Origin of the sequence: Sphingomicrobium astaxanthinifaciens, assembly GCF_022865105.1 — a bacterium.
GTDB lineage: Bacteria > Pseudomonadota > Alphaproteobacteria > Sphingomonadales > Sphingomonadaceae > Sphingomicrobium > Sphingomicrobium astaxanthinifaciens.
The window spans coordinates 1-57,545 of the sequence record NZ_JAKNYM010000002.1; the positions used below are offsets into that span (position 1 = coordinate 1).

A 57,545-nucleotide genomic window follows, 5' to 3' on the forward strand; every position below is an offset into this window, starting at 1 on the left:
CCGCCGCGCCAAGCGTGGCATCGCTGGTCTGCAGCCCGTCGAGCGCAGGCGCCTCGGGGTTGGCCTCGACCACCGGCGTATCGTCGTCGACGGTGATCTCGAACGCCCCGTCTGCGGCGACGACGCTGTCGCCGTCGGCGTCGGAGGCCACGATCGCGCTCGACAGGTCGAGGACGAGGTCGTTCTCGGTGTCGTCGCCCGCCTCGCCGTCGAGCGAGGGATGGTCGATCGGCCCGAGCAGCGTGAAGGTGTAGTCGCCGTCGCTGTCGACCTGCAGCGTGAAGATGCGCGCCGACAGGTCGTCGGGGTTGCCGCCGGTATAGGCCACCAGCGTGTCGCCCTGGACCGCATAGTTGACCGTCGCCCCGCCCGAGGTGAGCGCGGGCAGCCCCGAGGTCACCGCGTTGATGCCGTAGCTCGCCGGGGTATCGGTGCCGGTGTCGAACAGCGAGGCGACGCTGCCGACCACCTGCGTGATCTCGCCCGCGACGTCGTCGGGTCCGCCCGCGATCCCGTCGTCGAGCCCGTCCTCATCGACCGTGCGGCTGATCGTCGCATCGCTGACCGAGGGACCATCGTCCTCGATCACGAACACGCCGCCCGACAGGTCGAGCACGGCGGGAACGTCGTTGGTGTCGTCGTCGCCATCGGTGATGGTCGCCTCGACCCCGAGCGTGCCCGGCGCCAGCTCGAGCGCCACCGCGTCGTCATTGTCGCCGCTGTTGTCGTGCCAGACATTCTGGCTCTGGCTGAAGGTCACCACGCCGGTCTCGTCGTCCACCGCGATGGTGAAATAGCTGTTGTCGTCGGTGACCAGGTCGATGCTCGCCGCGGTCGAACCGACCACGACCCCGTCGACGAGATAGAGCTGGATCGCCTCGCCCTTGCCGCCCCCGGCGGCCAGCGCGAAGAGCCCCGAATCCACCCCGACATCGCCGCCCACCAGCACCATCTTGTAGCTGACGGTGTTGGGCAGGTCGTTCGACAGGTCGGCCGCGCCGACCGTGAAGAAGCCCGACACGTCGACCGTCTCGCTGGCATCGCCCGGGCCCGCATTGGGACCGTCGAGGTCGTCGCCCTCGGGGCGCGTCTCGTCGAGCGCGACGGTGAAGTCGTCGCCCACCTGCTCGACCGAGATCGAAGGCTCGTCATCGGCGAAGCTGATGTCGCCGGTGATGTCGATGGTGTGGCTGTCGCTGTCGTCGTCCTCGTCGGTCGCGGTCGCGGTCAGCGTGATGACGTTGCTGCCGAGGATCCCCTCGGGCACGTCGCTCTCGTTGGCCGGGATCGCCTCGCCGTCATAATGCTCGACCGCGCGGTTCTGCGTGAGCGTCACCACCCCGCTGCCGTCGACCGACAGCGTGAAGGCGACATATTCGGTGCCGTCGAACTCGAAATAGCCTTCGACCAGCCCGGTCACCGCGTCATAACGCAGGTCGATCGCGACCCCGAATTCGGTGTCGACCAGCCCGGTGCTGTCGGTATCGGGGTTGTAGTTCACCCCGAGCGTGTAGACGAGCGCGCTCGCGGCATTGCCGTCCTGCGGCCCGTCGGCGCCGAAGCCGACCGAGAACTGGCCCGAATAGTCCTGGCTGTCCTCGCCCGCCGCGCCAAGCGTGGCATCGCTGGTCTGCAGCCCGTCGAGCGCAGGCGCCTCGGGGTTGGCCTCGACCACCGGCTTGTCGTCCTCGATGAAGACGGTGAAGCTGGTGTCGAGATCGTTCGACGGCGTGCCGTCGGTGACCTTCAGCGGCACCGTGAACGAGACCTCGCTCTCGATATTGCCGTCGCCGTCGAAGGCGGCGTCGCCGCCATTGTGATAGACCGGCTTGTGCAGCGTGACCGTGTAGCTGTCGTCGGCGCTGGTGGTGTCGTCATTATAGTTGATCGCCACCGTGATCGCCGGGTCGGTCGGATCGCCGGTATGACCGATCAGCAATTCGGGATCGCTGGTATCCCAGATGATCGCGGTGCCATCAGCGGTGTAGAGCGTCTCCGTCGGCGCGCCGAGCACATAGTCGAGCGTGGCATCGTCGGGATCGGAGAAGTCGAGATCCCCGGTGAAGCTCGGCAGGTCGGTGTCGTCGCCCGCCGGGTCGTCGTCGGCGATGCCGTCCTCGAGCCCTTCCTCGGAGACGACCGCGTTGCCGACCTCGCCGACCGGCCCGTCGTCGACCCCGTTGATGGTGATCGTCAGCGTCGCGACGTCGGTGTCGTCGTCGGCGTCGGAGAGCGTGTAGGTGAAGACCTCTGACAGGGTCTCGCCGTCGTTGAGCGCGATGACATCCCCATAATCGGGATCGGTCGGATCGAGCGTGTAGGTATAGGTCCCGTCGGCGTTGATCGTCAGGGTGCCATATTTGCCCTGCACCTCGAGCGACCCGTCGGCCGACCCGAAGTCGCGGCTGTCGGTGTCGCCCTCGAAGCCGACGATCTGGATGATCTCGTTGGGCACGTCCTCGCTGACATCGTCGGCCCCACCGTCGCCATTGGCCTCGGCATCGGTGATGACGTTGCCGGTCGCCGACAGCTGTCCCTCGGTGTCGGTCACCTCGTCGGTGTCGGCCACCGCCTCGACGCCGTCGTCGCCGAAGACGATCCGGCTGCCCAGGTCGAGGTCGGCGGTATCGGTGTCACGATCCTCGTCGGACACGGTCGCGCGCAGCGTCAGCGCGCCTTCGGCGATCGCCTCGGGCGCATCGCTCTCGTTGCCGAACTCGTCGAAGTGCAGGACCGCGCGCAGCTGGGTCACGGTGACGGTGCCGTCGTCGCTCGCCGAGACGGTGAAGACGTCGACCTCGTCGCTGCCGACCATGACATAGCCGTGGACCACGCCCAGCTCGTCGACGCGCAGCTGCACCTCCTGGCCGGTGGCGGTGTCGAAGATGCCGGTCGCGATGCCGGTATCGACGATGAGCTCGTAGCTCGTCGCGGCTTCCTCGCTGCCGCCGAAGAAGCCGTCGCCGCCCGCGAAGAATTCGAACGCCCCGGCATAGTTCTGACTGTCGGTGCCGGTCGGCACGTCGGCATCGCTGGTCGACAGTTCGATGGCCAGCTCGGCGTCGAAGTCCTCGTTCGCGCTCGCCGCCGGGCTGTCGTCCTCGACCTCGACCGCGAAGCTGGTTTCGAGCGTGCCGCCGTTGCCGTCGTCGACGGTGAGCGGCACGGTGATGTCGAATTCGCTCTCGATATCGCCGTCGCCCGCGCCCAGCGTGCCGTGGAACAGCGGCTGGAGCAGGACGACGTCATAGCCGTCGTCGCTCGGGTCGCTGGCATCGGCGCCATAGTCGATGGTGATGGTGATCACGGCGGGACCGCCCTCGCCGGCGCGCCCGACGAGCTGCTCGGGATCGCTCGTATCCCAGACGATCTCGGTGCCGTCGGCGGTGTAGAGCGGCTGGTAGCCCTCGACCGCCGAGGGATCGCCCAGCGCATAGCTGAGGACATCGCCGGTATCGCCGTCGGCAAAGCCGAAGCTGCCGCTGGCGGTCGCGCTGTTGCTGTCGTCGCCCGCGGGGTCGCTGTCGGGCAGCGCGTTCTCGAGCCCCTCCTCGGACACCACCGCGCCGCCCGCCTGCCCGGTCGGCGGCTGGTTCGACCCGTTGATCGTCACGGTCAGCGTGGCGGTCGCCACGTCGCCGTCGGCATCGCGCAGGTAATAGGTGAAGGTCTCCTCGAGGGTGGCCCCGACCCCGAGCGCGAGGACCGCGTCATAATTGGCGCCCTCGGTGTCGATCACATAGGTGTAGCTGCCGTCGGCGTTGATGGTCAGCGTGCCATATTGGCCCTCGACCTCCATCGCGGCGCCGGCGTCGCTGTCGCCGCCGAAACCGTCGACCTGCGCGACCACCGCGCCGTCGGCCCCGACCTGGTCGGCGCCCGGCGCGTCGCTGATGACATTGCCCGTGGCGCTGCGGCCGCCGTCGCTGTCGCTCACCTCGGTCGCATCGTCGTTGGCGGTCGGCACGTCGTCGCGCAGCGAGACGACGAAGCTGCCCGTCGCGCTGTCGCCATCGTCGGCATCGGTCACGACGAAGCCGATCGCGGGCAGGCTGAAGACGTCCTCGATGTCGGGGTCGCCCTCGGCGTCGCTCTGGTCGGGATGGTCGAGCGGCCCGGCCAGCTCGACGCTGTAATTGTAGGTGACCTCGTTGGTCGCCGCGTTCACGTCGGCGCTGTCGAGGCTGATGGTGAGGAGCGGTTCGCTCGCGCCCGCCACGGTGCCGGTGATGCTGTGGCCGTCCGCGCTCAGCGCGAACACCACCGCGAGCCCGCCCGAGGTCAGCCCGGCGGCGTTGAGCGCCTCGACCGTCGCCGCGGTGAAGGCGAAGCTCGCCATCGCGTCGGCCTCGCTCGGCGTATCCTGGTCGTCGCCGAAATCGACGGTGACGCTGCCGCTGAGGCTGGCCGCGCCGTCGGTCTCGATCGGCTGCGGTGCCACCTGCCCGTCATCGGCATTGGCGCCCGCCAGCGCGTCCTCGTCGGCCGACAGGTCGGCGGTCGGCCCGACCTGCGGGGTGCTGTCGGGCTCGAGCGCGATGGTCACCGTCGCGACCGCGGCATCGCCGTCGCCATCGACGATCCGATAGTCGAAGCTGATCTCGCCCTGTTCGCCCGGCGCGGGGGTGTATCGGAACTGCCCGCCGCCGAGATATTCGAGCGTGCCCTCGCCGGTCAGCGTGCCTTCGACCAGCTCGATCCCGCTCGCGACTTCGCCCTCGCCCTCGGCGACCGGGTCGCTGTTCGACAGGTCGACCCCGTCGGCGCCCGCGGTGTCGTTGGCGAAGACGTCGATCAGGACGGGCTCGCCCTCGTCGAGCTGGTTGACGGGATCATCAACCGCGCTCGGCACGTCGTCGACGATCTGGATGACCAGCGTGCCCTCGACGACGTCATCGTCGTTGGGGTCGTTGGGATCGTCGGGATCGGTGACGGTGATCGTGAAGACGTCGGTGGTGTCGTCGCCGTCGGTGTTGGTCAGCAGTTCGTAGGTATAGCTGAGCTGCCCCGCGACCGTATGGTCCACGGTGAGCACGCCGAGCTCGGTCTCGACCACGGTGATCTCGCCGACCGGGATCGGCACGCCGTTGATCTCGATCCCGCCGCTGATCGCGATCAGCGAGGGCGAATCGCCGTCGAGATAGACGATCACGCCGCTGGTCTTCTCGCCGTCGCCCGCGGCCGCCGAGCCGGGGCTGCCCCCCGCGCCGTCTTCGATGCCCGACTCGAACACGCGCGTGCCCTCGTCGCCGAGCCCCGGACCGTCACCGTCGGGGTCGGGCTGCGGCACGTCGACGTCGGGTTCCTCGTCGGGGATGACGATCGAGAGCGTGGCGGTCGATTCGCTGCCGTCGTCGTCGATGATGACGTAGGTGAAGGTGTCGGTCTTGCCGCCGGGGCCGCCCTCGAAGCGTTCGTAGCTCCAGGCGCCATTGGCCTCGACCGTCAGCGTGCCCCACTCGCCCTCGACGACATAGTCGGTGCCGCTGTGGAAGACGAGCGAACCGTCGTCGATCACGCCCCACGTCTCGATGCCGTCGGCCCCGGGGATGTCGGCGCTCGCCGATCCCCCGTCCGACCCCTCGCCCGTGAACACGTCGCCCGAGGCGCTGTCCTGGCCGAGGCCGAGCGTGACGACATCGTCGACCGCGGTCGGCGAATCGTCGAGGATGTTGACGGTCAACGTCGCGGTGTCGCTGTCCCCATCGGGGTCGGTGACCACCACGGTGAAGACGTCGCTGACGCCGTTGTCCGTATTGTCCGACAGCGTGTAGCTGAAGCTGACGGTGCCATCGCCGATCGCGGTGATGGTGAGGATCCCATATTGCCCCGCGATCTGCTGGCCAACCCCGGTCACCACCGTGCCGTTGATCGTCAGCCCGCCATCCTCGATCAGCGTGCCCCGACTGTCGGGCGAGGAGAAGATGATGGTCCCGGTCGTGGTCTCGCTGTCGGTCGCCGCGGCCGAACCCTCGGGTTCGCCCGCGTCGCGCAGCGTGCCGTCGCCCGCGGGCAGCCCGTCCTCGGCCACCTGCGTGACCGCGTCGGGCACCGCGAAGGGCTCCTCGGGGGTGTCGATGTTCACCTCGGGGAGATTGTCCTCGATCACCCCGACCTCGCGGAATTCGGGCGGGGTGTAGAAGAGCGCGGTCGGCGGCAGCAGGTCGCCCAGGCCGATCCCCGGCCCGAGGTCGGGCACCGGGATGCCGAAGTTGCCCCCGCTCGAGGGGGTGTCGCCCGCGGCGGGCTGGGGCTCTTCACCGATCAGCAGCGCGGCGAGGGTGGTGGGGGGAACCTCGATACCGCCGATGATGAGCTTGGGCACGAACACCGCGCCGCCGGCAATGATCATGACGCTGCCGTCGGGCAGCTCGACCACGAGGTCGCGCCCGACGACGGTGACGTCATCGAGCTCGACGCCCGCAGGCAGGATGACCGAGCCGCCGGGCCCGGGAGCCACGCGCACCGCGTTCTCGGGCAGCTGCGGCTGCTGTTCGCTGTCGGCGCCCAGCGCCGCCTGGGTCATCGAAAGATCATCCTGTCGCATTTCGTCCCACCTTCATGCCGTTGCGAGCGGTTGGTCGGACCGCCCCCTGTTGATCGGTGGATGCTGGCGTCGCCGTTGAACGGAATTGGTTAACGCACCGACAGCCCACCGCTTCAGATGCCGAAGGAAATCATCATTCGCGAAGCAAAAGCAAGTCTAGCCCATGCATCGGTGATTCGACTTGGGTCGAACGATGCGAGTAATCGTGAACTCCTACTGTTAACCTTCTACGGTTAACTCGCGACGGAATTTGCATCCTACTACCTGCCGGCTCGACGGGTCTTCGCCAAATTCAAGTCGACCATATATTTTAGGTCGACCGTTTCTAATGAAATCATGACCACGACTTGTAAAATTGATGCAGGTCAAGCTTTTTAAGTGATGGTAAATCGCTCATTATCCATTTTCATATAATCCGCGGTTAAATTTGGACTTGGAACCACAACCGCGCATCGACCGCGATTTTCTTCGCCAGCCGCGTCCCGAAACGACACAAGGGGGTCGCGCGGCGGGTCGGCTGGCCGACACCGGCGCGACTCGTCACGCCGCCGCAACCACCGAGTCGCGGCGCCTCAGCGCGCGAGCGCGTGGTCGAGCGCGGCGTGCCAGCGGTCGAGTCGCGCGGCGCGCGCGTCGGGCGCCATCGCCGGGGTGAAGCGGTCGCGCCGCGGCTGCATCGCGCAGGCCTCCTCGAGCGAGGCGAAGCGCCCCGCCCCCACCGCCGCGAGCATGGCCGCGCCGCGCGCGGTGCTCTCGATGTTCGCGGGGCGCTCGACCCCGATCGCGAGGATGTCGGCGAGGTCCTGCGCGAACCAGTCGTTGCGCGCCATCCCGCCGTCGATCCGCAGGCTGGTCCACGCCGCCCCGTCGGCGGCAAAGGCGCGCCCCAGGTCGTGCGCGCTCATCGTCACCGCCTCGAGCGCGGCGCGCACCAGGTGCGCGCGCCCGACCCCGAAGGTCAGGCCGTGGATTGAGCCCGTCAGGTCGGCCCGCCAGTGCGGGGCGCCGAGCCCGGTGAAAGCGGGGATGATCGTCACCCCGCCGCTGTCCTCGACGCTGCGCGCGAGCGCTTCGGTCTCCTCGGCATGCTCGACCAGCCCGGCCATGTCGCGCAGCCACTTGACGAGGCTGCCGGCGACGAACACCGCGCCCTCGAGCGCATAGGCGGCGCTGGTCCCGTCGTGGCTCAGCAGGGTCGAGAGCAGCCGGTGCCGCGAGCGCGCGGGGGTCGCCCCGGTCGGCGCCAGCGCGAACAGCCCGGTGCCGAAGGTCGCCTTGGCGCGCCCCGGCGCGAGGCAGGCCTGCCCGATCGTCGCCGCCTGCTGGTCGCCCGCCGACCCGGTCACCGCGATCGCCCCGCCGAACAGGTCGGTCGTGCCGAGCTCGCCGGCGGTCGGCACGATCTCGGGGAGGGCTTCGCGCGGCACCCCGAAGAGGTCGCACAGCCCGGCATCCCAGGCCACCTTCTCGAGATCCATCAGCAGCGTCCGGCTGGCGTTGCTGGCATCGCTGGCGTGGCGCCCGGTGAGCTTGAACAGGAGCCAGGCGTCGACCGTCCCGAGCGCGAGCCGCCCGGCCGCGGCGGCCTCGCGCACCGCCGCGTGGTGGTCGAGCAGCCAGCGCATCTTGGTGGCGCTGAAATAGGGATCGAGGAGCAGCCCGGTCTGCGCCTGGAGTGCTGGCTCGTGCCCCGCTTCGCGCAGCGCGTCACAGGCCGCGGCGGTGCGCCGGTCCTGCCAGACGATCGCGGGCGCGAGCGGCGCGCCGCTGGTGCGGTCCCACGCCACGACGGTCTCGCGCTGGTTGGCGATCCCGATGGCGCCGACCTTCCCGGGCCCGCCCGCGGCCGCGACCGCGGCGGCCATGACCTGCCGGCTGCGGTCCCAGATCAGCTTGGGGTCCTGCTCGACCCAGCCCGGCTGCGGGTAGGTTGCGGGCAGGTCGGCCTGCGCGACATGCGCGATTGCGCCGTCGTCGGCGAACAGCAATGCACGGGTCGAGCTCGTGCCTTCGTCGAGAACGAGGATCATCGCGCCAGCCTAGCCGAAATCGGGCCGATCGGAACCCTCGCCCGCCGGCGCGTGGGGCGGCGCCCTTGCCCGCCCCCCGTGCCGGCGCCTATCCTGCGCCCAGACGACCGGCGGGAAGAAGGCGCCCACCACGATGATCTGGATCGCGATCCGCATGCTCACGGGCGACCGCCAGAAATTCTTCGGGCTGGTCTTCGGCATCGCCTTCTCCACGCTGCTGATCACCCAGCAGCTGAACCATCTTCGTCAACCTCCTCGAGCGCGGCGCGAGCGCGGTCTACGATATCCGGACCAACGACCTGTGGGTAATGGACCCGGTCAGCCGCACCCCCGATGTCGCCTTCCCGATGCCCGCCACCGCGCTCGACGCGGTGCGCGGCGTCGCGGGGGTGGAGTGGGCGGTGCCGCACCTGCGCTCGGGCGCGACCATCCGCACCCCCGAGGGCGATCTCGAGGGGGTCACCGTGATCGGGGTCGACGACAGCACGCTGATCGGGCAGCCCGCGCGCATGGTCGCCGGCGAGCGCGAGCGGCTCGCCGCCCCCGACGCGGTCTTCATCGACGACGTCGGGGCGACCCGGCTCTCCCCCCCCGGCGCGCCCTTCCTCGGCACGCGGCTCGAGCTCAACGATCGCCGCGCCGTCATTCGCGGGGTCACCGACAACATCCCCACCTTCACCAGCCAGGTTACCCTCACCACCCGCTATTCGAACGCGCTCGGCTACGTCCCGGGGCAGCGCAACCGGATGAGCTTCATCCTCGTCAAGGCCGCCGACGGGGTCGAGCGGCTAGCGCTGGCGCGCGCGATCGAGGCGCAGACCGGGCTGCGCGCGCGTACCCGCGAGCAATTCGCGCGCGACGGCATCGACTTCATCATCGAGAATACCGGCATCCCGCTCAATTTCGGGATCACGGTGGGGCTCGGCTTCATCGTCGGGGTGGCGATCGTCGGGCTCACCTTCAGCCTGTTCATCCGCGACAATGTCCGGCAGTTCGGCGCGCTCAAGGCGATCGGGGTCCACAACGGCAAGATCCGCGCGATGGTCGCCGCGCAGGCGGCGCTGGTCGGGCTGGTCGGCTACGGGCTCGGGCTGCTCGGCGCGGCGCTATTCCTCGAGGCCTTCGCGGGCGAGCCGACCTTCAAGGGCTTCTACACCCCGTGGCAGGTGCCGGTGATCAGCCTCGTCTCGGTGATGCTGATCCTCGCGCTGACCGGCTGAGTGGCGTTGCGCGGGGTGCTCCGGACCGAGCCCGCGGCGGTGTTGCGATGAGCGCGCGCCCCGCGAGCGGCGCCGCGATCGCGGCGCGCGGTATCGTCCGCGATTTCGCCGCGGGCAGCCAGTCGATCCGCGTGCTTCACTGCATCGACCTCGATATCCGTCGCGGCGAGCTGACCTACCTAGTCGGCGAATCGGGATCGGGAAAGACCACGCTGATCTCGATCCTGTGCGGCATCCTGTGGCCAACCGAGGGCAGCGTGCGTGTGTTCGACACCGACCTCTATGCGCTGCCCGACCGCGCCCTCGTCGACTTCCGGCTGCACCACATCGGCTTCATCTTCCAGCAGTACAACCTCATCCCCGCGATCGACGCGGCGAGCAACGCCGCGGTGCCGCTGATCGCGCAGGGGCTGGCGCGCGGCGAGGCCCGCGCGCGCGCCATCGCGATGCTCGAGGACCTCAACATCGCCGACCAGGCCGACAAGCTGCCGCACCAGCTGTCGGGCGGGCAGCAGCAGCGGGTCGCGATCGCCCGCGCGCTCGTCCACCGCCCGCGCCTCGTGGTCTGCGACGAGCCCACCGCCGCGCTCGACGCGCGGTCGGGACGCCGGGTGATGGACCTGTTGCGCGCGGTCGCGGTCGCGCCCGATCGCGCCTGCATCATCGTCACCCACGACAATCGCGTCTTCGACCTTGCCGACCGCATCCTCGTCCTCGAAGACGGGTGCATCACCCATGACGGCACCGCGCTGCCGGAGGAGCATTGACGCGCATGGCCAGGCTGTCCCTTACCCGCCACCTCCTGCCGGGCATCGCGCTGCTCGGCATCGCCGTCGCGATCTATCTGATCGTCGCCCAGGCGCCCGACCGCTCGATGGACAAGAGCGACGAGACGCCCGCGCGCGCGACCGGCGCGCTCGCCGACGCGCCGCGGGTCGCTGACGCGGGCTGCGGACCCGGGTTGCTCGGGGGGAGGCGGGGCTAGGCGCCCTCGATCGCGATGCGCAACTCGCTCTCGAGCAGCGCGGGGGTGCAGGGCTTGCTGCAAAAGCGCGCCTCGGGGAAGCGTTCCTGCAGCTGCGCCGGTTCGGCATGGCCCGAGTGGAAGACGATCGGCACCCCCTCGGCCTTGAGCTGCTCGGCCACCGGGAAGACGTCCTCGCCGTCGAGCTGGACATCGAGGATCGCCGCGTCGGGGTGCGCGGTGGCGATGGTCGCGAGGCTGTCGGCGACATTCTCGTGCGGGCCGATCACCTCGTAGCCGGCATCCTCGAGGGTATGCTGGAGATCGAGCGCGATCAGGATCTCATCCTCTACGACGAGGACCCGGTAGGGGGTTCGGCTCGACAATTGGCTGGAAGGTTCAACGTTAATGTGAACGCCCTCTCGCTACTGGCTTGTTCGACGCTGGCCTCGAGTTGTCGGGCCGAGACCTCGACCAATGTGGTTCCAAACCCGCTATGCTCCTCGACGTTCCGTGGCGCGCTCAGCTTTTCCTCCCACGACAGCGCGACCGCGCCGTCGGCGGCGTCCTGCCAGCGGATCTCCAGCTGCGCCTCGGGGTCGCCGAGCGCGCCATATTTGACCGAGTTGGTGGCCCATTCGTGGAGCAGGAGCGCCAGCCCCGAGACCGCATTCTGGCGGATCGCCACCGGCGCGCCCGCGATCTCGAGCCCGTCGTGATCGGCAAAGGGGGCGAGCGCGGCGCGGACGAGCTCGCCAAGCTCGCTGCCCTCGATCCCGCTGGCGTTGGTCAGCGAATGCGCGCGGCCCAGCGCGGCGATCCGCTCGCGCAGCGTGCGCGCCATGTCGGTAACGCTGTCGTTGGAGCGCGCGGCGAGGCTGATCATCCCGCCGATCACCGCGAACAGGTTCTTCACCCGGTGGTTCATCTCGCGCAGCAGGAGCTCGCGCATGGCGATCCCCTCGGCTTCGCTGGTGACGTCGAAATAGACCCCCACGAGGCGTTGCGGGGCGCTGCCCTCGACGAGCCGCCCGAGCCCGCGCAGCGTGCGCTCGGTCCCGTCCGCCTCGCGCACGCGGAAGGTGGCCTGGTAATCGGCCTGCCCGCTCATCGCGCGGCGCAGCGCCGCCTCGACCCGGTCGCGGTCGTCGGGATGGATCGCGGCGATCAGCTCGTCGATCGGGTGCTGGTCCGCGGGGTCGAGCCCGAACATCCCCTCGACCGCCTCGTCAAGCACGGTCGCCCCTTCCTCGACCAGATATTCCCACACCCCGATCCCCGACACCTCGAGCGCGAGCTTGAGGCGTTCGCGTTCCTGCGCCAGCTCGGTCTCGAGCGCCTTGGCCTCGGTGATGTCGGTGAAGACGAGCGTGGCCCCCGACACGCTGCCGTCGAGCACGCGGTAGGGCATCACGCGCAACAGGAAGCAGCGTCCGTCGCGGGTCGCGATCTGGCGTTCGATGGGGCCATGGCCGTGCACGACCGAACGGGCATCGTCGAGATAGCGGTCGTCCTCCAGCTCGGAGGTCATGTCCTCGAGCCGCCGCCCGCGGTCGGCGGGCTTGAGGGGGAACAGCTGTTGGGCGGCCTCGGTATAGCTGCGGATGTTGAGGTTGCCGTCGAGGACGACCACCGCGAGCTGGGTCGATTCGAAGAAGTTGCGCAGGTCGGCGTTGGCCACCGTGAGCTGGTCGACCTTCGACTTCAGCTCGTCGTTGACGGTGGTGAGCTCCTCGTTGGTCGACTGGAGCTCCTCGTTCATGCTCATCATCTCCTCGTTCGAGGACTTGAGCTCTTCGTTGACCGTCTCGAGTTCCTCGACGGTGCAGCGCAGGCGGTGACGCGCCAGCCGCAGCTCGTCCTCGAGGATCTGAACCTGCCCGTCGTTGGGGCCCAGTTCGACGAGGTCCTCGTCGAGTTCGGCGCGAAATTCGGCGGTCTCGCGGAACACCACGAGCAGGTTGCCGTCGGGCAGCGGGTCGGCGATCACGTTGATGCGCTGCGACCCGAACTCGCTGCGCACCTCGACCTCGCGCGCCACGATCCGGCTGCGCTCCTCGCGCACCTCGCACAGCAGCGGCACGAGGGTCTCGCGCAGGCCCGGGCGGGCGAGCGAGGTCGCGCTCACATCCCCCGTCGGGCTGTTGGGAAATTCGAAATAGCGCGACAGCCGGCCATAGCTGCTCTGGATCCGCCCGTCCTCGTGGAGCACCATCGCGGCGGGCGCGTAGCGATCGACCAGCCGCTTGAGCGCGGCATCGTCTTCCCAGCCGCGGTCGGGGCGCAGGCGGCGCGCGCGGCGGGCCTGCCGGGTCGCGCGCGTCTCGCTGCCGACCGTGAGGTGGGTGGGGTAGACGCCGCGCCCGCCCTTGCGCCGGAACAGCCGCGCCTTCTGGTCGACCGGCTGGAAAAGGTCGTCGAACCGCCCGATCGTCTCCGAGGGACCGAGCATGAGATAGCCACCGGGCACGATCGCGTAGTGGAGCAGCGGGATGACCGCCTGCTGGAGACGGTCGCCGAAATAGATCAGCAGGTTGCGACAGCTGACGAGGTCGAGCTTGGAGAAGGGCGCGTCCTTGATGATGCTGTGGTTGGAAAAGCGCACCATGTCGCGGATCCGCGGGCTGACCGTGACATGGTCGCCGTGGCTGATCGTGTAGCGTTCGCGCAACGGCTCGGGCAGGTCGACCAGCGCGGCGGGGGCATAGCGCGCCTGGCGCCCGATCTCGAGCATCGCCTCGTCGATGTCGGTGGCGAAGATCTGGACGCTGGCGCCGACCTGCTGCGCCTCGAGCTCGGCGGCGATGAGCATCGCGATGGTATAGGCTTCCTCGCCCGACGAGCAGCCGGGCACCCAGACCCTGATCTCCTGCTCGCGCCCGCGCCCCTTGACCAGCGGGCCGATGACCCGCTCGCGCAGCGCGTCGAAATGCTCGCTGTCGCGATAGAATTTGGTGACGTTGATGAGCAGGTCGCGAAACAGCGTCTCGCACTCGTCGCGGTCCTGCGACAGGAGGTCGACATAGTCGCGCGCGCGCTCGATCCCCAGGACCTGCAGCCGGCGCGCGATGCGGCGCTCGAGCGTCGAGCGCTTGTAGCCCGCGAAATCGTGGCCGACGGCCTGCTGCAGCGTGTCGCACAGATTGTCGATCTCGGCGACGATCTCGCTCGCGCCCTCGTCATAGACGCTCGACCCGCGCAGCCGCTGGAAATAGGCGACGACCTCCTCGACGATGTCGCTCGGTTCGTGGACGAAATCGACCATCCCGGTGCCGACCGCCGAGAGCGGCATGCCGTCGTAGCGCGCGCTGGTCGGTTCCTGCGCGATCGCGAGCCCGCCATGTTCCTTGATCGCGCGCAGCCCGATCGCGCCGTCGCCCCCGGTGCCCGAGAGGATCACCCCGGCGGCGAACTGCTCGCACTCCTCGGCGAGCGAGATGAGGAAATCGTCGATCGGGCGCCGCTGGCCGCGGGGCAGGTCGAACGGCTCGAGCTGCAACCGCCCGTCGCGCAGCGCCAGCCCCTTGCCGGGCGGGATGATGTAGATATGGTCGGGCTGCGGCTCCTCGCCGCCGGCGACTTGCGCCACCGTCAGCGCGGTCTCGCGCGCGAGCAGCTGCGCCATCAGGCTCTCGTGATCGGGGTCGAGATGCTGGACGATGACGAAGGCCATCCCGGTGCGCTGCTTGATCGGGCTGAACATCTCGCGCAGCGCCTCGAGCCCGCCCGCCGACGCGCCGACCCCGACGACGGGGATGGGGCGCTCGCTCGTGTCGGCCTCGGTCGGATCGGCGGCTGGAGATCGGTCTGCCATGCAAAACGGATAAGGTGCCCTATCGTAGCTGCCAAGTCTTCACGCGCCAGAGCGGACCAAAGACCGTGTCGCGGCCCGCGACGGCGGTGGTGGCCGGGGCGTCAGTAGAGCGTCGAGCCGTGGTCGAGCTGGGCGACGAGCATCTTGGCCTCGGCGATCGCGCTCGCCGTGTCGGCGAGCGCCGCCACGCTGCCGACCAGCTGCAGGCGATGCGGGTCGAGCGTCCCGCGGATCCGGTCGGCCGCAGTCCGATAGCGTCCGTCGTACCCGTCGGCCTCCTCGAGGCTCGCGGTGCCGATGTCGAACTGGCTGGCGAACAGGAAACGCGGCGTCCCTCGGGCATCGCAGATGCGCGACAGCGTCAGCATGTTGACGAAGGGGGTGCCGTCGGCGCGGAAGTTGACGAGGTTGACCCGGCAGCTGCCGCGACCGGTGCCGGCGATGAACGCGCGCACCCTGCCGAGCCCCGGCTGGTCGCGCCGGTCGCGCTGGAGAAAGCGGCAGTTGCGCCCGATCACTTCCGCGCGCGGATAGCCGATCAGCCGGCAGAAGCGGTCGTTGGCGGCGACCAGCGGCTGGTCGTCGTTCGTGGTCGGGGCGAGGGTCAGCGCCAGCGTCGACTGTGCGATGAAGTCGGCGAGGCTGTTAGGCACGATGCTGGGGGTCGGTGCGCTCATCACCGAGCCAACCGCCGGCCCCCCATGCCAGTTGCACGCCCCCCGCCGGCGAACGGCGAATCGCGGTCGGGACGGCGCAGCATCGGGGGGAAGGAAATGGCGGAGACGGAGTCCGCACAACTATTGTTCGCTAGGGTGCGTGGGCGCACGAAAAATCCACGTAAAACTGGCATAACTTAGATTTCATGTCCGCTGACGTCCATTGACAGCCCTGCGAACTCAAGACAACTTGTGGGAACCATCGTGGGAACCACGGAAAGGGAAAGCATGGCAGGCGGTTTGACAGCATTGAAGGCGAAGAGCCTCAAAAAGGCTGGACGATATACCGATGGCCGGGGGCTTATGCTCTACGTGAAGGCTAGTGGGTCCAAGAGTTGGGTGTTGCGCCTCACCATTGACGGAAAGAGGCGGGACATTGGTTTAGGTAGCTTCGATGATGTCTCTCTGGCGGATGCGCGCGCCAAGGCCGACGAGCTGAGATTGCTAGTAAAGTCTGGCGTTGATCCCACCCGCCTCGACGATCCTGGCAAGGCCGGGGCAGCAATGACCTTCCGTGAAGCGGCCAAAGCCGTCCACGAGGAACGAAAGGACGGCTGGAAGAATCCAAAGCATGCTGCCCAGTGGCTCTCCTCACTCGAGGAATACGCAAACCCATACATCGGCGAAAAATTGGTAGCCGATATCGACGGCCCCTCAATTCGTGATTTGCTGGCCGAAATTTGGCTATCAAAGCCTGAGACCGCAAGGCGCGTTCGCCAGCGGATAGGCACGGTGCTCGATTGGGCATACGCTCGAGGCCTCAGGAACAGTGAGGCTCCTTTACGATCGATCAGTCGGGGACTGCCACGCCAGCCAAAAAAGGACAGCCATTTCGCTGCTCTGCCTTACGTCGAGCTTCCCACCCTGATCTGCCAACTTTCTGAGCGGAGCACCGTGGGTAGGCGCGCGCTGCAATTTTTGATTCTTACTGCTGCCCGCTCGGGTGAGGTTCGTGGGGCGACCTGGCGTGAAATCGACCTTGAGCGAGGCCAATGGAACATACCGGGTGACAGGATGAAAATGGGCAAGGACCACAAGGTCCCGCTTACCCCTGCTTCTACGAAAATCCTCATCGAGATGGCTGAAGCGGGCACGCCAGCCGAAGGGATCATTTTCCCTGGCCAAAGAGGTCGCCCCATGTCCGACATGACCTTGATGAAAGTTCTCAGGACCGCCCTACCCGGATCGCATACCGTCCACGGATTGCGCTCCTCGTTTCGGGACTGGGCCGCAGAGCAAACAGATTACCCGGGCGAAGTAGTGGAGGCGGCCCTGGCTCATGCTGTCCAAAACCGAGTAGAAGCCGCCTATCGCCGGACAGATTTTTTCGACAAGCGAAAGAGGCTGATGGAGGAATGGGCGTCCTTCTTGTATCGTAGCGACTACAAGGCTGGCCCCTGACAAAAGTGCCAAAAGGCCGAACCGGCGAAGCTTTCCTTATAGGGTGCAACTCCTATGCTCGGAGGGAGGCATGGGAGCGAAGGCCTAAAGCGAGGAAGGCATGGGATCGGATCGTAAGGAAGCCGCTTCAGAACGGCGCGCAAAAGAAGCGAAGAAGGCGTGAAAAGATCTTTTCTATGAAGCGAAGGCTCTTCGTCGCTCGTGGACCGACCATCCGGATCGAGACACCGTTCTTCGTGAGGGGGGAAACCGCGAGGAGCTCCTTGTGCACCTGGATGCCCAAGACCTGAAGCGCTTGGACGACGATGACATCCTGCGGCTAGCTAAGTGGTCTATCGACATCGATGGACACATTCTGCCGCCGGAACTGATTGAGGAGGCGCTTGATCCTGTCGAGGGTCGGGAGGGGCCTGAGATGCCGTCGGAGCCCCCCTCCCCTGCACTTGCCCCCGAAAGCGCCAAGCCACAAAGCATCGCGCGTGGACGGCCTGCCAGAGGCTTCTGGGACGACCTCATCATCGAGACTGCCTATGAAATTCACATGGGATCTTTGAAGCCGAGGAGCATCGCAGACATTGTCGGCTTCATGCAGGATTGGCTCATTTCCAATGGCCACGATGCTGGGGACACGACGCTTAAGGAGCGCGCCCGTAAAATCTGGATCCGATTTATCGACGGATAGATTTTCCGACCTTTTCCGACTGTTACCGGCGGCAGGTCCTTCGCTTACTCGCCACCCTTATCCGGCGTTCAAGGCAGCTCATTGGGAGTTGCCGACGCCGGAGAATACAAATGTATCCCATTACCATTTCGATCAACGATGCGGCTCAAGCGATGGGCATTGGTCGGACCAAACTCTACGAGCTGATCAACAAGGGCGATGTCACCGCCGTTAAGGTCGGGCGCCGAACCCTCATCAAAACCTCCAGCATCGAAGCCTTCGTTTCGAATTTGGAGGCCGCATAATGTCAGTCATTCGCGATGCAACGGCCCGAAAGCTCGAAACTCCGATCGCTCAAGTGATCGAACAGTATGTCCCCCTCAAAAAACAAGGCGATCACTACATGGGGCAGTGCCCGTTCCATACAGATCGAACGCCGAGTTTTATGGTGCAGGATAATGTTGGGAATTGGGAAGCCGGGCATTTCCACTGCTTCGGATGCGAAGCTCACGGCGACGTCTACGATTTCCTAAAGCGCTACCACGGTATCAGCTTCATCGATGCCCTTTATATGCTCGGCGCCGAACCGGAAGTTCCGATGCACGACCTCCCCCCAAAACCCTTCAGGGATGGAGACAAGCGAGCGGCGGTCGAGCGGATCTGGTCTCACTCATATTCCATAAAGGCCTGTTCTCCCGTGGGTGACTATCTCGCCAGCCGAGGCATCGCGGTCGAAGAGCTTTCTGGATTGGAGAACCTCCGTGAGACGAAGCTGCCGTTTCGCGGAGATGGAAAAGAACATCCCGTTCTGATCGCGGGATTGCGCGACGGAAATGGTGATCTCACTGCAATTCAACGAACATTCTTGACGCCCGAAGGACAGAAGCTTGCCGGCCCGGAAAGTAAGCGCTCGCTTGGCACCGTGCGCGGCAGTGCAGTCAAAATCGGGGACAGCGTCGAGGAGTTGGTGATTTGCGAAGGCCTTGAGGACGCACTGACTTTGCGCCTTGCCAACCCAAGCGTCAGCGTTTGGGCGGCCGCGGGGGGAAACATGCTTTGCTCCCTGCCAATTCCGGACGAATGCACCCGCCTCACTATCGCACGGGACAATGACGAGGCTGGCAAATCCGCCGTCGAAGCGTCGGCTAAAATGTTCTGGCGTGAAGGACGGCAGATTAGCGTGATGGCGCCTTCCCCGGAGTTCAAAGACTTCAATGAGGAACTGCAGGCGAGTCTGGAGCTGTGACAATGCAAGCAATCGCGAAGGCTTACAACGAAGCGGAACAGCTGAAGCAACCTCCGAGCGAAAATTGGGAGCTTCCGGTGTCGTTGCCGTCAACCTTGCCAGATGTTCCGAGTTTCGACCCCTATCTTCTACCGGCCAACCTACGCCCTTGGATTGTAGACATCTGCGATCGAATGCACTGCCCGCTAGATTTTGCGGCAATTCCAGCAATGGTTGCGGTGGGTTCGTTGGTCGGAAAGAGGGTGGGGATCCGCCCGGAGGCGCATACGGACTGGACTGAAGTGGCCAATCTCTGGGGGTGCATCGTCGGACGTCCTGGCGCGATGAAGAGTCCAGTAATTTCTGAGGTCCTCGGCCCCATCAAACGGCTCGAAGCACGGGCCATGAAACGTAATGAAGAAGCTCGTGCGGAATTCTCACAACGTGAGGCTATCAACAAACTTCAAAATGAGGAGGCCAAAAAGCGCATTCGTAAGCGGTTTGCAAAGGATGGCGCAAAAACATCCGACATCTCTCTCGATGATTTCGAGAGCCTCGAACCTCCCATCGAACAGCGTTTCATGACGACCGACGCTACCGTCGAAAAATTGGGGGTGATTTGCGCCGACAATCCAAATGGCGTGCTCCTATATCGTGACGAGCTACTGACGATGTTTCAGGATCTAGACCGTGAAGAGAAAGCTGCGTCCCGTGGCTTTTTCCTTACCGGATGGAGTGGCAGTGACTCCTATACGTTTGATCGAATTGGGCGCGGGACCGTCCGGGTCGAAACAGTGAACTTGTCAGTTATCGGAAGCGCCCAGCCGCATCGGATCGGAAAGTATCTAAAGGAGTCGCTTCGAACTCATGATGATGGAATGGTTCAGCGGCTTCAGTTGCTTGCCTGGCCAGACCATGACACTGCCTGGCGCAGCGCGGATCGTTATCCAAACGTCGAAGCCAAGACCAAAGCGCTCGCGTGCTTTGATCGCCTCGCAGATTTGAAGTGGTCTTCCGTTGGCGCGGATCGTGACGACTTTGATGATGGTTCCGGCGTTCCATTCCTCCGGTTCGAACAGGAAGCTCTCGAGGAATTTGTCGATTGGCGAATGGAGCTAGAGGACCTCGTCCGAGGAGATACGCTGCCGCCTTATCTCGCTGCTCACCTATCGAAGTTCCGTGGTCTTGTGCCTCGTCTCGCTCTGATCTGGCATCTTGCAAGCGATGGCTTCGGCCCTGTTTCGGTTGAAGCGTGCGGGACTGCTATCGAGTGGGCGGCGTATCTGCGGGCCCATGCCGAACGTGCCTATGATGCGATGTCCTTGACCAACACAGACACGGCAAACGCCATTCTTCAGAAAATTCGGGCGGGCGACCTTAAAGCAGGTTTCACCGAGCGGGACGTCTACCGCCCAGGGTGGAGTGGCTTGCGAGATCGCGATGCAAATAAGGCAGCCCTCGCACTTCTAGCTGACCACGACTGGGTCCGACCCAAGCGAGTGGAGACGGGAGGGCGCCCGTCAACCGAGTGGGACGTTAATCCCAAAATTTCTGGCAATTAGGCTTTCTGTTTCGGAAGGCAGGTCCTCTCATAGTCGAGGCCCCCGCGTCGTCGGGCCTGAATGGAACCAAATAGATCGATGCCCCCTCCGCCTGCACCACGTGGGGGGGGCATCGTTACATCCGATCCCTATCGACTGCACTCCGCACGAATATCAGTGAGGTTGGGCGGAGGGGGCAACCTCCTAACCGAACAGGAGTCCCCTTCACATCCATTTACTTATAGGTGCGCGAGAACGGTTTTCCCACTTTAGTTCCCACAGCGGCTAAGACCAGCGCACTCCTCTCGGCTAAGCACTCAACGCTCGTTATTTGTCTGGCCGCAAGGCTCCCTAGGAGGAATAATTGAGAGGCGTCGCCCCATGTAGTTGTCGGAACGCCGGTCCGGCGGCTTGGTAGTAATGAAGGCATTTGCCAGACGCTTTGATTGCGGCAACGTTAGGGCGCCGGATGGTCGCCCGCGCGGGCGAGCTCGACAAGAGCAAGCGTTAGGTCTCCGGGCTGGCGGCGTAGCTGTCACCATGGCAAAGAGTGGTATGGCGCCTTTATCCAGCTACTCCTTTCAGCAGTTCACGCTTGATGAGCTTCCACTCCGACGAGACACATGGATGATGGAAGAAGTCTATTTCGGCGACTGGGAGGCGGAATGGCTTAAAACCATTCACGGCGACGCTGAGGCCTCTCCTTATGACGTCGGCTATATCACGCGGGTCAGCATCGAGGAGGTGACGCCTGCAGGAGCGGATATCCGGTGGTATCCCAATATCCATGACCGCTTTCATGTTGTGAAGACCTTCCTCCCGCGAGAAGCTTTTGTAGCTGCAGCCTTGGCCTATAAGTTTGAAAAACGGGTCAGCGTCTTCGTTAAAAGCGAGTGGCTACGGAAGCTGCATCTTCGCTCCAACTCGATCTTTGTCATGATCGACGCAAAGGACATGACGGCTGCAATTAAGGATGGCCTGATCACCCACGAGAAGGTCATCGCGCTCCGCGATGCACTGGACGCGTTTGCGGGACGCTATCCCTTCATCTCATTCATATCGTTCGCGGACAGCCTGTTGCTCAAGACCAACTGGACTGCTGGCATGGTCGATACCGATGTCGAATACACCTATGTGCCAGAAAGACTGCTGGTCCTGTTTCAGCAGCTGCAGACGCTTTATAGGGACACGCTGGGCCTCGAAATCTACGCCGTGCTCGCGCAAGGCTCGAACGAATACTATGATGATCCGTTGCTTCATATTTCCGAAGAGAAGAATCATATTTCGCTGAACAGCCTGGGCTTGCCGTTTGCGCAAATCGCTCAGATCGAGGGGGCCGCACGAAAGGCCATTCGTGCCGGGGAGCACCCACCCATGGAGATCTACATGGACAGCGACCTATTCCACTCGCTTATGTTCAAGAATTACGAGCGGAAGGATAGCTGGCCGTCAGCACCCTACAAACCGAAAATGATCTCGGAGCCAGGCAGCTACCATTATGCTATGTGCGACGATCTCCTGGCGTGCTTGAGTCTGCCGTGAGGGGGGCGACGAGGTGTCACGTGGATCGTCCATTAATGGCGTCCGTCTGCTTTTCTGCCGCCTCATGCAGTGGATTAAGGTCGAGCATCGTCTGAAGCGGACTCAGCTCAGCCGACCTTTCACGTAAATTAAAATGGTAGCCGGGCGTCTAACGGAATGAATGTTGACGGTATGACAGCTACCTAAAGCATAAATAGACAGTTCGAGACTATCTGGGCGTTTGACGGAATTCCGCTTCACGCTGATATGCCGTCGTGGAGAAACCTCATGGATCAGACAACACTCATCATTTTTATCGCCGTCGGCGCCCTCATCTATTGGCAGATACGAAAGGACGCCCGGCCTTTGTTGTTAGCTGAGGCTCAAACCTCCCTGAGAAACCTTGCCGATGGACGGAATGGAAAGGTCGCGGCTCGATACAACGCAATGGCGGACGCAATCGGTGAGGGTGAAGCCTTCGTAGCCCGAGGAGCCGTGGCGAGTGAGGCCGATCGGAGGCGTGTGAATTGGCAACTCGCCTCGCTAACCAACCCGGAAGTTTTAGACGCAATCGGCTTGCAGCGAACAGGCAGTCGCCATTGGCACACGCGCCGTGCCGTTGAGGCCCTTTCGTTGTCTGTGTCGCGTCTACCAGTTGTGTGATTCCGGAAGGATTGGCCTCGTTCCTTCCGTTGCGTCCAATGCATCACGACAGAACCCTATCAAAGCGCTCCGAAAAAGAACCAAGCAATGCTCGGGCCCCTGTCGATCACTATACCCATGAAGTTTAAGACCCCGAGTTTCTTCCACCTAGAAAAAATATCGATCTGCTTTAAATTAGAGCCTGGGGCCGCGTAGAATGGAGGGTGGCAGTAAGGTGCCACCCTCTCGGTATCAATCACATTGGACAAAAATTTCGGCTTTGTGAGGGCCAGAGTCATCAAAGGTATGTTCAATCCCCTGAATCACACCGCTGAACGTCTCACTAGGTCCTTTCCTGAAGATTAGATGCTCGCCAACACGAGGCAACACTTCAAACCTGAGAGTTATTTTTCGCGTGCTTTCAGGTCTTAGAAAATTAACGCTACAATCCATTTAGACATTCTCCTGTGCTGTAGTAAGTTCCAATTTGAGATCGGGGAGACCGGTATTTTGCAGCTTGATGCTAAAAAAAGACACGCAATTTTGTCGCGAGAGTGTGAGGAATTGCAGGACAAAATATACGAACTTCAAAAAGAACTTCGAGAATTGCAGCGTCGCCGAGAGATCGCCGCATTGAATTACCTCGGTGTCGAGGTCGGTGATGAAGTAAGATTAACTTCCAAACGTTACAAGCATGAAACGTTTGGAGTTGTTCGAGACGCGAATATCTGGGCTGCTGGGACATGCGGTGTTTCGCTCGGCAAGCGACCGACTATTTTCATCGCGCAGAAAGATGGGAGCCTGATGCGTGTGTCAGGACGCATGTGGGAACCCGCCACCTCCGATTAGCCGGTTTTTCGCCGGCCGCGCACTATTTCTAGCCCCCAAGATGGATGCGTCTGCGTGCTATCCTTGTCGAATTTAACCCATGCGTTTGAGGCTCAACTCCTCCTCAGTCGGTCAGGTGATGCGTGTTATACCCCCGGCGCCTGAGGTATCTCTTCTGCACCTGAGACAAAGAAATGATGCTGTTGACTCTCATTCAAATAATTAGCGAATGCGATTCGGGAATCCGCGAGAGATTTATAGTAAGTTCGAAATGCCGATGAGATTTGATTTGCCCGGGCTCTGGTTGGCGGCACCGGGATCTCGATTTCCAGATAGCGAGCGCCAACATCCTCACGGTTTGTTTGCATGAAGATTATCCGACGCCATTGGTTACGCACAACTTTCAAAGAAAGTGCCCAAAGAAGATAGAATGGATCGAAATCTGCCTCTGGCCCTGGCCGAAGGACAATGACCTCTTTCGTCATCACCACTCTCTCCTGTCCCGGCAAGAGAATGCAAAAATCGCCGATGTTCTTGGACGTCCGCTCTGGGCAAACTAAATCAAATGCCTCCAAACCAGAGTGACTGCCTTTCCAAAACTTCTGAGCAACTGAAAGAGGTATCCGGTTGGTTGGGTTAATGTTCACCAGTCCGGCACGCAGGTCAGATACCTTGATATATGGCACATCGCCAATCCGTTCGTCCGCTGAAGGGGAACCATGCCCATTCCGGACGGTAAGCATTCCACGCTCAATGAGTGACCCAATCGTATCGGTCTTAAAACCGTCAAACTGAGGGTCCTTCATGGCCTCGCGAAACTGCTCCTGATAGCGCTGATCGTAATAGACTGGAACGGCACAATGGAGATCTATTTTCGAATTAGGAATAAAGTTCAGCGTCTCGGTCTTTTCGCCACCTGCCAACGCAAGCGCATCGCGCTTTAGTTTGTCATCTATCGCGTCAACAGCAGCGCCGGTTTCAGGATCGACCTCTTGGACACGCTTCCCAGTGTGGGGATCGATGATCGGCAGAAGGCGTCCGCCTTTGGTTAGCCCGCATGTCGATGCAGTCGAAACCATGATCGCTTCATCTGAGAACCAGCTTGGCTTGTGGATGCTCACTTGATTTTTCCTTTCCCGACCAAAGCTTTGCTGCTCTTCTTTGGAATTGAAGAGGAATCGAAGTCCGCTTCTACGTGTCCGATTTTCTCGAAAATATAGAAATTCGTTTTCGCGCGACAGAATTCTTCGAATGCCTCCATAGGAATGTTTAGCATTCCTCTTAACGCCAGCCGATCTTTGAGCCAGAATGGCAGCCATCGATAAGAGTGACTAAAGAAGTAGGTTTCTGGAAGAACTATTCCGATTCTACCCCCAACACGCAATAGTCTATAGCATTGTTCAAGATATACTAATCCTATCTCTAAGTCAGCGAAGTCTTTGGGGCCCTTCATTGCAGCATATGTAGAGATAGAGTATCCAGCAGCGCGGCAGTCAGCAGCTTTAACCTTGAGGCTGGATCCAAAAGGTGGGTTAGTGATAGCAACCGTGAATTGCTCGAGCCCATGTTTCTCTGAGGTCGAACCTAATTCTTGGCTCAACTTAGGGTATTTCGTTGGCCATTGATTGGTTCGAACGGCATCGCCGAGAAGAACGTGCGTGGAGCCATCTCTCATCGCCACCATCGTAGCTTTTGTTAGTTTGACACCAATGTCGTCCTTATCCACGCCATAGAGGTTGTCGTTAGCCCATTTAACAAGGTGATAGGCTTCGTCCTCGTTGGGGAACTCCCGCTGAGCAACCTGCCTTAGAGCCTCGACTACAAAGGCACCAGAACCGCACGCTGGATCAATGACCTTGTCTGAGGAGGTCACTTCCATCGCCATAACCGCCGGCCGAACGACTCTGAGCGGCGTTAGATATTGCCCCTCACCGCTCTTCAGAGCCGACGTTCGGAAGATTTGGAATGCCTTGGCGAGCAAATCAACGTCATCGCCAAGAATACGATACGGGCTTAATTCGGCTACAACGGCAAAGATGGTCTCATCGCTCAGGAATAGCTCTTCTCTATCCGAGGCATTAAAGATTCGCGTCCTCTGCTTGTGATAATACTCCCTGTAATCTTCCCTTACTCTAGCCGCAGTGAGTGCAACTTTGGTCATTGCGTCGCCAAGGATCCTGAAGCGCACAGCCTTGTCTCGGTTTGCTGAGCGGCTCGCCACAGCATCGCTGTCTAGCTTAACCAGTAGTATATGCAGCAATTCACGGAGCTGATCTTCACGCCTAACTACGTGTGGATCTGAAACCACCACAGTTGCGACCAGTCGCTTAAGAGCTCCTGAGAGCTCGGCTTCGGTAGGTAAACGCATCGTATCCCACGAGGGCGGGACATCTGGCGGCTGCGTCATGTCATCGCTAGGATGAGGAAGTGCCGCGTTCTCAACAAATACCCAGTCCGACTGATGACGCTTGTAGACCGCTAAAGTCTGGCTGCCGTTAGTCCAAAAACCCATCTTGGCCATCGGCTCGTTGCTTAGGTAGCGGATCAACTGAGACCGTCCCGCATCGATGTCAGGAGCTTTGAATTCAAAGACTACCTGTAGGGCAAACCATTCCCCACTCTCGTCGGCAAACGCGACTAAATCGGCGGACCCGCAGGTGGCGTATTTCTGTCCACGCTCGCGCTTCGTCAGGTCATGTGGCGTGTCAGGCACTTGCCACTCAGGCTTCCAGCGGAGCTGCGCCTCTTTCCATCCGAGCTCTTGCAAATCTTTGATAACTCGCTGTCTGACAGCTTCTTCAGGTTTAACAGGTTTTAGGATGGTCATTTTGTCTCTCGATGCTTGAGATCAGTGGATACCTCAAATTTTCTAAAAAACCGACGATGAGGGGATCTGGTGGAGACAAAATTTCTGATCTTTCCACAAATTTGAGAGCATGCATTCCCTGCCACATTGTTCGACCATAGATTTGTTCATCTTCATTGAGCGAGCGCGGCTCAGTTGGGTAACCAACAAGGCTCTTCGTCCGATACGGAAATGCCGACTGACCGAATTTGATGTGCGCCGTCAATGAGCGAGGCGACCACGGTATTCGCATGATGGATAACGGGTTATTCTGAGCGCCACAAATTACGATGATATTCCAAGTGCTTCTGGTTCAATTGGTGCCTAGGGATCGTGCGAAGTTTACCGTCGATTCCGTCGATTCCGTCGATCAGATAGGCCTCGTCAATCGTGAAGCCGCCAGCGTCAAAAAGCACATGATGATTGGGGCATAGGCAAAGCAGATTGTCTTCAGTATCCGGTCCATTGTGTGGCTTGCCAAGCGGGCGGATATGGGCACCTTCCGCGTATAAACCACCGATGCATTCCAGGGTAATACCGCATACCTGGCAACAATAGCCGTGCCATCCTTTGACACGACGGCTCATGGCTGTGTCACGAACGATCCGCTGAACCGTCACTGCCGAACGGGTGACAACCTTGGATGAGGTTATCCTGTCAGGCAACTCATCTGGAGCTAGAGCTTCCAATCTGAAGCGGCAGATCTGAAAACCGTCTCGGCCTTCTTCACGCCAATAACGGCCAACTCGGTATGTTCCATCGTAGCGGAAGCCAGAATGGGGAGCGAACTCATTATGCCTTCCACCGCGGATGACGCGAACGGGCAGTCCACGCAGGTGGCTGGTTACAAGCGCTTTGTTTTGTTTAACGAAATGCTGATCCGCAACCTGCCGACCGGTGTTCGGATCCCGGCCGCCGGAACCCGTATAAATAACGAACTCGCCAAAATCTTCGTCATCTGGATACCCGCCAGATAGAACGATTGATTCTGCGCCTTCGGCCGCCCTGCCTACGATGCCTGCCTGGAGAGCGCGATGGACACCAGCATCATACAGTGAACGTCGACTCTCAAATTCAGTGCCTACCGCGACTTGGTCCAAATGCCCTATCAAGACTTGCTCCTCGTGGCTTTCGCGCGCTTCCGGATCCGTTTGGCGATAGGGATGTCGGCGGGCGCCAGATTCAACTCCATAAGCTCTTCTGGGGCTTTCCAAGCGAACTGGTCATGCACTGTGAGGATGAAGTTGGTGCCGTGAATTGCGACCTCAATTCCAATTAGTGAGACTGCTCCGCCAGGGTAATTGTATTCTGAGACGGTTAAGACCTCTCCGGCGGTCGAAGTTACGCCCAATTCTTCTTGAAGCTCGCGCTCAATGCACGTTTTGACGTCTTCCCCTGGTTCAAGTTTGCCGCCAGGAAACTCCCAATATCCGGCCAATTTCTGTCCAGGCGCCCGCCGTGTGACAAGGACTTTTCCTTCTCTAAACGCGATAGCTGCTGCGACGCTTTTCAACTACTTCCCCCGAACGCACCTGCCAGTTCAGTGAGCCGAGAACTCGAACTCAGGCGAGTATCGTATAGGTGCCATCGCAAGGAAGCCACCACTTGTTCTGGCGCTCGTCTCATCTGGCGCCGAGCGCCTTCGGATTGTTAAGGCAATTTGCCTAATTGCCGCGAAGATGCCTGACAGAGGCAATCTTCTGTCGGTTTTGTCAGCGGCGCTATGATACGCTCCGTGTAAAATCAGTCGAGCGAGAGAAAGCAGATCAGGGCGCATCAGGCTCTTGATTTTTCCGCTGTCACAAATTTCCGGCGGAACTGGGCCAATCTATACGCAGTCGCAATCGTTTGGCTAATCATGGACGACTCATGAGGTGCGACCTTAGGCAGTCATCCTCTCCTCAATTCGCCATCGATCGCTGACAATCGGGCCACTTTGTGGGAACGACCGTGGGAACGCCGCAAATGAGGATCGCACTTTTATAGTATTTTCAGGGACTTGCCTGGGCGGGCTGGCGGAGACGGAGGGATTCGAACCCTCGATACAGGGATTACCCGTATGACGCTTTAGCAAAGCGTTGGTTTCAGCCACTCACCCACGTCTCCGCACGCCCAGCAAGCCGGGGGCTGAAGGCAGGCCTCTAGCGAGCTTCGCGGCCGAGTTCAACCGCCCTTTGCCCCCGCGCCGCGATGGGGGGAGCCTTTTTTGCGAGCGAACCGTTGGCGCCCTGACGAGACGGGCCACGAGGCCCCCGACCACGACCAAGAGGACGAGATGGCCGACGACGCCCCCGCCCGCGACCGCGACCGCGCGGTCGATGCACCGACCGGCAATGCGCTGCTCGACATGATGCCGCGCCGGTGGCGCACGCTGTTCCACGAGCGCGGCGAGACCGTCGACCTGTCCAGCGGGGCGCTGCTGTTCGTTAGCGGTCGCGACATCGATCGTTCCTACTTCCCGCTGCAACCGATGATGGTCTCGCTGCTCGTCGAGGTCGACGACCGGCGCCGTGTCGAGGTGGCGACCATCGGGCGCGAGGGCGCGATCGGGGGCATCGTCAGCTGCGGCGACCTGCCCGCCTATACCCGCGCCGAGGTGCAGGTCGCGGGGCGCCTTCTCGCGGTGCCGATGACCACGGTCGAGGAGGCCAAGCGCGACGATCTGGTGGTGCGCGACCTGTTCTGCCGCTACGCCGACGCGCTGCTCGCGCAGATCATGCAGTCGGTCGCCTGCAACACCTTCCACCCAATCGAGGCGCGCGCGGCGCGCTGGCTGCTGACCGCGCAGGATCGCGCCGGCGACCAGCTCGCGCTCACGCAGGGCGCGCTCGCCGCGCTGCTCGGGGTCCAGCGCACCAGCGTCAACGCGGTCGCGCGCCAGCTGCAGGACGAAGGGCTGATCCATTACCGCCGCGGCATCGTCACCGTCACCGACCGCGCCGAACTCGAGCACCGCGCGTGCGAATGCTATGCCGCGGTGCGTCGCCATTTCGACCGCGTGCTCGGCGATGAGCAGGCGTCGTGGATCGAGGCCTGCCGCGACTAACTAGCTCAGGCGAGCCGCCAGCGCATGCGCCCGCCCGCGCGATAGGGCACGATCGGCTCGCCGCCGCCCTCGAGGCTTGCGGGCACTGCCGTCTCGACCCGCTCGAGCGTGATCCGCTCCTCGTTGGCCGGCAGGCGGTAGAACCGCGGGCCGTCGAGGCTGGCAAAGGCCTCGAGGCGATCGAGCGCGCCTTCCTCCTCGAACACCTCGGCATAGGCCTCGAGCGCGAACGGCGCGTTGAAGATCCCCGCGCAGCCGCAGGCGCTTTCCTTGGCGCTTTTGGCGTGCGGCGCGCTGTCGGTGCCGAGGAAGAACTTGCCCGAGCCTCCCGTCGCCGCCTTGCGCACCGCGAGCCGATGCTCCTCGCGCTTGGCCACGGGCAGGCAATAGGCGTGCGGGTTGATCCCGCCCTTGAAGATGGCGTTGCGGTTGATCTGGAGGTGCTGCGGGGTGATCGTCGCGGCGATCCGCTCGCTGCCCCCGGCCACGAACTCGGCGGCATCCTTCGTCGTGATATGTTCGAACACGAAGCGGAGCGCTCGGTGGCGCTTAAGCAGCGGGATCGCCACCTCGTCGATGAAGCGCGCCTCGCGGTCGAAGATGTCGACCTCGTCGTGGGTCACCTCGCCATGCGCGAGCAGCGGCATGCCGATCTCTTCCATCCGCGCCACCACCGCGTCGATCTTGCGGATGTCGGTAACCCCGCTCGAGCTGTTGGTCGTCGCCCCCGCGGGGTAGAGCTTTGCCGCGACCCAGGTCCCGTCGGCAAAGCCCGCGGCGATCTCGTCGGGATCGGTGTCGTCGGTGAGATAGGCGGTCATCAGCGGGGTGAAGTCCATGCCTTCGGGCAGCGCGGCGAGGATCCGCTCGCGATAGGCCGCCGCCGCCTTGGCGGTGGTCACCGGGGGGCTGAGGTTGGGCATCACGATGGCGCGCGCGAACTGGCGCGCGGTGTAGGGCAGCACGGCGGCCATCATCGCGCCGTCGCGCAGGTGCAGGTGCCAGTCGTCGGGGCGGCGGATGGTGAGGCGCGTCGTCATGGCGCTTGCCTTAGGGGCCGGGGCTTCCTAGCTCAAGCGCCATGCCCGCCACCCAGCTTGCCGATCGCACCCTCCTGCGCCTCTCGGGCGACGACCCGCGCGGCTTCCTCGACAGCCTCGTCACCAACCGCATCGCCGACCCGGGCCCGACCTGGGCCGGGCTCCTCACCCCGCAGGGCAAGGCGCTGTTCGACTTCTTCCTGTGGGTCGACGGCGACGACATGCTGGTCGATGTCGAGGCCGAGGCGGCCGCGGACCTTGCCAAGCGGCTCACCATGTACCGCCTGCGCCGCAAGATCGACATCGCCCCCGACGACCGCCTTGCGGTCCACTGGTCGCCCGCGGGCGAGGAGGGCCACCCCGACCCGCGCCAGCCCGCCATGGGCCGCCGCTGGCTCGGCCCCGCGAGCGAACCCGCACGCGGCTATGACGCGCACCGGCTGCGTCTCAACATCTGCGAAGGCCGCGCCGAACTCGGCGACCTCCTCTGGCTCGAGGCCAATGCCGCCGAGTTGAACGGTGTCGCCTTCGACAAGGGCTGCTTCGTCGGGCAGGAGAATACCGCACGGATGAACTGGCGCGCCAAGATCAACCGCCGCCTGTTCGTGGTCGAGGGCGAGCATGAAAAGGCGCGCGCCCATTATCCCGACCTCGGGCTCTCGGTCGTCCATGCGCGCAAGGACGATGTGCCCGACCGCGCGCTGATGCCCGACTGGCTCGCCGAGGCGCTCGCCCGGTGATCGCCGCGCTGCTCGCCCTCCAGCCCGCCATCGTCGTCACCGGCGAGCCGCTCGCCCCCGACGCCCCCGTCGCCGCGATCGTCCTCGACCAAGACGATGCCGCCACCCTCGCCAGCGGGCGCAGCGAGGAGCTGCTCACCCGCGCCCCCAACCTCTCGACCTTCCGCCGCGCCGATGCGCGCTCGGTCCACCCCACCAGCCAGGGGCTGATCCTGCGCGGGCTCGGCGGCAATGCGGCGAGCCGGGTGGCGCTGACCATCGACGGGGTGCCGCAGGCCGATCCCTTCGGCGGCTGGACCAACTTCGCCGCGATCGACCCCGTCGCGCTGCGCCGCCTCGCCATCCGCTACGGCGCCGACAGCGAGCCCGGCGCGGTCGCGGGCAGCATCGCCATCGACACCCTCGCGCAAAGCCCGCGCACCCTCCGCGCCGCCTGGGGCGGGGGCGACAGCTGGGACCTGTCTAATGCCGGCCATCTGAAGATCGGCGAGGGCTTCCTCCAGACCATGTCGAGCTTTCGCGAGGACGATCGGCTGATCCCCATCCTCCCCGCCGACCGCGGCGCCGCCGACCGCCGCGCGCAGGCCGAGCAGCGCGCCGGCCGCTGGCGCTTCGTCCACCCCCTCGTCGGGATCGAGGCGCAGGCGGGCCTCGCCTTTTTCGCCGACGAGCGCGACCGCGGGTTCGATGGCAGCGACAGCAAGGCGACCGGGCGCGACCTGTCGCTGCGGCTGGTCGAACGCGACGGGCCGCTTCCCTTCGAACTGACCGGCTGGTGGCAGGACCGCGACTTTCGCACCCGCTTCGCCGCATTGGACGACGCGCGCGCCACCACCCGCGTCGTGCTCGACCAATATGACGTCCCCGCGACCGGGCTCGGGGTCGAGGGCCAGGTCGCGCTGGGCGCGCTCTCGCTCGGCGCCGGATGGCGGCGCAGCGAGGCGAGCGTGGCCGAACGCTTCTTTTTCGTCGACGCCTCCCCGACGCGCGAACGCCGCGCCGGCGGCGCCGCGCGCATCGTCGGCCTGCATGCCGGCTATGCCGACACCGCTGGTGACGTCGATCTCGACCTGTCGGGGCGGCTCGACTGGTGGCGGCTAGGCGAGGGGTTCCGCACCGTCTTCGCGCTCGCCGACGAGACGCGCCTCGAGGACAGCCTCTTCGCCCCGCGCGACGGCGCAGCCTGGTCGGCGCGCGCCAGCCTCGCGCATGAAATCGGCAACACCACCCTCTTCGCCACCGCGCATCGCGGCTGGCGGCTCCCCACCTTGAACGAGCTCTACCGCCCCTTCCGCGTCGGTGCCGATGCGACCGCGGCCAACGAAGCGCTCGATCCCGAGACCAGCCACGGGCTCGACCTCGGTGCACGCTGGGCCAGCGGCGCGTTCGACCTCGGCGCCACGCTCTTCTGGCAGCGGCTCGACGAGGCGGTCACCAACGTCCCGCTCGCCACCGGTCCCGGGCAATTCCCCGGCGTCGGTTTCGTCTCGGGCGCGGGCGTGTATGCGCAGCGCCGCAACGTCGACGCGATCACCAGCCGTGGCATCGAAATCGACGCGGGCTGGTCGAGTGGCGAGGTTGACATGCGGCTGCTCTACGGCTTCGCCGACGCGCGGCTCGACGCTTCGGGCGATGCCGCCGCCTTCGACGGCAACCGCCCGGTTCAAGCGCCGCGCCATTCGGGCAGCCTGACGGGCGGCTGGGGCCGCGACGGGCACCGCCTCCAGCTCACCGCCCGCCTCGACGGCGCGCGCTTCGACGATCTCGCCAACGAAGAAAGGCTGGATGCCGCGCTCAGCCTCGATGCCCATGCACGCATCGCCGCGCACGCCAAGCTCGCCTTCGAGCTACGCGCCGAAAATCTCACCGATGCGGAAGTGCTGACCGGCTTCGCCAGCGACGGCGCCCGCGAACGGGCGCGCGGTCGAAGCTTTTGGTTGGGAGTCGTCTTCACCCCCTAGGGGTTGGCGACCGGCAGCCCGGCATCCTTCCAGGCATTGAAGCCGCCGTCCATGTGGGCGACCGTTTCGCCGCGATGCTCGGCCAGCATGGTCGCCGCCTCGAGCGAGCGGCGGCCCGAACGGCAGTAGAGCACCACCAGCTCTCCATCCAAGGCGGCGGGATCGAACTGGCCAAGCGGCATCAATCGCGCCCCCGGCACATGCCCCTCGGCCCATTCCTCGGGCGTACGCACGTCGATGAAGGTCGGCGCTTCGGGCGCCGCGCGCATCGCCGCCGCTTCGGCTGCCGACAGCGCCACCACCGACGCCGCGGCCTGCGCCTCGGCCGGCGACGGCGACGCCTCGCGCGTCCCCTGCCCCTCCCCGCACGCGGCGAGGATGAGGCAGGGAAGGGCGAGGCGCCAGTTCGCCATGCTAGGCGGCCAGCTTGCGCAGCACATAGTGCAGGATGCCCGAATTCTTGAAATATTCGAGCTCGTTATAGGTGTCGATCCGGCACCGGGCGGCAAATTCGACGGTCTCGCCATTGGCGCGGGTCGCGGTGACCTTGACATCCTGCCGCGGCTCGAGCCCGGCCAGCCCGAGGATCGAGAAGGTCTCGCTCCCGTCGAAGCCGAAATGCGCGGGGCCCTCGCCGTCCATGAACTGCAGGGGCAGCACGCCCATGCCGACGAGGTTCGAACGGTGGATGCGCTCGAAGCTCTCGGCGATGACCGCGCGCACGCCCTGGAGGACGGTCCCCTTGGCGGCCCAGTCGCGGCTCGAGCCGGTGCCATATTCCTTCCCCGCGAGCACGATCAGCGGGGTGCCTTCCTGCATGTAGGCCATCGCCGCATCGTACATCGGCTTGACCTCGCCCGAGGGGCCCTTGGTGTAGCCGCCTTCGACATCGTCGAGCATCTGGTTCTTGATGCGGATGTTGGCGAAGGTGCCGCGCATCATCACCTCGTGGTTGCCGCGGCGTGCGCCATAGCTGTTGAATTCGGCGCGTTCGACACCGTGCTTGCGCAGATATTCGCCCGCCGGGCTGTCGAGCTTGATCGCGCCCGCGGGTGAGATGTGGTCGGTGGTGATCGAGTCGCCGAAGATGGCGAGCGGACGCGCGCCCACGATGTCATCGAGCGCGCCCGGCTGCATCCCCATGCCCTGGAAGTAGGGCGGGTTCTGGATGTAGGTCGATTCGACCGGCCAGTCGTAGGTGTCGCCGCCCGACACCTCGATCGCCTGCCAGCGCTCGTCGCCCTTGAAGACGTCGGCATAGCGCTCGCGGAACATCGCGGCGTTGACATGCGCATCGACCAGCGCGCGCACTTCCTCGTTCGAGGGCCAGATGTCCTTCAAGTAGACGTCGTTCCCGTCCTTGTCGGTGCCGATCACGCAGGTGGTGATGTCCTCGCGCGTGTTGCCGAGGAGGGCATAGGCGACGACCAGCGGCGGGCTGGCGAGATAGTTGGCGCGCACGTCGGGCGACACGCGCCCCTCGAAGTTGCGGTTGCCCGAAAGCACCGAGCAGGCGACGAGGTCGTTCTCGTTGATCGCCTTCGACACCGGCGCGGGCAGCGGCCCCGAATTGCCGATGCAGGTGGTGCAGCCATAGCCGACGAGGTCGAAACCGATGGCGTCGAGATCGTCCTGCAGCCCCGCCTTCTCGAGATAGTCGGTGACGACCTGGCTGCCCGGCGCGAGGCTGGTCTTGACCCACGGCTTGCGGGTCAGGCCGAGCGCGCGCGCCTTCTGCGCGACGAGGCCCGCGGCGATCATCACGTCGGGGTTGGAGGTGTTGGTGCAGCTGGTGATCGCGGCGATCACGACGTCGCCGTCGGTGATACCATAATCCTCGCCCTCGACCGGGACGTCGGCGCCCTTGCCGCCATCATATTGGGTGTCGAGCAGCTTCTTGAATTCGCTCGCCATGTCGCTGAGCAGGACACGGTCCTGCGGGCGCTTGGGGCCGGCGAGGCTGGGTTCGACGGTCGCCATGTCGAGCTCGAGCGTGTCGGTGAAGACGGGGTCGGGCGAATCGGCATCGCGCCACATGCCCTGCGCCTGCGCATAGGCCTTGATCAGCCCGATCTGGTCGCCGCGGCCCGACAGCTCCATATAGTCCATCGTGCGCTGGTCGATCGGGAAGAAGCCGCAGGTGGCGCCATATTCGGGTGCCATGTTGGCGATCGTCGCGCGGTCGGCGAGCGACAGATTGTCGAGCCCGGGGCCGTAGAATTCGACGAAGCGCCCGACCACGCCCTTGTCGCGCAGCATCTGGACGATGACGAGCACGAGGTCGGTTGCGGTGACTCCCTCGGCGAGCTGGCCGTCGAGGCGGAAGCCGACGACTTCGGGGACCAGCATCGAGATCGGCTGGCCGAGCATCGCCGCCTCGGCCTCGATCCCGCCGACGCCCCAGCCGAGCACGCCGAGGCCGTTGACCATCGTGGTGTGGCTGTCGGTGCCGACCAGCGTGTCGGGATAGGCGACCGTCTCGCCGTTGGCGTCCTGCGACGACCACACGGTGCGGGCGATATATTCGAGGTTGACCTGGTGGCAGATGCCGGTGCCCGGGGGCACCACCTTGAAATTGTCGAACGCCTGGCTGCCCCATTTGAGGAACTCGTAGCGCTCCTTGTTGCGCTCATATTCGCGCGCGACATTCTGCTCGAACGCCATCGGCGTGCCGAACTCGTCGACCATCACCGAATGGTCGATGACGAGGTGGACGGGGACCTGCGGGTTGATCTTCTGCGGGTCGCCGCCCAGCGCCTTGATGCCGTCGCGCATCGCGGCGAGGTCGACCACCGCGGGCACGCCGGTGAAGTCCTGCATCAGCACGCGCGCGGGGCGATACTGGATCTCGCGGTTGATGCGGCGTTCCTTCTGCCAGTCGGCGATCGCCTGCACGTCCTCGACCGTGACCGTCGTGCCGTCCTCGAAGCGCAGCATGTTCTCGAGCAGGACCTTCATCGAGAAGGGCAGGCGCGAGACGTCGCCGACACGCGCGGCCGCTTTCTCGAGGCTGTAATAATGGAAGGTCTGCCCATCGACGGTGAGGGTCGAGCGGGTGTTCAGGCTGTCCTGGCCGATGGCGGTCATGGAGGCTCCTCTTGGGGTTCGAATCCGGTGCGCGCGCGTGGGCGTGCGCGAAATGCTCGCGCGCCCTAGCACCATGCATCGCAAGAGGCAAAGCGCCGCGGCCGCCTCGCCCCCCGGCGCGCGCCGGCGCGAGGCGGGGGTTCGACCAACGGTCCCCGGCGCGCGACAAGGATCGAGTCGCGCCCTGTCGGCGCCCGCGCCGCTGTTGTATAAGCGCCCCATGGTTCCAAAGGACGGCGACTATTTCGCGGTGCAAGCCGCGCTCGCGCGGCAGCGCGCCAGTGCCAAGGCGGGCGGCCGCGACAGCCGCGTCGCCGGGCATCTCGCGCTCGCCTATGCCGCGCTGGCCCGCGCCAAGAGCGAACGGGCGAGCGCGCCGCGCGGCGACGAGGCCGGCCCTATGGGCTAGTCGATCCGCTCGAGCAGGGCTTCCTGCTCGGCCAGCTTCTCGGCCGAAAAGCGCGCCACCGGGCGCAGCGTCGCCGACCCCCCGCGCACCGCATAATCCTCGTGGAAACGGCGCATCAGCGGCACCATCTGCTGCTGCTGCTCGAGATAGGCGGCGTCGAAATCGCGCGCGCTCTTCAGCGCCGCGAGCAGCGCGCGGTGCTGCGCAGTCATCTCATTGTCGGGCAGCGCGTTGACCCGCCGCCCGGCATAAGAAAGCTGCCCGCCGATCCCCTCGCCATTGGCGACCTGCAGCGCCGCGAGCGCGCGGACCTCGGGATCGCGGCTGCGTGCCTGCGCCAGCCGCCCCGCCTCGATCGCATAGAGCGCGGCCGAGGCGGCGACGTCCACGAACCGCGTCGCGGTCAGCACCGCCGCGCCCGCGCCGGCGGCACCGGCGGGCACCGCCGGCGCGGCCCCGCGACCCGAGGCGCAACCCGCCACCAGCAGCGCGCCCACGCCCACCATCAGCCATCTGTTCATCGCCCTCGCCTCCTCGCCGCGGCGCGGACCGCTCGGCCCGCGCCTGGTTCACGCGCCCGCATCCTACCGCGAGCGGCGGCGACGACAAGGGACGAGGCGCTAGTCGAGCCGCGCGAGCGCCAGCTGCTGCGCCGCCATCTTGCGCGCGCTGAACTGGGCGACCGGGCGCAGCGTCGCCGAGCCGCCGCGCACCGCATAATCCTCGTGGAAGGCGCGCATCGTCGGCACCAGCTGCTGCTGCTGGGCGAGGTACAGCGCATCGAAATTGCGCGCGCGCTTGAGCGCGTCGAGCATGCGCTGGTGTTCGGGCGTCAGCACGTTGTCGGGCAACGCGTTGACCCGGCGCCCCGCCCACGACAGCTGCCCGCCGATCCCGAACCCGCCGTCCTTCTGGAGCTTCGCGAGCGAGCGCAGCCGGGGGTTGCGGGCGCGGCGCTCGGCCAGCTTGGCCGCCTCGACCGCGTAGAGCGCCGCCGAGGCGGCGACGTCGACGAAGCGGTGCGGCGAGGGTGCCGCGCGCTTGGCCGCCGCGCTGGCGGCGGCGGCGGGCGCCACCGGACCGGCCCCGACCATGGCGCCGAGCGACGCGACGAGCAACAGGCTCCCGGAGAGCCCGAGAAACTTTCGATTAACCACGATTTCCCCACCCCGATGTTAACCGCGGCGGTTCGTTCCGCCCCGGCGTGCGTTCCATTCTGACACAGTGGCGGAGCGGGGAGCGGGGCTCAACGGGGGCGTGCGCGGCTCGTCGCAGCCACGGTTCGGCCGGGCGTTAAACGCCCCGGGCGCGCCGGGTTAAGCGCGCCCTAACGCGCCCTAACGCGGACGGGCGCGGGTGGGCGACGGGGGTCGGGACGGGCGACGGGCGCCGCCCGCCAAGGGCTCCTAGCGCCCGATCATCGTCTCGGGACGCACCACCTTGTCGAAGGTCTCGGCATCGACCAGCCCGAGCTCGAGCCCCGCCTCCTTGAGCGTCTGCCCGGTCTTGTGCGCATGCTTGGCGATCGCGGCGGCATCGTCATAGCCGATCACCGGCGCCAGCGCGGTGACGAGCATGAGTGAACGGTCGACCAGCTCCTTGATCCGCTCTTCATTGGCCTCGATCCCGTCGACGCAGCGTTCGGCGAAGCTCACCATCCCGGTCGCGAGCAGGTCGATCGACCGCAGCACGTTGGCGCCGATCAGCGGCATGAAGACGTTGAGTTCGAAATGCCCCTGCGCGCCGCCGATGGTGACCGCGGTCTGGTTGCCCATGACCTGCGCGGCGACCATCGTGAGCATCTCGTTCTGGGTCGGGTTGACCTTGCCCGGCATGATCGAGGAGCCCGGCTCGTTGGCGGGCAGCGAGAGTTCGCCCAGCCCCGAGCGCGGCCCCGAGCCGAGGAAGCGGATGTCGTTGGCGATCTTGTTGAGCGCCACCGCGAGGCTGTTGAGCGCGCCGTGGAAGAAGACCAGCCCGTCCTTGGCGGCGAGCTCGGCGAACTTGTTGGGCGCGCTCTCGAAGCGGGTGCCCGCGATGTCGCTGATCGCGCTCGCCATGTCCTCGGCCCAGTTGGCGGGCGCGTTGAGCCCGGTGCCGACCGCGGTGCCGCCGATCGCCAGCTTCCTGAGGTTGCCGTCCATCGCCCCCGCGATCCGCGCCTTGGCGGCGACGAGCTGCGCGACATAGCCCGAGAATTCCTGCCCCAGCGTGAGCGGGGTGGCGTCCTGCGTATGCGTGCGCCCGATCTTGACGATATGGTCGAAGTCGCGCGCCTTGCGCTCGAGCGCCGCGGTGAGACGGTCGAGCGCGGGCAGCAGCTCCTGCTCGGTCGCCAGCACCGCCGAGACGTGCAGCGCGGTGGGGAAGCTGTCGTTCGAGCTTTGCGACTTGTTGACATGGTCGTTGGGATGCACCGGCGCCTTGCCCCCGCGCTGGCCCGACAACGCCTCGTTGGCGATCCCCGCGATCACCTCGTTGACGTTCATGTTGGTCTGGGTACCCGACCCCGTCTGCCAGATGGTCAGCGGGAATTCGCTGTCCCGCTCGCCCTTGATGATCGACTGCGCGGCCGCCTCCATCGCGTCGGCGAGTTTCTCGTCGAGCCCGTGCCGGCGATTGACCCGCGCCGCCGCCTGTTTGACGATCGCCTGCGCCTTGACGATGCCGATCGGCATGCGCTCGCGCTCGGCGAAGGGGAAGTTCTGCAGGCTGCGCTGCGTCTGCGCGCCCCAATAGGCCTCGGCCGGGACGTCGATCTCGCCGATGCTGTCGCTTTCGATACGGGTGTTGCTCATGCTGCTCTCCGATTGACTTTTGCGCGCCCGCTACCCCAAGGCGGGCCATGGAGTCGAGACCGCAACCTCAGCCCGCGGGGCTCGTCGGCTGGCGCGAATGGGTTGCGCTGCCGGGGCTCGGCGTGCCCGCGATCAAGGCCAAGATCGACACCGGGGCGAAAACCAGCGCGATCCACGCCTGGGACGTGCGCCATTTCACCCGCGACGGGGTCGAGCATGTCCGCTTCAAGCTGCACCCCGAACAGAAGAACGACGCCCACGAGATCGCCTGCGAATGCCCGCTGCTCGATACCCGCGTCGTCACCTCGTCCAACGGGATGAGGCAGCGGCGGTTCGTCATCGTCACCGACCTGGCCATGGGCGAGCAGACCTACCCGATCGAACTGACGCTCACCAACCGCGATACGATGGGGTTTCGGCTGCTGATCGGGCGGCAGGCACTCAACGGGCGCTGGGTCGTTGACCCGGCAAGGTCGTATCTGACCCGTGACAAACCGAAGAAGAAGGTGACCCGATGAAGATCGCGCTGATGTGCCGCAACGCCAAGCTCTATTCGCACCAGCGGCTCGTCGAGGCGGCGAGGGAACGGGGGCACGAGATCGACATCATCGATCACCTGCGCTGCTACATCAACATCACCTCCAACCGCCCCACCATCCGCTACAAGGGCGAGGACCTGCCCAAATATGACGCGGTCATCCCGCGCATCGGCGCGAGCGTGACTTTCTACGGCACCGCGGTGCTGCGCCAGTTCGAGATGATGGGGGTGTTCCCCTTGAACGAGAGCGTGGCGATCAGCCGCTCGCGCGACAAGCTGCGCTCGATGCAACTGCTCGCGCGCAAGGGGGTCGGGCTGCCCGTCACCGTCTTCGCGCACCAGACCAGCCGCGCCGAGGAAATCATCGAGATGGCGGGGGGCGCCCCCGTCGTCGTCAAGCTGCTCGAGGGGACGCAGGGGATCGGCGTCGTGCTCGGCGAGACGCAGAAGGCGGCCGAATCGATCATCCAGGCCTTCGCCGGGGTCGGCACCAACATCCTCACCCAGCAGTTCATCAAGGAAGCGGGCGGCTCGGACATCCGCTGCTTCGTCATCGGCGAGAAGGTCGTGGCGGCGATGAAGCGCACCGGCAAGGAAGGCGATTTTCGCTCCAACCTCCACCGCGGCGGCACCGCCGAGCCGGTCAAGATCACCGCGATCGAGCGCAAGACGGCGACGCTGGCGGCCAAGACGATGGGGCTGCGCGTGTGCGGGGTCGACCTGCTGCGCGGCAGCCAGGGCCCGGTGGTGATGGAGGTCAATTCGTCGCCCGGGCTCGAGGGGCTCGAGAAATCGACCGAGATCGACGTCGCGGGCAAGATCATCGAATATCTGGAGAAGACCTACAAGGAAGGTCGGACCGGCACGCGCGGCCGCGGCTAGGCCGCGCCTAGCGCTCGCCGAACAGCTCGCGCTCGATGCCGCGCGTGCTGCGCTGCTGGACGACGATGGCGGCGAGCAGGAAGGGCAGCGCCGCGACCAGCGCCTCCGGCTCCGACATTTCGAACCGGCGCCGCAGGCCGATCATGACGAAGATGCCGATGGTCGTGAGCGGGAAGGACACCCATGCCCGCTGAAGATAGGCCCGGTGGCTTGCGCGCGCGGGGTCGAGCCCCGCGGCCTCGGCGCGTTCGCGCATCCGGTGCAGCTTGCGCGCGTCCCAGCGCAGCGCGATCAGCGGCGGGATCGCGAGCGCGAACATGAACGCCGCCAGCACGCTCATGCGCTATTTCTTCTTGGTGAAGTCCACCGCGACGACGTTGGAACCGTCCTCGACCGGAGCGCCCTTGGGGCCGCCGTCGCCATTGTCGCCGTCGTCGCCCGTGTCGATCTCGCTCTCTTCGCTCGCCTGGAACTTGAGGCTGAATTCGACCGCCGGATCGACGAAGTCGGTGACCGCGGCGAAGGGGATGCGCAGCGTCGAGGGCACCCCGCCGAAGCTCAGCCCCACCGAGAAGCCGTCGTCGGTGACCTCGAGGTCCCAGAAGCGATGCTGGATGACGATCGTCATTTCCTCGGGGAAGCGCTCGGTCAGGTGCGCGGGGATGTCGACCCCGGGATGGCGCGTGCGGAAGGTGATGTAGAAATGGTGACCGCCGGGCAGCCCGCCCTGCGCGGCCACGCTCGACAGCACCCGACCGACCACCGCGCGCAACGCGTCCTGGACGATCTCGTCATAGGGAATCAGGCTTTCGGGCGTCTCGTCGCTCATGGCTTGCCTCGTGAACCCGCTTGCGCGATGGGTCAAGGGATACGCTAGCCAGGGAGAGCCCCGCACCCATGCCGATCGATGCCACCAAGCCCTATGACGACGACAATGTCTTCGCCAAGATCCTGCGCGGCGAACTGCCCTGCCACAAGGAAGCCGAGACCCAGCACAGCTTCGCCTTCCACGACATCAACCCGCTGGCGGCGCACCACATCCTCGTCATCCCCAAGGGACGCTATGTCAGCTGGGACGACTTCACCGCCAAGGCATCGGACGCCGAAATCCTCGATTTCACCCGCCTCGTCGGCAAGATCGCGCGCGACCGCGGGATGGAACAGCAGGGCTATCGCCTGCTCGCCAACGTGGGGCAGCGCGCGGGGCAGGAAGTCGGGCACCTGCACGTCCACCTGTTCGCGGGCGAGCCGCTGGGGCCGATGCTCTGCAAGTAGCGTGCGGGGGCGCCCTCGTGCCTTTTCCCTAGGCGAAGGCGGCCAGAGGCGTTACCCCATCGGCACGCAGTGATTTTTCCGGGGAGGGTTTGATGGTTTCCAAGGGAGCCGCGATGGGCAGCGCATCGGCCAAGGAAGGCTGGTCGAGCCGCGGTGCGTTCATTCTCGCCGCCGTCGGCGCGGCGGTCGGGCTGGGCAACATCTGGCGCTTCCCCGCGCTCGCGGGCGAGAGCGGGGGCGGTGCCTTCGTCCTCGTCTACATCGCCTTCGTCGCGCTGCTCGGGCTGCCGCTGGTGCTCGCCGAGATCACCATCGGCCGGATCGGCCAGACCGACGCGGTCGGCTCGATCAAGGAGGTCGCCAAGCGCAGCCAGGCCAGCGGCGGCTGGTCGGCCTTCGGCGGGATCGGCGCGATCGCCGCCTTCCTCATCCTCTCCTTCTACTCGGTCGTCGCCGGCTGGGTGCTGTATTACGCCAGCGTGATGGGCGGCGAACTGGTCGCCGCGATCGGCCGCGGCGACCCGCTCGGGGGCGCCTTCGCGGGCGAAAGCGTCGACCAGATCCAGAGCCGGATGGGCGACCTGTTCGGCAATCCCTGGCTGCTGCTGGGCATGCACGCCGGCTTCATGGGGGTGACCTGGTTCATCGTCAGCCGCGGCGTCCATGCCGGGATCGAGAAGGCGGCGACCTACCTCATGCCCGCCTTCTTCGTGCTGCTGATCGGCATCACCATCTACGGCGCCTTCGAGGGCAATTTCTCGGAGGCCACCGCCTTCCTCTTCACCGCCGACTTCTCCAAGCTCACCCCGCAGGTGATCAATGCCGCGCTGGGGCAGGCGCTCTTCTCGCTCTCGCTCGGGGTCGCGGGGCTGATCACCTACGGCAGTTACATCCGCCGCTCTGGCGGGCTCGGGGGCACCTCGGCCACGATCGCGCTGGCCGACACCATGGTGGCGATGGTCGCGGGCCTGATGATCTTCCCGATCGTGTTCGCCGCAGGGCTCGACCCGGCGGGCGGCCCCACGCTGGTGTTCCAGGCGCTGCCCGTCGCCTTCCAGGCGATGCCCGGGGGGGCGCTCATCGGCTTCCTCTTCTTCCTCCTCATCTTCGTGGCCGCGCTAACCAGCTCGATCTCGCTGCTCGAGGTGCCGACGGCCTACGGCAAGGGCGAGATGCGCTGGACCCGCTTCGTCTCGGCGAGCATCTTCGCGCTGGGCGCCTTCATTCTCGGGATCGCGAGCCTGCTCGGCTACAACGTCTGGGCCGGGGTGAGCCCGCTCGGCTTCTGGTCGATCTTCGAGGGGCTCGATATCCTCGACACGATCGACGGGTTCACCGGGCGCGTGATGCTGCCGCTCGGGGTCATGCTGCTTTCGATCTTCATCGGCTGGAAGGCCGATGCCAAGATGCTGCAGGCCTCGACCGGGCTGTCCAACACCACCTTCCGGCTGTGGCGTTTCCTCGTCGCCTGGGTGTGCCCGATCGCGGTCGGGCTGGTGCTCCTGTTCGGGCTGTTCCCGGGGCTGCTCGGCTGAACGATTTCATTTTGCGCTCGGGGCGAGTGCGGATAAGTTGTTCCCGCTCCCGGTGACCGCTTGGGGTCACCGGGGGTGGAGACCACCCGTCAATGATTCTCGGTCGTGTCAAACCGCTCGACGCCATCCTGGCGACGGCGGAAAAGAAGGCGCTGCACCGCTCGCTCGGCGCGCTCCAGCTCACCCTGTTCGGGGTCGGGTGCATCATCGGCACCGGCATCTTCGTCCTCACCTCGGCGGGGGCGCAGAAGGCCGGCCCCGGGCTCATGCTCGCCTTCGTCATCGCGGGCCTCGTCTGCCTCGTCGCGGCGCTGTGCTACGCCGAGATCGCCTCGACCATCCCGGTCGCGGGTTCGGCCTATACCTATAGCTATGCGACGATGGGCGAATTCCTCGCCTGGACGGTGGGCTGGGCGCTGGTGCTCGAATATGCGATCGCCGCCGCCGCCGTGTCGGTCGGCTGGTCGGGCTATTTCGCGGGCACCATACTCAACGAGTTCTTCGGCGTCACCTTGCCACCCTTCCTCGCCGCGGGGCCGCTCGCGCTCGGCGGCCAGCCGGGCGGGCTCGTCAACCTGCCTGCCGCGCTGATCGCGCTGCTCGTGACCTGGCTGCTGATGCTCGGCACCAACGAGAGCGCCAAGGTCAACGCCGCGCTGGTGGCGATCAAGGTCAGCGCGCTGACCGCCTTCATCGTGCTGACCGTGCCCGAGGTCGAGCTCGCCAGGTTCAACCCGTTCCTGCCCGCCGGGCTGTTCGGCGGCATCGGTGCCGGCGTCGGCGCGGTCGGCGCAGCGGCGACGATCTTCTTCGCCTATGTCGGCTTCGACGCGGTCTCGACCGCCGCCGAAGAGACCAGGAACCCCCAGCGCAACGTGCCGATCGGGTTGGTCGGCAGCCTGCTCATCTGCACGATCTTCTATGTCCTCGTCGCCGCCGGGGCGATCGGCACCATCGGCGGCCAGCCGATCATGGGCCCGGGCGGCGTGCCCTTCCCCGCCGGGTCGGAGGAGCTCGCGCGCCAGTGCGCCAGCGCGGCGCACGCCGCCAAGCTCGTATGCTCGGACGAGGCGCTCGCCCACGTGCTGCGCGAGATAGGCTATTCGCGGATCGGCAACATCCTCGGGGTCGCGGCCTTCCTCGCGCTGCCCTCGGTGATCCTTGTCCTGCTGTTCGCGCAAACCCGGATCTTCTTCGTCATGAGCCGCGACGGGCTGCTGCCCGAGGTGCTGTCGCGGGTGCACCCGAAGTGGAAGACCCCGCACGTGGTGACCGCGATCACCGGCCTGGTGGTGGCGATCGGCGCCGCCTTCTTCCCGGTAGGGCAGCTCGCCGACATCGCCAACGCCGGCACGCTCTATGCCTTCCTGATGGTAGCGGTGGCGGTGATGGTCCTGCGGCGCACCGACCCCCATCGCCCGCGCAGTTTCCGCACCCCGATGCTATGGCTGGTCGGGCCCGCGACGATCTTCGGCTGCGGTTTCCTGTTCCTCAACCTGCCGCGCGAGGCGATGCTGGTGCTGCCGGCATGGACCGCCATCGGCATCCTCGTCTACGCGCTCTACGGCTATCGCAAGAGCCATCTCGGGCGCGGGCTGGTCGAGGTCCACGAGCCCGAGATCCACGATCTCGAGCCCGCGATCCCGGGGGTGGACGAGCGCGATCCGCTCGATCCGCCGCGCGCACCGATCGTCTGACGTGGAGCCGGGCTAGCCGAGCTTCTTGGCGACCAGCGTACGCAAATCCTCCTCGGGGCGCGCGCCATAATGCTGGATCACCTCGCCCGCCGCGATCGCGCCCATCTTGAGGCACGCCTCGAGGTCGCGCTCCTGCGCCATCCCGGCGAGGAACCCGGCCGCGAACAGGTCGCCCGCCCCGGTGGTGTCGACGAGCTCGCGAATCGGCTGCGCACCGACCCGAGCGCGGTGCCCGTCCTCGACCGCGATCGCGCCCTTCTCCGAGCGGGTGACGACCAGCAGCGGCACCTTGGGGGCGATCCACTCGACCGCCTCGTCGAAGTCGCTCTTGCGCGACAGCGCCTTGGCCTCCGCCTCGTTGGCGAAGAGGATGTCGATCCGCCCCTCGTCGAGCAGCCGCACGAAATCCTCGCGGTGGCGATCGATGCAGAAGGTGTCGGACAGGGTGAAGGCGACCTTGCGCCCGGCGCCGCGCGCCGCGTCGATCGCCTTCTCCATCGCCGCGCGCGGCCCCGGCGGGTCCCACAGATAGCCCTCGAGATAGAGGATGCCCGCGTCGGCGATCGCCGTGTCGGGGATCGCGCTGGCGGGCAATTCCTGCGCGGCGCCGAGGAAGGTGTTCATGGTGCGCTGCGCGTCGGGGGTGACGAGGATCAGGCAGCGCGCGGTGGCGGCCTGCGTGTCGGCCGAGGGCGGGACGAGGAACTCGACCCCGGCGGCCTCGATGTCATGCTTGTAGATGGCGCCGAGCTGGTCGTCGGCGACCTGCCCGATGAAGCCCGCCTTGACCCCGAGCGCGGCGATCCCCGCGGCGGTGTTGCCCGCCGACCCGCCCGAGACCTCGCGCCCCGCGCCCATCAGCGCGTAGAGCCGCTCGGCCTCCGCCTCGTCGATGAGCCGCATCGCGCCCTTGTCGAGCTCCTGACTCTTGAGGAAATCGTCGCTCGCGTCGGCGATGACGTCGACGATCGCATTGCCGATCGCGAGGACGTCGAGGCGGGGCTTGGTCATGGGTCTGCCTTGTTCCAAAGTGGGTTGGCAGCGCCCCTATGCGCTGGCCCGCCAAACCGCAAGGGGAAGGCGGCTGGTCGGAGCACGCTTGCCTTTGCGCGAAAGCCGTGGATAGCCTCGCGCCATGACGCCTCACGCCCCTGCCCCGCTGCTTGCCCTTGCCCTCGCCGCGCTGGCGTTGGCGGGCTGCGGGTCGCGCGCCACCTCGGCGGCGCCGCCCACCCCCTCGGCCAACTATTCGCTGGTCGCCGCCACCACCCCCGCCAGCGCGGGGCTGCTCCTCGGCGCGGGCGCCGCGGTGCTGCTCGGGCGGTTCGGCGCCCCCGCGCTGCAAGTGGCCGAGGGCGACAGCCTGATGCTGCAATGGCGCACGCCGGGCTGCACGCTCGACGCCTACCTCTATCCCGACCGGCGCGGCGGCGCGGAGACCGCGCATGTCGAGGCGCGCGGCCCCGACGGCAAGGCCGTAGACCGCGAGGCCTGCATCCGCGCGATCGAGCGCGCGCGCTAGCGCAGGCGTTCGCGCGCCCAGCGCGCCGCGTCGGCCACCACCGGGTCGGGGTCGCGGGTCAGCCGCTCGACCTGCGGGGCCAGCGCGCGATCCCCCGAATTGCCCGCCGCGATCAGGCAGTTGCGGACCAGCCGCCCGCGGCCGATCCGCTTGATCGGCGAGCCCGCGAACAGCTCGCGAAAGCCGGCATCGTCGAGCTGGAGGAGGTCGGCGAGCTGCGGGGCGACCAGCTCGGGGCGGGGGCGGAATTTCTCATGCCCCTGCTCGGCCCCGGCGAAGCGGTTCCAAGGGCACGCCGCGAGACAGTCGTCGCAGCCGTAGATACGGTTGCCCATCGCCGTGCGATAGGCCTCGGGGATCGGCCCCGGATGTTCGATCGTCAGGTAGGAGATGCACTTGCGCGCATCGATCCGGTGGGGCGCGGTGATCGCCCCCGTCGGGCAGGCGGCGATGCAGGCGGTGCAGCTGCCGCAATGCGCACTGGCGGGCGCCGAGGGCTCGAGCTCGAGCGTGGTGTAGATGATGCCGAGGAACAGCCAGTTGCCGTGGCTGCGGCTGAGCAGGTTGGTGTGCTTGCCCTGCCAGCCCAGTCCGGCGGCGGCGGCGAGCGGCTTTTCCATCACCGGCGCGGTGTCGACGAACACCTTCACCTCGCACGGCGCTTCGGCGACCAGCCAGCGCGCCAGCGCCTTCAACTTCTGCTTGACCAGCTTGTGGTAGTCGGCGCCCTGCGCATAGACGCTGATCCGCCCGCGGGTCGGCTCGGCCTCGAGCCAGCGCGGGTCGCGCGCCGGCGCATAGCTGAGCCCTAGCGCGATCACGCTCCGCGCCTCGGGCCACAGCGCCTTGACCCCGACGCGGTGGTGGAGCCGTTCCTCCATCCACCCCATCTCGCCGTGCCGCCCCTCGGCGATGAAGCCGCGCAGCTCCTCGCCGGCGGCATCGGCGGCATCGGCGCGCGCGAACCCGCAGGCGGCAAAGCCGAGCGCGGCGGCCTCATCGTGGATGCGGGATTCGAGACTTGCCATCAGGGCCACAGCCTCTACCAAATCAGGCCATGAACGCCACCGTCCTTGCCGCCGAAGCGAACGACCTCGTCAAGACCTTCGATGGCAAGACCGCAGTCGATGGCGCCAGCCTGTCGGTCCCCGCCGGGGCGATCTACGGCTTCCTCGGCCCCAACGGCGCGGGCAAGACCACTACCTTGCGGATGATGCTCGGCATCATCGACCCCGACGAGGGGCGGCGCACCCTGCTCGGCAACCCGCACCCGCTCAAGGTTGCTCACGATGTCGGCTACCTCCCCGAAGAACGCGGCCTCTACCCCGCGATGACCGCGCGCGAGGCGATCGCCTTCATGGGGGCGCTGCGCGGGCTGCCGCTGCCCACGGGGCGCGAGCGCGCGACGCAGCTGCTCGAGGGACATGGGCTGGCCGACTGGACGCACCAGCCGATCCGCTCGCTCTCGAAGGGGATGGCGCAGACCGTCCAGCTGCTGGGCACCATCGTCCACCGCCCCCGCCTCGTCGTGCTCGACGAGCCCTTCTCGGGGCTCGACGCCATCAACCAGGGCAAGCTGGAGGAACTCATCCGTCGCCTCGCCTCGGAGGGCACCACCGTCATCTTCTCGACCCATGTCATCGCCCACGCCGAGCGATTGTGCGAGAAGGTCGCGATCATCGCGCATGGCCGGATCGCCTTCGAGGGCGGGGTCGACGAGGCGCGCAACCGGCTGCGCCCGATCGTCCACCTGCGCACGCGCGAGCCCGACGGGCCGTGGCGCGCCGACCTGCCCGCCGCCGCGCACCGGTCGGGGTGCGAGTTCCGCTTCGAACTGCCCGACAGCGGCCCCGAGCGCATGCTCAGGAGCCTGATCGACCATGGCGCCGGGATCGACACGCTGTCGATCGAGCGCCCCGGGCTGCACGACGCCTTCGTGGCGATCGCGGGCGAGGCGGTGGCGGCGCAGATGAAGACCGGCGGGGCGCCCGGGCAATGAGGGAACTGCTCCGCGCCGCCTGGGTGATCGGCCGTCGCGACTATATCGCCACGGTGCTGTCGAAGACCTTCCTCTTCTTCCTCATCGGCCCGCTGTTCCCCGTCGCGATCGGCGTCCTCTTCGCGGGGGTGGGATCGAACATCGCCGATCGCGAGGTCGACCGCATCGTCGCGGTGGTGGCCAGCGAGGAGGACATGGCCGCGCTCGAGGCGGCGCGCGAACGGCTCGCGCCGCTGGCCCCCGGGGGCGGGTTCGTGATGCTCGAGCGGGTCGCCCCCGCGCCCGACGCGGCGGCCCAGCGCGAGGCGCTGCTCGGCCGCACCGAGCGGCCCATCCTCGGCGTGCTCGAGGGGGGGCTCGAGGCGCCCCGCTTCACCGGCACGCTCGACGAGCGCAGCGCCAGCGTGCGCCAGCTGGTCGCCTTCATCGACGATGCGCGCCGCGCCGAGGCGGTCGGCGGGCTGCCCGACGCCACCGGCCCCGCGCTCGCGGTCGAGACGCGCCGGCGGTCGGCCTCGAGCGTGAGCTTCGCGCGCCAGATCACCGCGCGGATGGGGCAGCTGCTCCTCTTCTTCATCACCATCCTGCTCGCCGGCATGCTGCTCAGCCAGATGCTCGAGGAGAAATCGAACAAGGCGATCGAGGTGCTCGCCTCGGCGGTCCCGGTCGACAGCATCTTCATCGGCAAGCTGTTCGCGATGCTCGCCATCTCGCTTACCGGGATCATCGTCTGGATCGCGACCATTCTCGCCGCGCTCTACATCTGGGGCGGGGGCGATTTCTCGCTGGTCCCGCCACCCCCCGCGGTGGGGTGGCCCGTCTTCCTCCTGCTCGGGCTCGTCTATTTCGCCACCAGTTACCTCTTGCTCGGCGCGGCCTTCCTCGGCATCGGCGCGCAGGCCTCGACGGTACGGCAAGTGCAGACGCTGTCGATGCCCATCACCATGGTCCAGGTGGTGATCTTCCTCGGCGCCCAGCTCGGGGTCGGCGAGCCCGAGGGGGCCAAGGCGATCGCCGCCGCAATCTTCCCCTTCACCAGCCCGTTCGCGATGATCGCGCGCGCCGCCGAGGTCGAGGCGCTGTGGCCGCACCTCCTCGCCGTCCTGTGGCAGGCGCTGTGGGTCGCGCTCATCCTCAAGTTCGCGGCGAGCATCTTTCGCAAGAGCGTCCTCAAGTCGGGCAAGCCGTTCCGCTGGCCCTGGCGCCGCCGCGCCGCGCGCTAGTCGATCAGCCCGGCGGCGCCGGGCCGAGCTGCTCCCACAGCTCGATCTTGATGCCGTCGGGATCGAGCAGCCAGGCGAACTTGCCATAGACCTCGTCCTGGCGGCCGAGGATCTCCACCCCCTTGCCCTCGAGCTCGGCCTGGAAGGCATCGAGGTCGTCGACCCGCAGGTTGATCATGAAGGGCATCGTGCCCGGGTCGAGATAGTCGCTGTCCTCGGGAAAACTCGACAGCAGGCTGAAGGGATCGTCGTGCGGCTCGTCGCCCCAGCGCAGGACCGGGCCATATTCGCCGCTGATGCCGAGCACCTCCTTGTACCATCTGGTGCTGGCCGCGACGTCCTTGCGCTTGACGAAGACGCCGCCCAGTCCCGTGATTCGTGCCATTTCGCTTCCCCTGCCGTGTCATGACGGGCATAGCATGGCGGCATGGCGGGGGGGAGCATCGACAGCCGGGTCATCTGGGCCATCGCGATCCCCGCGATGATCACCAACGTGGCGACCGCGCTGATCGGGGTCGCCGACCTGTGGATCGTCGGGCGGCTCGGCAGCGCCCCCCCGCAGGGCGCGGTCGACATCGGCGCGCGGCTGTTCGCGCTGCTCTTCACCGTCATGAATTTCCTCAAGACCGGGACCACCGGGATGGTCGCGCAGGCGGGCGCGCGCTCGGGCCCGCGCGAGCAGGCGGCGACCCTGCTGCGCGGCATCGCGGTCGCGCTGGTCATCGCCTTCACGCTGCTCGCGCTCAAGCCCATCCTCCTGCCGCTCCTCCTTGCCGCCCTCGGCGCCGAGGGCGCGGTGCTGGAGGCGGCGAACATCTATGCGGGCATCCGCTACTGGTCGGCCCCCGGCGTGCTCGTGAATCTCGCGCTCATCGGCTATCTCGTCGGCCAGCGCCGGATGAAGGCCGTGCTCGTCATCGAGGTCGGCTACAATCTGCTCAACGTCGCGCTCGGGCTGTTCTTCGTGCTCCGGCTCGACATGGGCATCGCCGGGATCGGCTGGTCGAGCCTGATCGCCGAATATGCCAAGCTCGCGGTCACCGCGGCGATCGTCCTGTCGGGCGGCGGCGCCGCGCTGCTGCGCGCCGCGACGCGCGACCGCGTGCTGGTTCGCGACAAGCTCCAGCCCTTCCTGTCGGTCAATCGCGACCTCTTCCTGCGCACCGTCATCCTCTCGATCGCGCTCGCCGCGCTGACCCGGATCGGCGCCGAGCGCGGCCCGGTGATCCTCGCCGCCAACGCGATCCTGTTCCAGTTCTTCCTCTTCTCGGCGCTCTTCCTCGACGGGTTCGAAAATGCCGCGCAGGTGCTCAATGGCGAGGCCAAGGGCGCCGCCGACCGGGTCCGCTTCGAGCGGCTGACCCGCGCGATCCTGCTGCGCGGGATCGCCGCCGCCGCGCTGGTCAGCCTGTTCTTCGGCGCCTTCGCGGTGCCGCTGATCAAGAGTTTCGCCGCCACCCCCGAAGTCGCCGCCGCCGCGATGTTCGTTTCGCCCTGGCTCGTACTGATGCCCTTCGCGGGGGTGGCGAGCTTCATCTACGACGGGGTCTATGTCGGGGCCTCGTGGACCCGCGCGTTGCTGCTCACGATGGTCGGCGGCACGCTGGTCTACGCGCTCAGCCTGTGGGCGACCTGGAGCCTCGGCAACCATGGGCTGTGGCTCAGCTTCACCCTGTTCCTCGCCGCCCGCGCGCTGTTCCAGCGGCTCGCGCTGCCGCGGCTGACCCGCCGGATCGACCACGACCCCACCTTGGAGAAACAATCATGATCATTGCCGTTGCCCAAGCCGACCTTCGCCGCGCCTTCGTCGGCGGCGGGCCGGGGCTCATCGTCTCGGGGCTCTGCTGGCTCGCCGCCGGCCTCGTCGCGCAGGCGAAGGGGGTGCCGACCGGCTATGCGGTGCTGTTCGTCACCGGCATGTTCATCTTCCCGAGCGCGCTGTTGCTCTGCCGCTTCCTGTTCGGCCGCGCGCCCGCCGCCAAGGACAACCCGCTGGGCCGCGTCGCGCTCGAAAGCACGTTCGCGATGATCGCGGGGATCGTCATCGCCCACCTCTTCCTCGGCAGTCGCCCCGACTATGTTTTCCCGCTGGTCGCCATCGCGGTCGGCACCCATTTCCTTGCCTTCCGCACCGCTTATGGCGACGCGCGCTTCTGGGGGCTGGCGGGGATCGTCACCGCCATCGGCGGCTATGCCATCTGGGGCAACGGGCTGTCCGCGCTGACGGTGGCGCTGCTGGTCGCCGCGAGCGAGATCCTTTTCGGCCTGTGGCTGCTCGCCAGCCCGCGCGGGGAGCGCGCGCCCTCGCGCTAGCGCCGCGGCGCTAGTGGACGAAGCGCGCGACCACGTCGCGATAGCTGCGCGAGACCTTCACCTCGGTATCCGAACCGAGGACGAGGAAGCATTCGCCATTGGTGTGCGGTTTGACCTGCTTGACCTTCTCGAGGTTGACGATGGTCGAGCGGTGGACGCGCTGGAACTTGCGCGGGTCGAGCCGCTTCTCGAGGTCCTTCATCGTCTCGCGCAGGATCAGCGTGTTGTCGCCGGTCTGGATGCACATATAGTCGCCCGCCGCGTCGATCCGCTCGATATCCTCGACATCGACGCGGAAGATCTGCCCCTGGTCGCGGATGTTGATGACGCTCTCGAAGCGGCTCGCCGCGGGGGCCGCGCTGTCCTGCGTCGACAGTTCGCTGGCCGCCTCGGGAGCATGTTCGTGGAGCGCCTCTTCGAGCTGCTTGGCCTTGCGCGCCGCGTTCTTCTCGGCGAGCCGGTTGCGCACCCGGTCGAGCGTCTCGGCGAGGCGGTCCTCCTCGACCGGCTTGACCAGATAGTCGACCGCCTTGGCCTCGAACGCCTTCACCGCATGGTCCGAATAAGCGGTGACGAAGACGAACAGCGGGGGTTCGACCTCCATCAGCCCCGAGATCACCGAGAAGCCGTCGAACCCGGGCATCTGGATGTCGAGAAAGACGAGGTCGGGCTTGAGGGTCTTGGTCTGGCGGATCGCCTCGCGCCCGTTGCTGGCGGTGCCGACGACCTCGACGTCGTCATGCGCCTCAAGCCGCAGTTGCAGCCCCTGCGTGGCCAGCGGTTCGTCATCGACCAAAAGCGTACGGATCGTCATGCTTCATCTTTCTTCACGAAGGGTATGTGGAGGATAACGCTAAAGCCCCCCTTTTCGTTCGTTCTGGTCTCGAAACTACCCGCGTCGCCATAGGCCTGCGCGAGCCGTTCGCTGGTGTTGGCGAGCCCCACCCCGGTCGACTGGCTGTCGCTGACCACCGCGCCGCCGGCCCCCGAATCGGCCACCTCGATCCGCACCCGGTCGCCCTCGCGCCGCGCGGTGATCCAGATATCGGCGCCATGCTCGGCGGGGGTGACCGCATATTTGATCGCATTCTCGATCAGCGGCTGGAGGATGAGGCTCGGTACCGGCACCCCGGCGGCCTCGGCCTCGATCCGGAAATGCGGCTTGAGCCGTTCCTCGAAGCGCATCTTCTCGATCTCGAGATAGAGCTTGAGCGTGTCGATCTCCTTGGCCAGCGGGACCTGCGCGGTGGGCTCGTTGGCCAGCGTGTAGCGCAGGAAGCTCGACAAGCGCGCGAGCATCGCGTTGGCGCGCTCGCGCTCGGCGAGCAGCACCAGCGTGGAAATGCTGTTGAGCGTGTTGAACAGGAAATGCGGGTTGAGCTGGTAGCGCAGCATCGCCAGCTGCGCCGAGGAGGCCTGGCTCTCGAGCGCGCGGCGCTGGTCGATCTGCTCCTCGAGCAGCAGGTAGTAGTTGATCCCGTAATAGAGCGCGGTCCACGCCGCCAGCAGCGAGAAATCGAGCACCAGCGCGCCGAGGAACTGCGTCCCGCGCGGCTCGAAGCTGGCGTTGACGAAGGTCGAGATGCTCCACGTCTCGAGGAAGCTGAATAGCACCGAGGTCAGCACCACCGTAACGATGCTCAGCAGCATGGTGATCGCCGCCTGCAGCTTGATCAGCCGCTTGTAGAGCGCCGCCATCAGCAGCGTGAGCGAATAGCCCGTGGCGGTGATGATCAGGCAGTGGAAGAGGAAGACGATCGGCTCGAAGCCGTTCACCACGCCGGTCAGGTAGCGCAGCATCAGGTAGCCCGACCAGCCGAAGCTCTGGAGCAGCCAGAAGGCGCGGTTCTTGTCCTGGAAGAAGGGCCGGTCGAGCCCGACCGCGCCGATCACCGGCCCCTCGGAGCGGCCCGCCGCGGCATGGTCGCCCGCCGTGCGCGCGATGCGCTCGACCGACGCCCCGCCGCCGAGACGTTCCCGCCGCGCGGGGCGACCCGCCGGCTGCTCCTTCAGCCCCGATACAGGCTCGCTCGCCAAATTCATGCTCCGTGGTTGCGCCCGCGCAACATAAGGCGCAATGCAGCGTCTTCATAGAGGCGCGGCGCGTGAGGTGGTCGCACGGTTCGAACGGTCTGGCAGGAGTTTCGCATGTTTCGTCTCGCGTTTGTCGCTATGGGCCTGGTCATGCTCACCGGTTGCTCGACCAAGGACAATGGCGCTGCCACGACCAGCGAACCCGCCGCGATCGCGCCGATCCTCGACCGCGCCGACGCGCGCGACCAGCACAGCTACGCCCGCCCGCTCGAGGCCCGCGTCTACCATGTCGCGCTCGACCTCGATGTCGATTTCGCCGCCGAGCGCGTGGCCGGCAGCGCCACGCTCGACATCGAGGCGGCGGAGGATGCCCGCGAGATCGTGCTCGACAGCCGCAACCTCACCATCCGCTCGATCACCGCCCCCGACGGCAGCGCGCTCGACTATTCGGTCGGCGAGGGCAGCGAGGAGCTGGGGCAGCCGATCACCGTCGAGCTGGCGGGCCACGAGCGGATCGTGATCGACTATGTCAGCGCCCCCGACAGCGACGCGCTGCAGTTCCTCAGCCCCGCGCAGACCGCGGGCAAGGTGCATCCCTATCTGTTCAGCCAGGGCCAATCGATCCTCAACCGGTCGTGGATCCCAACGCAGGACAGCCCCGGCATCCGCCAGACCTGGGAAGCGCGCATCCGCGTGCCCAACCCGCTCACCGCGGTGATGAGCGCGCCGAGCGCGGGCGATCCCGTGCCCGACGGTCCCGACCACCGCATCTTCTCCTTTGCGATGGACAAGTCGGTCCCGCCCTATCTCATCGCCATCGCGGTCGGCGATATCGTATTCCGGCCGCTCGGCCTGCGCACCGGGGTGTGGACCGAACCGGCGATGCTCGACGCGGCGGCGGCCGAACTGGCCGATACCGAGCGCATGATCACCGCCTCCGAACAGCTGTTCGGTCCCTATCGCTGGGGGCGGTACGACATGATCGTCCTGCCCCCCTCCTTCCCCTTCGGCGGGATGGAGAACCCGACGCTGACCTTCCTTACCCCGACCTTCATCGCCGGCGACAAGTCGCTGACCGCGCTGATCGCGCACGAGCTCGCGCACAGCTGGTCGGGCAATCTGGCGACCAACGCGACCTGGGCCGATTTCTGGCTCAACGAGGGGATGACCGTCTATGCCGAGCAGCGGATCGTCGAGGCGGTCTATGGCGAGGAGGCCTATGACCAGGCGGTGAGCCTGTCGCTCGATGCCACCGACGGCGCCCTCGCCGAGCTCGAGAGGCGCGACCAGGTGCTCGCGGTCGACCTTGCCGGGCGCCACCCCGACGACGGCTTCACCGACATTCCCTACGACAAGGGCGCCGCCTTCCTGCGCACGCTCGAGGCCGAGGTCGGGCGCGAGCGCTTCGACGCCTTCCTGCGCCGCTGGTTCGACGACCATGCCTTCGAACCGGTCACCAGCTCGATGTTCTTCGAGGCGGTCGCCGAACAGCTGTTCGACGGCGACGAGGCCAAGATCGCCAGCTTCGGGCTGCGCGAATGGATCTACGAGCCCGGGCTCCCCGAGAATGTCGCGCGCGGCAACCCCGAGGCCTTCGCCGAGGTCGATGCGGCGGTGGTCGAGTTCGACGGCGGCGGCGATCCCGCGGCGCTCGGCTGGGCCGACTGGAACACCGCCGAGCGGCTGCGCTTCCTCGGCAAGATCGACACCGACTTGTCGGACGAACGCCTCGCCGCGCTCGACCGCGCCTTCGGGCTGTCGGCCACGGGCAACAACGAGATCCTCTTCCTCTGGCTCAAGCTGGCGATCGCCAACCGCTACGATCCGGCGGTCGATCGGCTGACCCGCTTCCTGACCAGCCAGGGGCGCCGCAAGTTCGTGCGCCCGCTTTTCGTCGCGCTCGCCGCCGACGAGGAGTGGGGCCTGACGATCGCGCGCCGCATCTACCCGCGCGCGCGCCCGCTCTACCATCCGGTGACCTTCCAGGACCTCGACCAGATGGGGCTCGACGCCGCGCGAACCGGATCGGAATCAACGCAAAGTTAACCACGCCCTTAACCCGGTCGTAACCAGCCCCGGTCTAGGTCTGGCGCTCATTCAGAGGAGCGCGCGAGTCGAATGTACCAGGCCCCCGACCGTTACAAGCGGATGATCTCGGCCAAGCTGCCTGACGGCGCCTCGCTCGGCGTCGCGCAGGGCGTGCGCGACGACCAGGCGTCCACCCCCTTGCGCGACGTGCAGCTGATCAGCCGTGCCCAGCTCGCGCCCTTCTTCGCCGCCGCCAATATCCTCGCCGCGCTCCTGTTCGCCGCCTCGATGCATTCGAGCATCGACCTCTTGCTGATGATCGGCTGGATCCTCGCCGTGGGGGCGGTCAACGTCGCCATGACGATGCTCGCGCGGCGGCAGGCGATCACCCATATCGGGCGCTCGGGACGCCGAGTGCCGCACTGGCTGATGCTGTCCGACGTCGCGTTGCGCGCGGCCGTCTGGCTGGCGCTGCCGATGATGGTGTTCGCCGGCCTCTCGCCCTCCGACCAGATCATCGCCGCCTCGGTCATCGCCGGGCTCGGGGTCGCCGCGCTGGGCCTCGTCGCGGTCCCGACCGCGGCGATGACGTGGATGACCGTCTTCGTCACCGCGCTGTGCGTCAACCTCTTCATCGGGCGCCAGACCGTGCCGTTCGAGCATATGGTCGCGATCATCTTCGTGATCGGCGTGGCGATGGCCGGGGTGATGACGGTGGCGCGCTGGGCCTTCCACCAGCTCAAGACCAACGCCGATGTCGGCTCGCAGTCGGAAAGCGCCTCGCTTCTCCTCCAGGAATATGAAAAGCGCGGGGTCGGCTGGCTGTGGCAAGTCGACGAGGAAAACCGCGTCACCTACCTGTCGAGCCGGATGGTCGCGCTGATCGGGCGCCCGTCGTCGGCGATCATCGGCCATTCGCTGCCCGCGCTGCTCGGCGGGCAGAAGGAGTTCGGCGACGTCCTGTTCGAACACAAGCCCTTCCAGAACCTCGAGATGCAGCTCGAGACGTCGCACGGCACGCGCTGGATCAGCCTCGCGGGCGATCCGATCATCGACCATGCCGGGCGCTTCGCGGGCTTTCGCGGGGTCGGCAGCGACATCACCGAGGTGCGCCGCCAGCAGGAACGGCTCACTCACCTAGCCAATGTCGACGTGCTCTCGGGGCTGCCCAATCGCGGCCGCGTGCGCCAGCTCGCGGGCGAGGCGTTGCGGCAGGCGACCAGCTCGAACGTGCCCTGCGCGGTGATGTTCCTCGACCTCGACGGGTTCAAGCCGGTCAACGACACCTTCGGCCATCCCAAGGGCGATGCGGTGCTGCAGGCGGTCGCCAAGCGGCTGGTCGACGAGGTCGGCGACATGGGCCATGTCGGTCGCATGGGGGGCGATGAATTCGCCGTCATCGTCACCGACGCGCAGAGCCGCAAGGGCGTGCAGGCGCTCGCCGAGCGCATCATCGCCTCGGT

The 57,545-nt window shown here is 66.0% G+C and carries 49 protein-coding genes and 1 tRNA gene (1 of these 50 running past the window's edge); 26 read left to right on the top strand and 24 right to left on the bottom strand.

What is annotated here, in order from left to right:
- The 3 genes from L8951_RS03790 to L8951_RS03800 all read right to left on the bottom strand — a co-directional run.
- On the bottom strand, positions 1-6,526 hold a 6,526-nt coding region (locus L8951_RS03790; protein WP_244381687.1), incomplete at its 3' end, for a DUF5801 repeats-in-toxin domain-containing protein.
- Between the two features lie 593 nt (positions 6,527-7,119).
- Positions 7,120-8,577, bottom strand: coding sequence for an FGGY family carbohydrate kinase (locus L8951_RS03795; RefSeq protein WP_244381688.1), 1,458 nt, complete (start codon positions 8,575-8,577; stop codon positions 7,120-7,122).
- 88 nt (positions 8,578-8,665) lie between these two features.
- The gene (locus L8951_RS03800) at positions 8,666-8,818 is read right to left on the bottom strand and encodes a hypothetical protein (RefSeq protein WP_244381689.1); all 153 of its coding nucleotides are present in this window, start codon (positions 8,816-8,818) and stop codon (positions 8,666-8,668) included.
- 67 nt (positions 8,819-8,885) lie between these two features.
- Here L8951_RS03800 and L8951_RS03805 point away from each other — a divergent pair, with 67 nt between their 5' ends.
- From L8951_RS03805 to L8951_RS03815, 3 genes are read left to right on the top strand one after another with little or no spacing between them, the layout of a single operon-like run.
- Positions 8,886-9,797, top strand: coding sequence for an ABC transporter permease (locus tag L8951_RS03805; protein WP_244381690.1), 912 nt, complete (start codon positions 8,886-8,888; stop codon positions 9,795-9,797).
- A 47-nt stretch (positions 9,798-9,844) separates the two neighbouring features.
- On the top strand, positions 9,845-10,564 hold the full coding sequence (locus L8951_RS03810) for an ABC transporter ATP-binding protein (RefSeq protein WP_244381691.1): 720 nt from the start codon (positions 9,845-9,847) through the stop codon (positions 10,562-10,564).
- Between the two features lie 5 nt (positions 10,565-10,569).
- A complete protein-coding gene (locus L8951_RS03815) occupies positions 10,570-10,782 on the top strand; it encodes a hypothetical protein (protein WP_244381692.1) in 213 nt (70 codons plus the stop codon).
- Here the strand turns inward: L8951_RS03815 and L8951_RS03820 are convergent.
- The 3 genes from L8951_RS03820 to L8951_RS03830 form a co-directional block, all read right to left on the bottom strand.
- Positions 10,779-11,147, bottom strand: a complete 369-nt coding sequence (locus L8951_RS03820; protein WP_244381693.1) for a response regulator — start codon at positions 11,145-11,147, stop codon at positions 10,779-10,781. The genes L8951_RS03815 and L8951_RS03820 overlap by 4 nt on opposite strands.
- Complete coding sequence (locus L8951_RS03825) at positions 11,111-14,575, bottom strand: chemotaxis protein CheB (protein ID WP_244381694.1); 3,465 nt, start codon at positions 14,573-14,575, stop codon at positions 11,111-11,113. Before L8951_RS03825 ends, L8951_RS03820 begins: the two co-directional genes overlap by 37 nt.
- A gap of 101 nt (positions 14,576-14,676) precedes the next feature.
- Positions 14,677-15,252 (bottom strand): PAS domain-containing protein, encoded by a 576-nt coding sequence (locus tag L8951_RS03830; RefSeq protein ID WP_244381695.1) that lies wholly within the window; start codon positions 15,250-15,252, stop codon positions 14,677-14,679.
- A gap of 243 nt (positions 15,253-15,495) precedes the next feature.
- On the opposite strand from L8951_RS03830, the gene L8951_RS03835 reads away from it, so the two are divergent.
- The 7 genes from L8951_RS03835 (at position 15,496) to L8951_RS03865 (ending at position 23,131) form a co-directional block, all read left to right on the top strand.
- Positions 15,496-16,692 (top strand): tyrosine-type recombinase/integrase, encoded by a 1,197-nt coding sequence (locus tag L8951_RS03835; protein ID WP_244381696.1) that lies wholly within the window; start codon positions 15,496-15,498, stop codon positions 16,690-16,692.
- A gap of 265 nt (positions 16,693-16,957) precedes the next feature.
- Positions 16,958-17,374, top strand: a complete 417-nt coding sequence (locus L8951_RS03840; RefSeq protein WP_244381697.1) for a hypothetical protein — start codon at positions 16,958-16,960, stop codon at positions 17,372-17,374.
- Between the two features lie 110 nt (positions 17,375-17,484).
- Complete coding sequence (locus tag L8951_RS03845) at positions 17,485-17,658, top strand: helix-turn-helix domain-containing protein (RefSeq protein ID WP_244381698.1); 174 nt, start codon at positions 17,485-17,487, stop codon at positions 17,656-17,658.
- Positions 17,658-18,599: a CHC2 zinc finger domain-containing protein gene (locus tag L8951_RS03850; protein WP_244381699.1), complete on the top strand. Its 942-nt coding sequence runs from the start codon at positions 17,658-17,660 to the stop codon at positions 18,597-18,599. The genes L8951_RS03845 and L8951_RS03850 overlap by 1 nt, the downstream gene beginning before the upstream one ends.
- Positions 18,600-18,601: 2 nt before the next feature.
- On the top strand, positions 18,602-20,140 hold the full coding sequence (locus L8951_RS03855; RefSeq protein WP_244381700.1) for a YfjI family protein: 1,539 nt from the start codon (positions 18,602-18,604) through the stop codon (positions 20,138-20,140).
- 399 nt (positions 20,141-20,539) lie between these two features.
- A complete protein-coding gene (locus L8951_RS03860; RefSeq protein WP_244381701.1) occupies positions 20,540-21,661 on the top strand; it encodes a hypothetical protein in 1,122 nt (373 codons plus the stop codon).
- A 1,131-nt stretch (positions 21,662-22,792) separates the two neighbouring features.
- Positions 22,793-23,131 (top strand): hypothetical protein, encoded by a 339-nt coding sequence (locus L8951_RS03865; protein WP_244381702.1) that lies wholly within the window; start codon positions 22,793-22,795, stop codon positions 23,129-23,131.
- A 125-nt stretch (positions 23,132-23,256) separates the two neighbouring features.
- Here L8951_RS03865 and L8951_RS03870 read toward each other — a convergent pair whose 3' ends face one another.
- From L8951_RS03870 to L8951_RS03885, 5 genes are all read right to left on the bottom strand, one after another.
- A complete protein-coding gene (locus tag L8951_RS03870) occupies positions 23,257-24,231 on the bottom strand; it encodes a restriction endonuclease subunit S domain-containing protein (protein ID WP_244381703.1) in 975 nt (324 codons plus the stop codon).
- Complete coding sequence (locus L8951_RS03875; protein ID WP_244381704.1) at positions 24,228-25,937, bottom strand: type I restriction-modification system subunit M; 1,710 nt, start codon at positions 25,935-25,937, stop codon at positions 24,228-24,230. Before L8951_RS03875 ends, L8951_RS03870 begins: the two co-directional genes overlap by 4 nt.
- Positions 25,938-26,221: 284 nt before the next feature.
- On the bottom strand, positions 26,222-27,169 hold the full coding sequence (locus L8951_RS03880) for a YDG/SRA domain-containing protein (RefSeq protein ID WP_244381705.1): 948 nt from the start codon (positions 27,167-27,169) through the stop codon (positions 26,222-26,224).
- Entirely contained in the window at positions 27,064-27,468 is a 405-nt protein-coding gene (locus L8951_RS11710) for a (deoxy)nucleoside triphosphate pyrophosphohydrolase (protein WP_407696374.1), read from the bottom strand. Before L8951_RS11710 ends, L8951_RS03880 begins: the two co-directional genes overlap by 106 nt.
- A gap of 500 nt (positions 27,469-27,968) precedes the next feature.
- Positions 27,969-28,061, bottom strand: a tRNA-Ser gene (locus L8951_RS03885).
- Positions 28,062-28,230: 169 nt separating this feature from the next.
- Here L8951_RS03885 and L8951_RS03890 point away from each other — a divergent pair.
- Positions 28,231-29,001: a Crp/Fnr family transcriptional regulator gene (locus L8951_RS03890; RefSeq protein WP_244381706.1), complete on the top strand. Its 771-nt coding sequence runs from the start codon at positions 28,231-28,233 to the stop codon at positions 28,999-29,001.
- 5 nt (positions 29,002-29,006) lie between these two features.
- Here the strand turns inward: L8951_RS03890 and pyrC are convergent, their stop codons facing one another.
- Positions 29,007-30,041: a dihydroorotase gene (gene pyrC, locus L8951_RS03895; RefSeq protein ID WP_244381707.1), complete on the bottom strand. Its 1,035-nt coding sequence runs from the start codon at positions 30,039-30,041 to the stop codon at positions 29,007-29,009.
- Positions 30,042-30,082: 41 nt separating this feature from the next.
- On the opposite strand from pyrC, the gene ygfZ reads away from it, so the two are divergent.
- Together ygfZ and L8951_RS03905 are read left to right on the top strand one after the other, a co-directional pair.
- On the top strand, positions 30,083-30,781 hold the full coding sequence (ygfZ, locus tag L8951_RS03900; protein WP_244381708.1) for a CAF17-like 4Fe-4S cluster assembly/insertion protein YgfZ: 699 nt from the start codon (positions 30,083-30,085) through the stop codon (positions 30,779-30,781).
- The gene (locus tag L8951_RS03905) at positions 30,778-32,742 is read left to right on the top strand and encodes a TonB-dependent receptor (protein ID WP_244381709.1); all 1,965 of its coding nucleotides are present in this window, start codon (positions 30,778-30,780) and stop codon (positions 32,740-32,742) included. Before ygfZ ends, L8951_RS03905 begins: the two co-directional genes overlap by 4 nt.
- On the opposite strand, the gene L8951_RS03910 is transcribed toward L8951_RS03905, so the two are convergent.
- A complete protein-coding gene (locus L8951_RS03910; protein WP_244381710.1) occupies positions 32,739-33,155 on the bottom strand; it encodes a rhodanese-like domain-containing protein in 417 nt (138 codons plus the stop codon). The genes L8951_RS03905 and L8951_RS03910 overlap by 4 nt on opposite strands.
- Position 33,156: 1 nt before the next feature.
- Complete coding sequence (acnA, locus tag L8951_RS03915) at positions 33,157-35,829, bottom strand: aconitate hydratase AcnA (RefSeq protein WP_244381711.1); 2,673 nt, start codon at positions 35,827-35,829, stop codon at positions 33,157-33,159.
- Between the two features lie 220 nt (positions 35,830-36,049).
- On the opposite strand from acnA, the gene L8951_RS03920 reads away from it, so the two are divergent.
- The gene (locus L8951_RS03920; protein WP_244381712.1) at positions 36,050-36,238 is read left to right on the top strand and encodes a hypothetical protein; all 189 of its coding nucleotides are present in this window, start codon (positions 36,050-36,052) and stop codon (positions 36,236-36,238) included.
- Here L8951_RS03920 and L8951_RS03925 read toward each other — a convergent pair.
- The 3 genes from L8951_RS03925 to fumC all read right to left on the bottom strand — a co-directional run bounded on the left by L8951_RS03925 (position 36,235) and on the right by fumC (position 39,036).
- Complete coding sequence (locus L8951_RS03925; RefSeq protein ID WP_244381713.1) at positions 36,235-36,759, bottom strand: DUF4142 domain-containing protein; 525 nt, start codon at positions 36,757-36,759, stop codon at positions 36,235-36,237. The genes L8951_RS03920 and L8951_RS03925 overlap by 4 nt on opposite strands.
- Positions 36,760-36,858: 99 nt before the next feature.
- A complete protein-coding gene (locus tag L8951_RS03930) occupies positions 36,859-37,395 on the bottom strand; it encodes a DUF4142 domain-containing protein (RefSeq protein ID WP_244381714.1) in 537 nt (178 codons plus the stop codon).
- 249 nt (positions 37,396-37,644) lie between these two features.
- Positions 37,645-39,036 (bottom strand): class II fumarate hydratase, encoded by a 1,392-nt coding sequence (gene fumC, locus L8951_RS03935; RefSeq protein WP_244381715.1) that lies wholly within the window; start codon positions 39,034-39,036, stop codon positions 37,645-37,647.
- A 47-nt stretch (positions 39,037-39,083) separates the two neighbouring features.
- Here fumC and L8951_RS03940 point away from each other — a divergent pair, with 47 nt between their 5' ends.
- The gene (locus L8951_RS03940) at positions 39,084-39,554 is read left to right on the top strand and encodes an ATP-dependent zinc protease family protein (protein ID WP_244381716.1); all 471 of its coding nucleotides are present in this window, start codon (positions 39,084-39,086) and stop codon (positions 39,552-39,554) included.
- Positions 39,551-40,456 carry a 30S ribosomal protein S6--L-glutamate ligase gene (gene rimK / locus L8951_RS03945; RefSeq protein WP_244381717.1) on the top strand — a complete coding sequence of 302 codons (906 nt, stop codon included), beginning with the start codon at positions 39,551-39,553 and terminating at the stop codon, positions 40,454-40,456. The genes L8951_RS03940 and rimK overlap by 4 nt, the downstream gene beginning before the upstream one ends.
- Positions 40,457-40,463: 7 nt before the next feature.
- Here rimK and L8951_RS03950 read toward each other — a convergent pair whose 3' ends face one another.
- Positions 40,464-40,796 carry a hypothetical protein gene (locus L8951_RS03950; RefSeq protein ID WP_244381718.1) on the bottom strand — a complete coding sequence of 111 codons (333 nt, stop codon included), beginning with the start codon at positions 40,794-40,796 and terminating at the stop codon, positions 40,464-40,466.
- A 3-nt stretch (positions 40,797-40,799) separates the two neighbouring features.
- Complete coding sequence (locus L8951_RS03955; RefSeq protein WP_244381719.1) at positions 40,800-41,285, bottom strand: SspB family protein; 486 nt, start codon at positions 41,283-41,285, stop codon at positions 40,800-40,802.
- A 68-nt stretch (positions 41,286-41,353) separates the two neighbouring features.
- On the opposite strand from L8951_RS03955, the gene L8951_RS03960 reads away from it, so the two are divergent.
- From L8951_RS03960 to L8951_RS03970, 3 genes are all read left to right on the top strand, one after another.
- A complete protein-coding gene (locus L8951_RS03960; RefSeq protein WP_244381720.1) occupies positions 41,354-41,731 on the top strand; it encodes an HIT domain-containing protein in 378 nt (125 codons plus the stop codon).
- Positions 41,732-41,823: 92 nt separating this feature from the next.
- Positions 41,824-43,266, top strand: coding sequence for a sodium-dependent transporter (locus L8951_RS03965; RefSeq protein ID WP_244381721.1), 1,443 nt, complete (start codon positions 41,824-41,826; stop codon positions 43,264-43,266).
- A 92-nt stretch (positions 43,267-43,358) separates the two neighbouring features.
- Positions 43,359-44,963 (top strand): amino acid permease, encoded by a 1,605-nt coding sequence (locus tag L8951_RS03970; RefSeq protein WP_244381722.1) that lies wholly within the window; start codon positions 43,359-43,361, stop codon positions 44,961-44,963.
- A 12-nt stretch (positions 44,964-44,975) separates the two neighbouring features.
- Here L8951_RS03970 and L8951_RS03975 read toward each other — a convergent pair whose 3' ends face one another.
- On the bottom strand, positions 44,976-45,974 hold the full coding sequence (locus L8951_RS03975) for an adenosine kinase (protein WP_244381723.1): 999 nt from the start codon (positions 45,972-45,974) through the stop codon (positions 44,976-44,978).
- Positions 45,975-46,098: 124 nt separating this feature from the next.
- Between L8951_RS03975 and L8951_RS03980 the strand changes: the two genes are divergently transcribed.
- A complete protein-coding gene (locus L8951_RS03980; RefSeq protein ID WP_244381724.1) occupies positions 46,099-46,485 on the top strand; it encodes a hypothetical protein in 387 nt (128 codons plus the stop codon).
- Here the strand turns inward: L8951_RS03980 and queG are convergent.
- Positions 46,482-47,513, bottom strand: a complete 1,032-nt coding sequence (gene queG, locus L8951_RS03985; RefSeq protein ID WP_244381725.1) for a tRNA epoxyqueuosine(34) reductase QueG — start codon at positions 47,511-47,513, stop codon at positions 46,482-46,484. The genes L8951_RS03980 and queG overlap by 4 nt on opposite strands.
- A 29-nt stretch (positions 47,514-47,542) precedes the next feature.
- Here queG and L8951_RS03990 point away from each other — a divergent pair, with 29 nt between their 5' ends.
- Positions 47,543-48,484 (top strand): ABC transporter ATP-binding protein, encoded by a 942-nt coding sequence (locus tag L8951_RS03990; protein WP_244381726.1) that lies wholly within the window; start codon positions 47,543-47,545, stop codon positions 48,482-48,484.
- Positions 48,481-49,707, top strand: coding sequence for an ABC transporter permease (locus L8951_RS03995; RefSeq protein WP_244381727.1), 1,227 nt, complete (start codon positions 48,481-48,483; stop codon positions 49,705-49,707). Before L8951_RS03990 ends, L8951_RS03995 begins: the two co-directional genes overlap by 4 nt.
- Positions 49,708-49,711: 4 nt before the next feature.
- On the opposite strand, the gene L8951_RS04000 is transcribed toward L8951_RS03995, so the two are convergent.
- Entirely contained in the window at positions 49,712-50,092 is a 381-nt protein-coding gene (locus L8951_RS04000) for a VOC family protein (RefSeq protein ID WP_244381728.1), read from the bottom strand.
- A 42-nt stretch (positions 50,093-50,134) separates the two neighbouring features.
- Between L8951_RS04000 and L8951_RS04005 the strand changes: the two genes are divergently transcribed.
- Positions 50,135-51,475 (top strand): MATE family efflux transporter, encoded by a 1,341-nt coding sequence (locus L8951_RS04005; protein WP_244381729.1) that lies wholly within the window; start codon positions 50,135-50,137, stop codon positions 51,473-51,475.
- The gene (locus tag L8951_RS04010; RefSeq protein ID WP_244381730.1) at positions 51,472-52,020 is read left to right on the top strand and encodes a DUF7010 family protein; all 549 of its coding nucleotides are present in this window, start codon (positions 51,472-51,474) and stop codon (positions 52,018-52,020) included. The genes L8951_RS04005 and L8951_RS04010 overlap by 4 nt, the downstream gene beginning before the upstream one ends.
- Before the next feature lie 10 nt (positions 52,021-52,030).
- Here the strand turns inward: L8951_RS04010 and L8951_RS04015 are convergent, their stop codons facing one another.
- Together L8951_RS04015 and L8951_RS04020 are read right to left on the bottom strand one after the other, a co-directional pair.
- Positions 52,031-52,834, bottom strand: a complete 804-nt coding sequence (locus L8951_RS04015) for a LytR/AlgR family response regulator transcription factor (protein ID WP_244381731.1) — start codon at positions 52,832-52,834, stop codon at positions 52,031-52,033.
- Positions 52,831-53,913: a sensor histidine kinase gene (locus L8951_RS04020; protein ID WP_244383180.1), complete on the bottom strand. Its 1,083-nt coding sequence runs from the start codon at positions 53,911-53,913 to the stop codon at positions 52,831-52,833. The genes L8951_RS04015 and L8951_RS04020 overlap by 4 nt, the downstream gene beginning before the upstream one ends.
- Before the next feature lie 255 nt (positions 53,914-54,168).
- On the opposite strand from L8951_RS04020, the gene L8951_RS04025 reads away from it, so the two are divergent.
- Together L8951_RS04025 and L8951_RS04030 are read left to right on the top strand one after the other, a co-directional pair.
- A complete protein-coding gene (locus L8951_RS04025; RefSeq protein ID WP_244381732.1) occupies positions 54,169-56,100 on the top strand; it encodes a M1 family metallopeptidase in 1,932 nt (643 codons plus the stop codon).
- A gap of 72 nt (positions 56,101-56,172) precedes the next feature.
- A protein-coding gene (locus L8951_RS04030) for a putative bifunctional diguanylate cyclase/phosphodiesterase (RefSeq protein WP_244381733.1) crosses the window boundary here: on the top strand, positions 56,173-57,545 show its 5' portion. Its footprint extends 961 nt past the window's final position; 1,373 of the gene's 2,334 nt are visible here — the first part of the coding sequence; the start codon lies at positions 56,173-56,175; its stop codon lies off the right edge, out of view.

Coding starts and splice junctions, on each gene's coding strand:
- queG (WP_244381725.1), bottom strand. CDS start 47,513: ATGGCAAGTCTCGAATCCCGCATCCACGATGAGGCCGCCGCGCTCGGC.
- L8951_RS03950 (WP_244381718.1), bottom strand. CDS start 40,796: ATGAGCGTGCTGGCGGCGTTCATGTTCGCGCTCGCGATCCCGCCGCTG.
- L8951_RS04015 (WP_244381731.1), bottom strand. CDS start 52,834: ATGACGATCCGTACGCTTTTGGTCGATGACGAACCGCTGGCCACGCAG.
- L8951_RS03815 (WP_244381692.1), top strand. CDS start 10,570: ATGGCCAGGCTGTCCCTTACCCGCCACCTCCTGCCGGGCATCGCGCTG.
- pyrC (WP_244381707.1), bottom strand. CDS start 30,041: ATGACGACGCGCCTCACCATCCGCCGCCCCGACGACTGGCACCTGCAC.
- L8951_RS03860 (WP_244381701.1), top strand. CDS start 20,540: ATGAAGGCATTTGCCAGACGCTTTGATTGCGGCAACGTTAGGGCGCCG.
- L8951_RS03850 (WP_244381699.1), top strand. CDS start 17,658: ATGTCAGTCATTCGCGATGCAACGGCCCGAAAGCTCGAAACTCCGATC.
- L8951_RS03995 (WP_244381727.1), top strand. CDS start 48,481: ATGAGGGAACTGCTCCGCGCCGCCTGGGTGATCGGCCGTCGCGACTAT.
- ygfZ (WP_244381708.1), top strand. CDS start 30,083: ATGCCCGCCACCCAGCTTGCCGATCGCACCCTCCTGCGCCTCTCGGGC.
- L8951_RS03810 (WP_244381691.1), top strand. CDS start 9,845: ATGAGCGCGCGCCCCGCGAGCGGCGCCGCGATCGCGGCGCGCGGTATC.
- L8951_RS03830 (WP_244381695.1), bottom strand. CDS start 15,252: ATGAGCGCACCGACCCCCAGCATCGTGCCTAACAGCCTCGCCGACTTC.
- L8951_RS03920 (WP_244381712.1), top strand. CDS start 36,050: ATGGTTCCAAAGGACGGCGACTATTTCGCGGTGCAAGCCGCGCTCGCG.
- L8951_RS03795 (WP_244381688.1), bottom strand. CDS start 8,577: ATGATCCTCGTTCTCGACGAAGGCACGAGCTCGACCCGTGCATTGCTG.
- L8951_RS03990 (WP_244381726.1), top strand. CDS start 47,543: ATGAACGCCACCGTCCTTGCCGCCGAAGCGAACGACCTCGTCAAGACC.
- L8951_RS03800 (WP_244381689.1), bottom strand. CDS start 8,818: ATGGTTCAGCTGCTGGGTGATCAGCAGCGTGGAGAAGGCGATGCCGAA.
- L8951_RS03890 (WP_244381706.1), top strand. CDS start 28,231: ATGGCCGACGACGCCCCCGCCCGCGACCGCGACCGCGCGGTCGATGCA.
- L8951_RS03845 (WP_244381698.1), top strand. CDS start 17,485: ATGTATCCCATTACCATTTCGATCAACGATGCGGCTCAAGCGATGGGC.
- L8951_RS03940 (WP_244381716.1), top strand. CDS start 39,084: ATGGAGTCGAGACCGCAACCTCAGCCCGCGGGGCTCGTCGGCTGGCGC.
- L8951_RS03960 (WP_244381720.1), top strand. CDS start 41,354: ATGCCGATCGATGCCACCAAGCCCTATGACGACGACAATGTCTTCGCC.
- L8951_RS03975 (WP_244381723.1), bottom strand. CDS start 45,974: ATGACCAAGCCCCGCCTCGACGTCCTCGCGATCGGCAATGCGATCGTC.
- L8951_RS03925 (WP_244381713.1), bottom strand. CDS start 36,759: ATGAACAGATGGCTGATGGTGGGCGTGGGCGCGCTGCTGGTGGCGGGT.
- L8951_RS03825 (WP_244381694.1), bottom strand. CDS start 14,575: ATGGCAGACCGATCTCCAGCCGCCGATCCGACCGAGGCCGACACGAGC.
- fumC (WP_244381715.1), bottom strand. CDS start 39,036: ATGAGCAACACCCGTATCGAAAGCGACAGCATCGGCGAGATCGACGTC.
- L8951_RS04005 (WP_244381729.1), top strand. CDS start 50,135: ATGGCGGGGGGGAGCATCGACAGCCGGGTCATCTGGGCCATCGCGATC.
- L8951_RS03980 (WP_244381724.1), top strand. CDS start 46,099: ATGACGCCTCACGCCCCTGCCCCGCTGCTTGCCCTTGCCCTCGCCGCG.
- acnA (WP_244381711.1), bottom strand. CDS start 35,829: ATGACCGCCATCGGCCAGGACAGCCTGAACACCCGCTCGACCCTCACC.
- L8951_RS03955 (WP_244381719.1), bottom strand. CDS start 41,285: ATGAGCGACGAGACGCCCGAAAGCCTGATTCCCTATGACGAGATCGTC.
- L8951_RS04000 (WP_244381728.1), bottom strand. CDS start 50,092: ATGGCACGAATCACGGGACTGGGCGGCGTCTTCGTCAAGCGCAAGGAC.
- L8951_RS04010 (WP_244381730.1), top strand. CDS start 51,472: ATGATCATTGCCGTTGCCCAAGCCGACCTTCGCCGCGCCTTCGTCGGC.
- rimK (WP_244381717.1), top strand. CDS start 39,551: ATGAAGATCGCGCTGATGTGCCGCAACGCCAAGCTCTATTCGCACCAG.
- L8951_RS03805 (WP_244381690.1), top strand. CDS start 8,886: ATGGACCCGGTCAGCCGCACCCCCGATGTCGCCTTCCCGATGCCCGCC.
- L8951_RS04025 (WP_244381732.1), top strand. CDS start 54,169: ATGTTTCGTCTCGCGTTTGTCGCTATGGGCCTGGTCATGCTCACCGGT.
- L8951_RS03875 (WP_244381704.1), bottom strand. CDS start 25,937: ATGACCATCCTAAAACCTGTTAAACCTGAAGAAGCTGTCAGACAGCGA.
- L8951_RS03855 (WP_244381700.1), top strand. CDS start 18,602: ATGCAAGCAATCGCGAAGGCTTACAACGAAGCGGAACAGCTGAAGCAA.
- L8951_RS03910 (WP_244381710.1), bottom strand. CDS start 33,155: ATGGCGAACTGGCGCCTCGCCCTTCCCTGCCTCATCCTCGCCGCGTGC.
- L8951_RS03970 (WP_244381722.1), top strand. CDS start 43,359: ATGATTCTCGGTCGTGTCAAACCGCTCGACGCCATCCTGGCGACGGCG.
- L8951_RS03965 (WP_244381721.1), top strand. CDS start 41,824: ATGGTTTCCAAGGGAGCCGCGATGGGCAGCGCATCGGCCAAGGAAGGC.